This window comes from Marinomonas sp. TW1 (assembly GCF_001625355.1).
Classification (GTDB): domain Bacteria; phylum Pseudomonadota; class Gammaproteobacteria; order Pseudomonadales; family Marinomonadaceae; genus Marinomonas.
Genome location: NZ_JSEE01000010.1, coordinates 57,672 through 115,342, shown reverse-complemented (window position 1 = coordinate 115,342; position 57,671 = coordinate 57,672). Strand labels below are relative to the sequence as shown.

Genomic DNA, 57,671 nt, shown 5'->3' with positions numbered 1-57,671 from the left:
GTCAATCTTGTATTCACCTGCCGCAATGGCGTTTTTGATTTGCTCAACTTTGTCCATATCAACGTCTGGTAAGTTGTTTAATTTAGCTTGTTGATTCTGTAGTGTTTGAGCTGTACCGCTAAGTTTGACGGTATCTTCTGCCAGTGTACCGCCACTTTGCACACCGCCTTTTTGTTCAGACACACTGGCAGTCGCGTCGTCTTTTTGCGCGCGCTCGCTTTTATTTATAGTGCCCTGATTTGATAGACCTGTTAAATGAATTGCCATTGGGTTTTTCCGCCCTTAAATGATTTGCCTGTCTATGGTTTCGGCTGGGTCTACGAAAACTTTAATGAATTACCTTAGAAAAAGGAAATTTATATTCGCCGAGTTGTCTGTACTCAATAGTTTACAAGAACCTCACTGTCAGTTACAACTTTAGCGTATACAATTCGTCCAGAACTCGCGTTTTTAACTCGGATTTGTTGACCTTTAACGCCATTCTCTAGCGCGACACCATTCATACGAACGGTAATGGTGCCACTGCTGGCAGTAATCTGAATAGCGTCACCTTTTTTAATTAAGGTAGGTAAGCGAGTTAGATTGTCCGTGATGTAAGTGTTGATACGGATGTTACGAGAAGCGATTAGTCCATAAGGTGGTTTTTGTTGGGTATAAACCTGACCTCTTAAATCGGAGATATCCACTTCACCTAAGTCGGTATTGGATTGAGAAATAATCTGACCACGATTGATGGGGGTGATGGCACGAATGGCTGGGATGCTAATAGATTGGACAGCGGGCAGATAGGATTTCCAAATAGGGTCAGGGCAACTGATTTCGTAGTTGGTTCGTTTACGTGCTTCTGGTCGTTGATTTTGAATGCTAATTTGATTGTCTTTACAGTCTGGTAAGTATTTAAGAGAAGCAAGATTATTAAGTTTTATGGTAATAGTTGCGTGGGGATAAACTTCGGATAAACGAGGGATTTCCACTTGATTAATAAAGCGATTAACCATTTCTTCGAGCACTTGAGCGTAACTAAAGTGTGTTTGAAGACAAATAAAGGCTATTAAAAGCCTTGAGATTCGCATGATGAGCACTCTTTGTTTATGATTTCGTTATGAATAAGTTAGTAAATTGTTGATATTCACTCTATCATTGGTGAATGCAAAAAAACAATTTTGAGGGGTCACCTCATTATGCAGTTTATACATTTTGGAGGCGTATATGGCTGGGGTTCTAGATACTGTCAATCAACGTACACAGCTGGTCGGAGAAAATAGACTTGAGTTGTTGCTGTTTCGCTTGAATGGTAAGCAAATTTACGGCATCAATGTCTTTAAAGTAAAGGAAGTGCTTCAGTGTCCTAAACTTACCACTATGCCTCATAGTTCACCTGTGGTTCGTGGTGTTGCACACATTCGTGGTGGAACCATTCCAATATTGGATTTAGGTTTGGCAACGGGGGCAAGTCCCATTGAAAATATTAGCCAGTGTTTTGTCATCATTACCGAGTATAACCGTCGTATTCAGGGGTTCTTGGTGCGTGGTGTTGAGCGTATTGTGAATATGAACTGGAGTGATATTCAGCCGCCACCAAAAGGTCTATCAAATGACAACTATTTAACGGCTGTTTGTCAGGTCGATAAAGAAATGGTTGAGATCATTGATGTGGAGCAAATACTTTCAGAAGTGGCACCAATGCGACAGGATATTTCTGAAGGTATTGTTGATTCAGATACACAAGAGAATGCGAAAAAACATCATATTCTTATTGTGGATGATTCCTCAGTTGCTCGAAAACAAATCAAACGTTGTATGGAACAAGTAGGATTCGCGACCACCGTTTTGTGTGATGGTCGAGAAGCTTTTGAGTTTTTACAGAGTTTGGTTGCTGAAGGTAAGGATGTCACACAAGAGTTCTCTATGGTGATTTCAGATATTGAAATGCCGGAGATGGATGGTTACACCTTAACAACGGCGATTCGAAATGACAGTCGATTGCAGGATTTATTTATTCTTCTGCATACTTCTTTGAGTGGTGTCTTTAACGAGGCCATGGTGAAGAAAGTGGGAGCGGACGGTTTCTTGGCTAAGTTCCAGCCTGATGAGTTGGCGCGTTTAGCGATTGAAACAGTGCAAGTGCAATCTGAGTAAAGTGATGGATTTGGGCGAGCTGAGCTCGTCCTTTAGTCTGCTTATTATGGAGTTTTAATGCTCAGCAGTACAAACACAATCACCCCAGCTGGTTACATTCGCTTTAGGGAATATCTGCAGAAAGTATGTGGTATTTCTTTGAGTGATAATAAACAGTATTTGGTGGCAAGCCGATTAGGTAAGATTTTAGAAAGGGAAAACTTTTCTAAAATAGAGCAGTTAGTAGACGCGCTTGATAGGCCTATGAACGCTAAGTTAAAAGAAGAGGTTATCAATGCGATGACCACTAACGAAACTTTATGGTTTCGTGACACACACCCTTTTACTATTCTTCGTGAAAAAGTATTACCGGAAATGACCGCTGCGCCTTTGCGTATTTGGTCTGCTGCTTCCTCCACCGGTCAAGAGCCTTACTCCATTAGTATGGTGATTGAAGCGTTTAAGAGCGCTCGTCCAGGTGTACTGAAACCTGGTGAAAGAATTGTTGCCACCGACATTTGTACCAACATTTTGCAACACGCAAAACAGGGTGAGTACGACAGTTTGGCGATTGCTCGTGGTTTAGGGGCGGATTTACAAAGTCGTTATTTTGATAAATTGGATGATTCGACTTGGAAAATTAAATCCAATCTTAGCTCTCGAGTGGATTTTAAGTATTTGAATTTGATTGATTCGTTCGCAGGATTGGGAAAGTTTGATGTCATTTTCTGTCGTAATGTACTCATCTATTTTACGGTTGATTTGAAGCAAGATATTTTGCGAAGAATGCATGCTTCTTTAAAACCAGGTGGATACCTCTTTCTTGGTGGCTCAGAGGCTTTGAGTGGCTTATCAGATTATTTTGAAATCGTGCAATGTCATCCAGGCATTGTCTATAAAGCCAAACCACGTTAGACCCTTTGTACTGAATTTTGAAAAGCCCATCCTAGCTCTTAGGGTGGGCTTTTTTTGTTTTTATGGCCTATCTTTTTAATTGCCGCTTTTTGCCGTTTCAGGAAGTGGTAAATATAACCAATTGAAAAATAAGAATATTTTTTTTGGCATCATTATTGCTATATTAGATTATCTATCATTTTTGTTTGAGGGTTAAATGGCGATTTCCTTTGCAGGTGCCTTTGCTGGACACGATAAAGCCTTAGAGTTCCGTAGCGCTCGTGCGGCGATATTGGCAAATAATATCGCGAACGCTGACACACCAAATTATAAAGCACGAGACATTAGTTTTGATGCGGCTTTGGGTGAGGCAATGAAGCGTTTGCAATTGCAGGGAACAAATGGTCGACATTTTGCTCACGGAGCAGAAAGTGAAGCATCGGGTGATTTGCTTTATCGCAACCCTGAGCAGCCTTCATTGGATGGCAATACCGTAGACATGCAGAGAGAGCAGGCCGAATATGCGCAGAACTCAATGCAATTTGATACAAGCTTCATGTTTCTAGATCGTAAGATCAGTGGCATGAGAAAAGCGCTGACTGGGAATTAATAACGATGTCTTTGAGTAATATTTTTACTATTTCTGGCTCAGCAATGAGTGCTCAAACCGTCCGTTTGAATACCATTGCTAGTAATATGGCAAATGTTGACAGTGCGGCCAGTTCAGCGGATCAAACTTATCGTGCTCGCAAACCAGTGTTTTCTCAAATGATGAATGACAGTATGCGTGAGCGCGGTTGGCAAAATACTAAGTTAGATGAGACGGGAGCAGGGGTTGGCGTTCAAGTTGAGGCGATTGTTGAATCTGATGCACCTCTACAACCTCGTTATGAACCCGATCATCCGATGGCAAATGAAGAGGGTTACGTTTTTTATCCGAATGTGAACCCAATGGAAGAGATGGCGGATATGATGTCGGCGTCTAGATCATTCCAAACGAACGTAGAAATTATGAACTCGGCAAAAAGCATGATGCAAAAAATGCTAACGCTCGGGCAATCTTAGGAGCAGATAGATGGCAAATATATCTGATAAAAACGGCCTTGGTGGGCTGATCTCACAATACGGTACCGAAGCGGCAAAGTCGAAAGCAGGCATCGAAAAACCGGAAGTGAAGCCAGAAGAAGGGGCGTTAGCTGACCAAAATGTCTTTTTGAAGCTCTATATTGAGCAGTTGAAGGGGCAGGATCCAACGGCACCTCAAGATGCCAACGATATGGTGGCGCAAATGTCACAGTTTAGTTCATTGGAAAGATTGACCAGTATTTCAGATCAACTGGAAACCATGGCGTCATCATTAACATCAAATCAGGCGTTAAGTGCGTCGACCTTGGTTGGCAAATCGATTTTGATGGAGGGTGACAAGGCAAAAATGAGTGATGGCGTGGATCCTTTAGTGGTGAAAGCCGTTGTGCCTGAGTCGTCAAAGAGTGCCGTTTTGAAAATCTATGATTCAAGCAATAATTTGGTCAGAACAGCGCCATTGGATACGGGCGAGTTTAGCTGGGATAAGTTAGACAGTGACGGAAATTCTTTGCCGGCTGGTGAATATCGTTTTGCCGCTACTTCAACGAATGCACAGGGAGAGGCGTCATCGATGTCAACACGTGTACCGACCAGAATTCAGGGTGTCACCATTAATGGTGAAGAAGGCACCGTCTTGAACGTGGAAAATCACGGCAAGATCAAATTAACAAAAGAATTAGAAATCTTAGGGTAACTGGAGAGCGTTATGGGATTTAATACTGCACTGTCTGGCATTAAAGCCTCGGCTGATTATTTGGGTGTTACGGGTAATAATATTGCCAACGCTGATACCACAGGCTTTAAGAAATCACGCATTGAATTTGATGACTTATACAACACCAGTGTACTGGGCGCAGGCAGCGGCAACAGTATTGGTTCCGGTGTGAGTGTGAGTAAAGTGGCACAAGAATTTTCACCTGGTAACTTGTCTTACACCGATAACAACTTAGACCTAGCGATTGATGGCAGTGGTTTTTTTGTTTTGGATGCCGGGATTGCCCAATCCTATACCCGAGCAGGTAACTTTAAATTAGATGAAAATGGCTATTTAGTGACGAATACTGGCAGTCACGTACAGGGTTTTAATGCCGTCGAGGGCGTGGTCGGGGGTAACCTTGAAGACATGCGTATTCCAACTGACCGTATCGCCCCTGAACCGACTACGGAAATGGAGCTGCAAGTCAACTTGAACTCTAAAAGTGAAGACGTGCCGCCGTATATAAAAGAAGATTTCGATCCGCTTAATCCTGATACCTATAATTACACTCAAACTCAAGGTGTCGTAGACGGTGATGGCAACACGCACATTGTGACGTATTACTACGCGAAAAGTGAGCTACCAAATACCTATCGAGTGCACGCTACGGTAGACGGTAATATTACCGATGATACGGGTGCCGCCTTCCTTGGCGAAACCTATGCGACTTATAATTCCGCCGAAGCGGGCGAAGACTTTAATGGTGATGGCACTAACGAAGCACCATTTGAGCTTCTGTATTTGGGCGCGGCTAATCCAGGTGTTACTGACATTGAAGCTGGCACAAAAACGCCAATCACAGTGACCGGGACCTTGGGTGGCGTCGCACTAACCTCAACGCTTGAAGTCGATGGTGTTCGAGAGCCTATTTCGGTGGCTCGTGAAGCGTTTGATCCTCTTGAGCCTGAAACCTACACCTATGGTAATACACGTACAATTTATGACTCTCTAGGTGAGCCTCATACAGTGGGTTATTACTTCATTAAACAAGGTGAAAATAACACTTACGAGATGAGATTGACCGTTGATGGTGAAGAGACATTTGATGATCCTCTGACGGGTGAAGCTACTCGTTTCTTAGAAAAGAATACCTCGGTTAGTTTTGATGCAGCGGGTAATTTAATGGGGGCTTATCGTGGTTTGCCGCCGTTTGAAGTGGCCCAGCCGATCACCCTTGAAATTGTCGGTTTGGATCCGACCAACCGCGGTAAGATGGCACCGTTGGATTTGGCAGGGTCTACCCAATATGCGTTAGAAAATTCTGATACCTTTGAGCAAGACGGCTTCTCAGCCGGTGAGCTGCAAGGCGTATCGTTTGATAGTGATGGTTTCCTAGTTGCCAATTATACCAACCAACAAACGGCAACACTTGGCCAGATTGCCTTAGCCACCTTCGATAGTACGGACGGTTTGATGCCGACTGGACATACCGCATGGTTGGCGAGTAAAGGATCTGGTGCCGCTGATATTGGTCGTCCAAACAGCGGAACATTAGGGAAAATCCAAGGAGGAGCGTTAGAGGAATCTAACGTTGATCTGACGTCTGAGCTGGTCTCTTTGATTGAGGCACAGCGTAATTACCAAGCGAACAGTAAAACATTAGAAACAGAAAATACTGTCACGCAGACGATCATCAACCTTCGTTAATTTTCTGGAGAGAGAAGTTTTATGGCCGAAGCAGTTTATCTGCTTCGGCTTTTTTTTATGCTTTTTTTAAGTTGGTATGAATTTTGTAAGGGGTATAGGTAGATAACCTGATTTTTGTTTGGAGCGGGTAATGGATAAAGCATTATATTTAGCAATGAGTGGTGGTGTTCAGACCATGAATGCCCAAGCAATTCATGCGAATAATTTAGCCAATGTAAATACAACAGGCTTTCGTTCAGATTTTGAGCAAGCCCGTTCAATGCAGGTATATGGGGATTACTACCCTAGTCGTGTGTATGCCATGACAGAGAATCCAGCCACTCGATATACGCAAGGTGACATGATTCAAACTGACCGTAATTTAGACGTAGCCATTAGTGGCGATGGATTTATGACAGTCTATGATGAGACGGGACAAGAAGCCTATACCCGAGCTGGTGACTTGCAAATAAATGCCGCTGGGCAATTGGTAACAGGACGAGGTTTGCCTGTTGCGGGTGTTGGTGGGCCAATTTTTCTCCCCCCTGTTGATAGCATCAATATTATGGCGGATGGCTCTATTTCGATTATTCCTCAAGGCGGTGGTGCCAATGAAGTGGCGGTGATCAACCAGATTAAACTGGTTAACCCAGATCCTCAGAACCTTCGCAAGGGACAAGACGGCTTGATCCATACTCGAGATGGCCAGTTCTTAGAGGCCGATCTAAATGTGCAATTAGTCAGTGGTTTTATCGAAGGCAGTAATGTGAATGCCGTCGAGGAAATGACGCACATTATGAACCTAGCGCGACGTTTTGAAATGAACGTAAAAATGATGGATACGGTACGAGAAAATGCCAATTCATCGGCTCGAATATTACAACGTACCGCTTAACGATTATTTTTGTTAAGCGTGTAAACCAATAGTAAGAATAGATTGATAGAAAGAATGGGGCGGTTATGAATTCGGCATTATGGGTAAGTAAAACTGGCTTAAGCGCAATGGACAAGCAATTGAATACGGTTGCCAACAACTTGGCTAACGTGTCCACTACGGCGTTTAAAAAAGACCGAGCTGTCTTTGAAGACTTGATGTACAAAACCGTTCGAGCGCCAGGTGGATTAAGTGCTCAAAATGCTGAATTGCCATCTGGGTTGCAATTGGGTACAGGTGTGAAAGTTGGTGCGACGCAGAAAGACTTTTCTAATGGCGATTACAACATGACGGATAGACAATTAGACATTGCTATTCAAGGTAAAGGTTTTTTTCAGGTATTACAGCCAGATGGTACCGTTGCCTATACTCGTGATGGAAGCTTTCAGTTAAACAGCGAAGGTCAGATTGCCACCTCAGGTGGATTGGTGTTAGAGCCAGGTATACAGATTGATCCAACCGCAATAGAAATTTTGATTTCCGAAGACGGTATTGTGTCACAACGTATGAGTGGTGAGGCTGATCCACAAGAAGTGGGTGCGATCAATATTGCGGGCTTTATTAACCCAACAGGCTTGAATGCCGCTGGTCAGAATATTTTCACAGAAACCAATGCCAGTGGACCACCAATTGTTGGTGCGCCAGGAGCGGATTCTTTGGGCACGGTAGCTCAAGGTATGTTGGAAGCGTCTAACGTAAATTCGATTGAAGAGCTTGTGAACATGATCACGACACAACGTGCTTATGAGATGAATTCGAAAGTCATCGCCTCTGCGGACGGCATGATGAGCTTTGCTATTCAGCAGTTATAAAAAGAGTAATTAACAATGAAGATAAAACTTTTTCTGTTGGCCTTACTCAGTTCCTGCTTAACCGGTTGTTTAACCTGGGACATTGATCAGCAGGCCGTTGCCAATGCAGCTGCAGCCGGTGCGGCGGGAGCGGTAGCCGATGCGGTGGTGGATGCCATAAACGATGACGATGAAGCGTCTGAAGAGACGGCAGCAGAAGAAGAAGATCGCAAAGGATTTGTACCAGACCCTAATGATCCTATGAATGGGCCAGAGATTGCGGAGGCCATTCAGCAAGATGATCCGTACTATACCCCAATTTATGATAATGGTATGACGTCGGCTCAAGCGCCAACAGGTGGCATTTATCAAACGGGTATGGGGGATGTCTTTTTTGGCGATCAAAAAGCCAGTAAGGTGGGTGACATCTTGACGATCAATCTCAATGAAACGACGACATCCACCAAAGCCAATGCGGCGAGCGTGTCTAAATCATCGTCAGCCACCATTGAGAACCCAACGGTGTTAGGACAAGAGCTTAAAATGGACACCACCGTACCGCAGCAGGGAACCGATTTCTCAGGCAACGCCTCGGCTAACCAGAATAATAGTTTAAGTGGTACTATCACGGTAACTGTCTATAAAGCCTACTCTAATGGCCTGTTGGCGGTGAGAGGAGAAAAATGGTTGCGCTTAAATCAAGGCGATGAGTACATTCGTTTTTCTGGATTAGTGCGTAAACAAGATATATCTCCTGATAATACGGTTGAATCACAGCGAGTGGCGGATGCCAGAATTACCTACTCAGGCACGGGAGAAGTGGCCGCGGGCAGTGAGCAGGGTTGGGTAAGCCGTTTATTAAATACTCGAGACATGCCTTATTAATCTCGAAGGTTGATATTGAGAAACGATGGGTTTCTCACAATAGGTGATTAAATGAAGCGTTTTACATTAATGATCATTTGTTTCTTGTCAATATCGGCTCAGGCAGAGCGTCTGAAAGATATTACAAGTGTACAAGGTGTTCGAGATAACCAATTATTTGGTTATGGTTTGGTGATTGGTCTCAATGGTACAGGCGATAGTACGCCTTTCACCAATCAGAGTTTCGCCAGCATGTTGTCGCGTTTTGGCGTGACCTTGCCGGAAGGGGTGAGTGCAACCTCTAAAAATGTTGCCGCGGTTTCTTTAACGGCCACTTTACCTGCCTTTTCTAAACCAGGCCAAAAAATTGATGTGACGGCTTCGTCGATTGGTAATGCCAGCGCTTTAAGTGGCGGTACCTTGTTGTTGTCTACCTTAAAAGGGGCGGATGGTGCGGTTTATGCGATCGCGCAAGGTAACGTTGTTGTTGGCGGTTTAGGGGCCAATGGTGCAGATGGTTCTCGTATCTCTGGAAATGTTCCCACCGTTGGTCGAATTCCGAATGGTGCTAGTGTGGAACGCATTGTACCGAGTAGTTTTAACCGTGGTGACACCCTGACGTTTAATTTGAATCGCCCCGATTTCACGACGGCTAAACACGTTTCAGATAAGATCAATGACTTGCTTGGGCAAGGTGTTGCGACCACGTTAGATGCTACGTCCATTCGTGTGTCAGCGCCTCGTGACCCCAGTCAGCGTGTGACTTTTCTCTCTATCTTAGAAAACTTGGAAGTGGATGTGGCGGAAGAGCGTGCTCGCATCGTTGTTAATTCCAGAACGGGGACCATTATTATTGGTCAACATGTGAAAGTGTCTCCCGCCGCCATTACTCATGGTAGTTTGACGGTGACGATTCAAGAAGTGCCACCGCAAGTTGGTCAAGATGGAACGGTGACTGGTGGTGAAACCATTGTCTCGCCTAGAGAAGGTATCGAGATCAGTAATAACAGTGGACATATGTTTATGTTTGACCCTGGTGCTTCTTTGAATGACATAGTTCGCGCTGTCAATCAGGTGGGCGCAGCGCCTGGTGATGTCATGGCGATCCTTGAGGGACTAAAACAGGCTGGGGCAATCAATGCTGACCTTGTGGTGATTTAAACCATGATGAATTCCATTCCACCGAAACAAGACTTTTTTGCTGATTTTTCGTCCTTAACGGATTTGAAAACTAAGGCGAAAAAAGACCCTGATGCGGCATTAAAAGAAGTGGCTCAGCAGTTTGAATCGATCTTCATTAATATGCTGTTAAAGAATATGCGCAGTACGAATGAAGCGATTGGCGATGGCTTATTTTCTAGTACCCAAACCAAACAATATCAGGAAATGATGGACTCACAGATGGCGCAGAGTATGGCGAAATCTGGAGGGATTGGCTTGTCCGATGCCTTGATTCGTCAATACCAAACCCAACAACAAAATCGGGTGAGTCTGCCTTCCTCCTCTAATGGCACTGAAGATACGGATTTCCTAAATCAAGTGGCCAAACAAGATATGTTGCGCATCCAGGCATTGGCCCAACGCGCCTCATCCGATTTTATACAATCTATCCAAGAGCAAGGTGAAACGACTTCAGCCTCAGTAGCGAATGCGCCGTCGGCACTTTCTGTGGTGTTTGAGTCTCCGCAAGAGTTTGTTGAAGCTTTGTGGCCTCATGCGCAAAAAGCCGGTAACGCATTAGGGGTTAATCCGAAAGCCATCCTAGCACAAGCAGCGCTTGAAACTGGCTGGGGTAAGTACCCAATAGCAAAAGAAGATGGCACAGCCAGTTTTAACTTATTTGGTATCAAAGCGGACACTCGTTGGTCTGGTGATCGTGCAGTGGTCAATACCTTAGAGTTTCGAAATGGTGTCGCGCAACGAGAAAAAGCGGCATTTCGGGCTTATGATTCTTTTGCTCAAAGCTTTGATGACTATGCGGATTTTCTGAGTTCAAGCGAGCGGTATAAAGATGCCCTTGGCGCTGGAGAGGATACGTCAAAGTTTGCCGCATCTCTGCAAGCTGGTGGTTATGCTACTGATCCTAAGTACGCAGATAAGATAGATAACATATTGTCCAGCCAGTGGTTTGAGCGACTTTAGAAAATATTCTCTGTAAAAAATCAATATTGGTAAAGTTTTTGCATTCTCTAGTTATTAGAGGCGTTTTTCGCGTCTTTAAATGAATTTAAACTTAGGCTAGAGGTGTGAGCTATGAGCTCAAATTTATATTCAATTGGTTTGTCTGGACTCATGTCCAGTAATGCTCGTATTAATACGACAGGGCAAAACACGACCAATGTGGATACAGAAGGTTATAGCCGTCAAAGAACGGACACCGTCAGCTCCCCAGTCGGTGGTGTGGTGTTGCGTGATACCTCTCGCTTGGTTGATAACTTCGTTGGCGCTCAGATTCGTACCGATACATCTAATCATTCATATTACGATACCTATCATTCTTTCATGTCGGCGGCAGATAACTTGCTGGCAGATGAAAGTATTTCGTTAACGCGTTATTTAGATAAAGCTTTCAGCGCCCTACAAACCGCGAGTAATGACCCTACGTCTTCTTCTCTACGTGAATTGGCCCACGCCAGTTTAGAAACGCTTGTTCAGCAGTATAAAACCTTGTCTAACGTTGTGAATCGACAAGAAAACCTAGTGGATGATCATTTGTCTTCGTCGTTAACCGATGTGAATGCGATTACTGCAAAGATATCGGACTTAAATGGCAAGATTCTTCGTCAGGAAGGGCTATCTATTTCCCCTGCTAATGAATTACGAGATCAGCAAGAGTTATTAGCAAAGGATTTGTCCAAGTACATCGACATCAAAGCACAGTTTAATAATGACGGTTTGATGACCATCCAGTTGGCGAACGGACAGCCTTTGGTCATGGATCAAAACCCAACGGAATTGAAAGTGATTGCCGACCCTTTGAGCCCAAAAAGAATCAATCTGGTCGTAGATTTTGGTGATTACAATGTTGGCCTTAAAACCAAAGGCTTAGGTGGCAGTGTCGGTGGTTTGGTGGATTACCGTACTGAGTTCAGTGAATATGCCGATCGAACCTTAGGGCAACATGCTATTTCGATTGCCGATGCGATGAACGCACAGAATGCGAAAGGCTTAGACGGTAATGGCAATTTTGGTAAGGATCTATTCAGTTTAGGTAAGGTGAGTATTCATTCTACCCTGGACAATTTGCAGAAAATCTCTGACATCTCTGTGCGCATTACCACAGGGGAAGCGGAGAAAATTACCCGTAATACTTATGAGTTAACGCGTACGGATGATAACCGTTTTGCCATCACGCAATACGATCTTAAAGGCAATTCGACTGGTCCTTCGACTGTCATTGACTTGAATAATATGACGCCGGACTCTAATGGTTACTATCAAATAGATGAGCTGGGTCTTGATCTGAAGATACCTGATCTGGACATGATCGACGATGATGATGTATTCCGTTTTTCGCCGACGGCTGATGCGGCATCGAGCCTAACCTTACAAGCAAAGAATGGCGAAGCTTTGGCATTAAGTGCGCCGGTTGGGGTGAGTACTAACTCTGATAACTTATCTGATGCGCGTATATCTCTGACGTCGGTTGATAATACTGATCCGAATAACTCAGCGTTTGCGCGAGACGGTTCTTTATACCCAAGTGCTCCGCATCAAATCTATTTCACGTCACCGCATTCTTACGTCGTGCGAGATGCATCAGGTGTTGAGATAGCCTCTGTCAGTGATGTGACCAATTATGTGAATTTGCTAGCACAAGCTGGGTTAGCAGAAGAGGCTGGATTTGATGTTTCTGTTTCATCGATGCCTGAGCGCGGTGATGATTTTTCTATTGGTACTGGAGAGGAAATAGGTCCTGCCGATAACTTTAATGCGTTGGCATTAATCAATTTGCAAAATCAAGCTTTAGTGGCTGGCGACGAAAGCCTATCAAAAGCGTTTGCTGGTTTTATTTCTTATGTAGGTAGTAAAACCTCAGAAATCGAAGGTCACGCAGAATCAAGTGAAGTGATGTTGAACGATAGTATTGCTCGACGTGATAGACTGTCGGCCGTTAGTTTAGATGAAGAAGCGGTGAATTTGTTGAAGTATCAACAATCCTATTCTGCTTCCGCGCAAGTGGTGACGGCAGCCAGAACCACATTTGAAACCCTGCTTGGCATCATGAGGTAGGTTTATGCGAGTAACGAATAATTTAATTTATGATCAATCCAGTCGTGCGATTGGTCAATCGAATGAAAAAATATTAAAGACGCAGGAAAAAATTTCAGCGCAAACTGATATCGTCAAACCGAGTGATAACCCAGTCGGTGCAAGCCAGATTTTAATGTATGGCGACAGTACAGATCGTCTGAAGATGTTTGATGAATCGATCAAGATGGCCAAGAGCAACTTGGAATATCAAGAAGTGGCTCTAGAAAGTCTAAATGGTTTTATGGATCGTGTAAGAACCTTATTCATTCAGGCTCAGAACGATATTAATACCCAAGAAGACATTGATGCCATTGTGCAGGAAATCTCTTTGATCAATGAGTCCATGGCGGAGTTGATGAACTCTCGCAGTGCGGATGGAAGTTATATCTTTGCGGGTACGGATACGTTGTCGCCTGCGTTTATTCAAGATACAGAAGGACGTTATCTATGGAACGGAAATGAGGGCCAAAAATACGCCCAAATTTCTGAAGATATGCGCGTGCCAGTGACCGATTCGGGTAAAAAACTTTTTCAAGATATTTGGACCAACCGCACATTTAGAACCGAGCTACTGACTGGCGATGTTTCATTGACGGCCAAAGTTCAGAGTCAGGGTGATTTCCAAGAATATATGGATGAATACTACGACCCAGAAGTACCATCTGTGAACGAGTATCAGCTGGTGACGTCGCCATTAGTGGATGATGGTAGCGAACCTGATTCGACTTTGACTCAGTCTGATAGTAAAGAAGATAGAGATCGTCGTCGAAGTTTTTTTGGTGAACCGGGGAATTACAGTATTACGAATAGCCAAGGCGACGTTGTGGCGTCAGGTTCTTACCGTGCCGGTAAACCCATTAACTTTAATGGTATGTCTTTCTTATTGCAGGGTAAGCCAGGCGCTTCTGTTGACTTTGCTTTGGTGCCGCCAAGACGTGATAATGTGTTGAATGAGATCAATAGAACACTTGATACTTTGAGTAATGAAGACTCGACATACCAGCAAAGAGAAGAAGCCTTTCTTAATGCCACTGCCAGTCTTAACAATGCTCAGCAAAAAATCGGTGAAGCTCGTTCATCTGTAGGGGCTAGACTGAATACATTGCAAGTTAGAGAAGAATTTAGTTCGGCAAATCAGTTATCCAACGCGGTGGCGCAAGATCGCATCGGTGGTTTGGACATGGCGGAAGCTGCGACCAATTTATCGATGAAAGAAGCAGCGTTGGACGCCTCTCAAAAAGTATTTACTCGCATCAGTAATTTATCACTGTTTAATAAAATGTAATTGTTTGAGGTATGGGTTAGGGGATGTCAGCATTTAACATAGAGTCTTGTTTTGGGGCTGATATCAACGTCGGATACTTTAATGTTGGTGAAATACTCGACATTATGGGTATTAAATCTCAAGTCATTAGCAGTAAACGCATTAAAAGCTTAATCGGCATGCATGGTCGTAATGATCGAATTGTTGGTATTGCTATGCGTCAGATCGCGTTAGACGTATTGCGTATTCCGTTAGATGAGGCTTTCCTGCCTTATGATCCCTATTTTGACGATGGTAAGCTTTTAAACAGCCGTCGTGAGCGTTTATACGATGCGCAAGAACGCTTTCTTATTTTGTGTATGTCTTTGGTCGCAGGCCGTTCTGTTCGCAGTTTGAAAAAATTACACCCTGGGTTAAGTACCAAAGAATTAAGGTCTAAGCATCCGCGAGGACAAAGCTTATTTCGTTACTTTCGCCAAGAGCTGAATGAGCACACACGAGAACAAGTGCTCTCTTACAAAGCCCGTATGAATAACAATATGGAAGGTGCGGATGGTGAGGCAAAGCTGACAGAGGAAATGGCGACCGAGCAAAAAGCCCGTGCCGCATTGTTGAAGAAAACACCTAAAGAGACGCGTTTTATTCCGACCCATTTTGACGATGAAGTCGCAACTGGGCTAAAAATTTTCCAAGATGGTCATGCGTTATTGGTCGCTCAAGTAGAACGATTTAAGCATGGCAAACAGCTGGATGTTGTTGAGCTTAAAAAATTCTGTCGACGTTTAATTGACTCGCACACACGTAACAATTTTGCAGTGATGGCGCTACGCCACATTAAAGACGCTGACACCTATTTAGAGCAGCATGCAATTGGTATGGCGGTATTGGGTATTCATTTTGCTAAAGCAATGAAGCTAGATAACGCTTATGTCGAGGTTATTTCACTTGGTGCTTTGTTATTCGATTTAGGACGTTTCCGTTTGCCATCTGCGATGGTCTCGAAGACCACCAAAATGACTGACAGTGAATTCGATTTGTTCCGAAAACACATTCAATTTGGAGAGCAAATTCTTCATAAGTGTGACGGCGTACCGAAAGCGGTTTATCAGATGCTGCTTGATCATCATGAGAAGATAGACGGTTCTGGATACCCCGCAGGTAAACAAGACCAAGAAATTTCTGTCTATGGCAAGATGGCGGCAATCATTGATGCCTACGATGCAATTACATCAGAGCAACCACATAAACCTTCCATTGGTCCCATTAAGGCATGTCAAAAGCTTGAGAAAGAAGCCGGCCTAGCATTCGACAAAGAGTTATTGACGGTCTTTCTCAGATGCATAGGTAAAGTACCTGTTGGGTCGTGTGTTGCCTTATCAAATGGACGTGTTGGTTTCGTGTTAACGTTAAATAAAGCGTTTCAGCCAAACTTGGTACGACAAGTTTACAGCATGACCAATAAGTCTTTCATTGAGGTCGCTGATATTGAATTAAATAAGTCAGCTAACCTAAAGTCTGATGTCATCATTGAAGGTGAAGTAGACCCTCAAAAATTTGGTTTGCAGTTTATTAATCACATCTCATAAAGCCATCTTGGTTGTCGTTATCCTTTGTCAATCAAGAGGGCATCTACTCGCTCATTAGCAGCCGCAAAGTTAGAGTCGTTTCCTCGTCTCTTTACTCAACACAAATACCTTATGATCAGCGGTAAGATTAGAATACCCTTTCTTCGATCGTGTCCTTTCTTCGATCGTGTCGTTTCTTGTATTTGAAAATGCACCTAACCCGTTTCTGGTTGTTGAATATTTAACCAGACTTATCTTGGGAGCGGATATTTTCTTTATGATTAGATTTGTTTTCAGCATCCACTTACTTTTATTAATGCCATGTATTTTTCATTTTTATTTGAAATGTCTTCGTATTGATTTTAACAATATTTGAATAATCTCAGATGCTTTAATTGATATTTAATTTTATTTGAATCCTTTATTTACTCTGTTTTTCTGTCCCATTTCGTTTAAAAAATATCAATCTTTGTTGTGAGTGGTTATGTTCCACCTTTTTAGTGTTGAATTTTTGATCATTTTCTTTCGTCGGAAAACGGTTTAGAGGATGGTGATTTGGGAAAAATAATGAAATATAGTGTTTTTATATGTTATTGATTTAATTGAATTTTTTGTTGGTTTTGGTATTTTTTATAAAAAAAACGCTAAAATTTTTTAAAGTTCTTTTCTCCTAGTTCGATAACTCAAGTATCGCCAAATTTGAGCACAATAAAAAAATCAATAAGGCCAAATAAAAGCGAAAAAAAAATTAAAGATACACATCGAAATGTCGATAACTTTAATAAGAGACAAAAACCAAATAATCAATTAAATCAAAAGGTTGTCTCGTTAAAAATACATCTTAGGAGAGATTAAAATGGCTTTATACGTAAACACAAATGTGTCCTCGCTGAATGCTCAGCGATTACTAGCAAACTCAAGTCGTGACCTTGATACATCGTTCCAACGTTTGTCATCTGGTCGTCGAATCAACAGTGCAGCCGATGATGCGGCTGGTCTACAAATTTCGGATCGTTTGACTTCTCAGATTAATGGTTTGAACCAGTCTGTACGAAATGCAAACGATGGTATTTCTTTGGCTCAGACAGCCGAAGGGGCCTTGGACGAAACCACTAGTATGCTACAGCGTATGCGTACTTTGTCCATTCAGGCAGCAAACGGTTCTAACTCAGACCGAGATCGTGTGGCACTACAACAAGAAATGTCGCAGCTTTCGGAAGAGATTAACCGAATCGCAGCAACCACAACCTTTGGTGGTGCGAATTTATTAGATGGTACTTATCAGGGGATTTTCCAGGTCGGTGCCGATGCAAACCAAACAATCAGTTTTACTATGGAATTTGGTGGTGCGAATAACTCTATCGACTACCAAGCCAATAATGGTTTTACCATGTCAGGTCTATCCAATCAGGCATCTTCTCAGGTAGGTGTTACAACGGCATCTGTCTCTAGTATTGTCAACGCGCAAAGTATGATCGCGATTATTGACTCTATGATTTCGGCGGTAGACTTTAAGCGAGCTGAGCTGGGTGCGGTACAAAACCGATTTAGTTCAACCATTACAAACTTGAGTAACATTTCTGAGAACGTATCGGCTGCCCGTGCACGTGTTCGTGATGCCGACTTTGCTGAGGAGACAGCAAACTTGACCAGCACTCAGATTTTGCAGCAAGCAAGTAGTACGATTTTGGCTCAGGCAAATCAACGTCCTCAAACAGCATTGTCACTTTTAGGTAACTAAAAATAGCAATGACAATTTAAAGATATGAGTTAAGTAGCAGTAGATAGCTACGTTAACTAAAGGTTCGAGAACTGTCTCGGAATATAGGCTACTTCTCTCTCCTAGAGGTGCCTTTTATGCCGGGTGATTTTTCACCCGGCTTTTTTTTGCCCAAATTTTGGAGCAATTAGGAGATGCGATACCGCGAAATCAATTGCAAAGGAGGGGATATGGATCTATTAGGCTAATGCCATAGTTCGCTTGCTGACTGAGTTCAGGGATTTAGGTTCAGTGTCACTAGGAAAATTATGAGATTAGTTTAGAAAAGCAAAAGCAAAAGCACTAGAGCAAGTCTTCTTTAAAGACGTCGGCTACCAAGTAAGTGGTGACAAAGAGTCGAGTTCGATTTCAGTATTTTGAAACGCTTTCGCTCCTAAATAAAGGAGCAGTAATAAAAAATACTCACAGGGTAAATCGCTCTTCACGAAGTTGGTATTGAAAAAGAATGACGATAAGTGGTCGCACTGCACTTTATAGAAAGATCTGGCGTGTCCCTAAAACGATGATCAAGTTAGGTCATTAACGTGTTGTTAAGGGATCGATTGTGGAGTGGTTCGTTTTTAAGTGTGTTGAAATCTAGTACTTTTGCTTAAAGGAAAGAGTCAATTCAAAGGGGTTAATCTCTCTTTTGTGACCTTGGTGATTATTGATACCGTCAGGGCCTTTTTGTTAGAGCGATTACCAAGTTAATAAGGGTGAAAAATAAGATTTTAGAGCGTTTCTACTGAATTTTTTGGCTCTTGGTTTTATTTTACTAGGATGAAGCAGATGGAAAATTGGCTATGAAACTGATGATGTTTTGTGGTGATTTTGGTCTATGAATTCTGAGGTTTCAGTGCTGTGAGTTAAGACTAATGTTTGCTCTTCTTACACACAAAGATGTCATTGATGGGTTGGCTGTTTATCGGCCGAATCATCAGAACGAGAGCTAGTTTCGAGGGTTTGAAAATGAGTGTTTCAGGTTTAGTGACATGGTTTTAGAAGGAATGAATGAAGATCAGCACGGCCTGTATACCTGGTATTAGATTAAATCCTGTTGTTAGGGGTTATCGTCACGAGAACCGCTTGAGTTGCTGTTTTTTGAGCATCATACGTAACAAGTTGGCTTTGGCGAGAGAATAAATGGATACAGATTTACTGTTATAGGGCCTCTTTGAAGAGAGGCGATTTGAGATTCAATGGTATTTGACCCGTCTAAATAGTTGGTTTTTGCCTTGTTGGTTTAATGGATTCGAGAAGAACGAAGGTGAGTGTATAGAAAGGTTTTAACAGAATGCACGCTCGAAAAGAGTGAAAAATACTGATGTTGCAGTGCGCAAAAAGGCGGCCTTATTTGGCTTGGGCCTTATCAAGTGACAGGCGAGCTTTTGGAGACATACATAATTCGTCTCGATGGCCTTGATGTTTGTTACTGGTCGCTGCTCTGGGGAGACGATTATGGTGTATAGATACGCTAGGGAATTGTTTTATCTAGAGTTTTGTCTCTCATATAGCGCTTCGATGAACGTTGACTCTGCATTGGAGATAAGTGTTTAGACACTGTTTATGCAAGTGCTGAAATCATTCGGTAGGGTAGTTTTTTGCCCAAATGCTAGGCGCATTGTCGCTAGGATGATTGGTCCAATCAGCAGGCTCAGTATATCTGACTGCTTAGGACAAGGCGACCCTAAATACATGTCCTGAAAATCATGGTTTCAGTATCAAACTGACTTAGCTGACTTTTGATAAAGCATGGTTTCACGAAACAGGGTCTTGCGCGAAGGTGAAAGTTGATTGTGTGCATTTTTCATCTGCAAGAGCGTGCTGACGTACAGGATTTAGAGACTCGATACTGGGGCTTTGTCGTGATCATTGGCGTTCGTGATGTATTGGAGCCAACCGTTAGAGAGCTGATGTTACGAGGCTTTTTTGATTGGTTGCACCCAAATCAGCGGTCTTTTAGGTGTTGGTCTAATGCAATGTGAACGGTAAAAGAATGGTGCATAAGTGACATCGGCAATAGTGCGTTACATAGCACTGAGGTCTTGAGGGCATGATGTGTCCTCTGACATAGCCAAGGTTGCTACTCATTATGGTCATAGTGGTCTTGTGCCATTAAAAATTTTTGCCCATTTGCAAGGTGTTCGTCTAGTGATGATGGCAGAGCGTTTTTGGCTTCCATTTTCATAACGCTCTTTAAAAGCGCTCTTTAATAGCCGTGATGAGTAAATAATACGATTTGATAAATGGAAGTCGGGAAATGTCGTTTTTTCTTACTTTCTTAAATGGTTTTTTGTCTCTTTAAGTGTGGCGGAAGTGCGTCAGGATGAAGGCAGTCTGTTGCCGTTTTTAGTGGGTGATAAATTGCCATTAGGTGTGGCGTCTTTTTGCCTTGGATGGCGTTAATTTGTCAAAACAAAAGATCTGCTATGCGAGTGAAACGGAGTTTCTTTTCGTGAGGCGTTTTAAAGTGTGCACAGATGTGCATTTTTTAGGCTTTTATGCCCGCTAAATAGAGAAAAAAGGAAATTTCAGATAAAAAATTCAATTTTTTTGTTGTTTTATTAAATTTAATTAAAACAATTAGTTAGGCATATTTTTGCCGCTCTATAGGAGTTTTTTTTCCTTGTTGAGGAAAAAAAATTCCGAAATTGACTAAAGGTTTTCAAAACCTTGTCGAAAACCTTATACGATCTGCTTTTGGCAGGACTTAAAAACCTAGGAGGCTATGATGGCTCTTTACGTAAATACGAATACTTCATCTCTAAGCGCACAGCGTCAGTTGATGAGCTCTAGTAAATCTTTGGATACGTCTTTCCAGCGTTTGTCTTCTGGTTTACGTATCAACAGCGCAGCGGACGATGCGGCAGGTCTATTGGTTTCTAACCGTTTAACTTCTCAGGTTAATGGTCTAAACCAGTCTGTACGTAACGCAAACGACGGTATTTCGCTTTCACAAACGGCGGAAGGCGCATTGGACGAAACAACAAACATGTTGCAACGTATGCGTACTTTGTCTATCCAGGCAGCGAACGGCTCTAACTCTGACAAAGACCGTGCCGCGCTTCAGCAAGAAGTGACTCAGTTGTCTACAGAGATTAACCGTATTGCTTCTGACACCACTTTTGGTGGCGAGAACTTGCTAGACGGTTCTTACGAAGGTGTATTCCAAGTAGGTGCGGATTCTAATCAAACCATCAGTTTCACCCTTACTTCTGGTGGTATCACTAACTCGATTGATTTTGCTGGTAATGGTGGTTTCACTATGTCTGGTTTGTCGAGCAGTGCTGCAACAGCGCAGGTGAGCCAATCTACAGCGTCTGTTTCTTCTGTTGCGAATGCGCAGAGCATGATCGATGTTCTTGATACTATGATTGCGGCAGTTGACTCTAAGCGTGCTGACTTGGGTGCGATCCAAAACCGTTTTGGTTCTACCATCAGTAACTTGAGTAACATCTCCGAAAACGTTGCGGCTGCACGTTCACGTGTTCGTGATGCTGACTTCGCTGAAGAAACTGCGAAATTGACGAGTTCACAAATTTTGCAACAAGCGAGTTCTTCTATTCTTGCTCAAGCTAACCAACGTCCACAAACTGCATTGTCTCTATTGGGTTAATCAGCTTGTGATAGCGAAAAGCTGGGGCAATTACGCTCCGGCTTTTGTCTATTTGGAGGAATTCTGATATGTCCATCAATGCCAGTGATTTTTCTAAGCAGAGTGCTAGTTATTCTCTTCGTTCTGAACAGCGTGCGTCAGAGGATTTTGCGGCATTGCGTCAAGCCAATGCTAAAGTCGTTCAAAATACCGCCGATACCAGCAGAACGGGTCAGAATAATAATGGCTCTAATGTCTATTCTTCGCAACAGAGGGTAGAACCACCTGATATTGAAGTAATGAATAAAAAATTATCTCAATTGAATGTGCATTTGACCTTTGAAATGTCGGAAGATAGGGATCACAATATTGTAAAAGTACTTGATCAGGCAACAGGTGATGTTGTTCGCCAAATTCCCACCGAGGAGTTTCTCAAAATGTCTGATCGAATTGATGCTATTATGAGTCAACTCAGCGATATCAAGGGAACCTTGGTAAACAGTGAGGTTTGATAAATAACAGTCGATAAAGCGAAGCGTTGGGAGAAGAAGTTATGTCTGTAGGCTCATTAGGTGCCGGATCTGGTATGGATCTAGAGTCCCTTGTCAAAAAGATGGTGAGTGCTCAGCGAGACGCAAAGGTTAAGCTTTATCAGGACAAACTAAATGGATATGAAGCAGAGCTATCAGCATTAGGTAAGGTCGGATCCGCCATTGATAGCTTTAAGTCCTCTGTCGACACCTTAAATGATGAAACACTTTTTACTGGGCGAGATGCTAAAATCGCTCAAGCCGAAGGCGAAGAGGTCATGTCTATTTCCACAGACAATACCGCTTCGAATGGCTCTTATGCTATAGACATTAATCAACTGGCTAAAGGCAGCCGTGTGATGTCTGCACCAGGCCTGTTTTCTTCCGCAGATGATGTTATCACTCAAAAAGATGCTGATCTGACCTTTCAAGCCGGCGACAATGAATTTACTATCAATGTCAAAGCTGGAACCACTCTTTCCGAATTACGTAATCAAATTAATACCTCAGAAGATAATTTTGGTGTCTCAGCCAATTTGGTTGATGATGGCAATGGCAATCTTTTCTTTACCGCCACCTCAGCGATTGAAGGTTCAGGAAATTCATTAAAGATTATCAATTCCTCGCCGATAACCAATGAAGCAGAGACATTAAATGAAGATTCCTCAGAGGAAGTCGTTGCTGACGACATTGAAGAGCCTGAGGGAATTGCTGAAGCAGAAGTCGATGAACTTGATTTGCCAGGTGATGATGTTGACTTCGCAAATGATGGTCCAATACCAGAAGATGAGGTTGAAGAAGAATCCGTCGACACGTCCGCTGATGAAATAGCAGATCCTTCTGTTGATAGCGATCTTGGTCAAGACAGTGCTGATGGTGTTAATACAGGATTAACGTTAGATAGCATCTCAACCGAAGGTGTGTTTGCTGGACTGTATACGCCACTTGGAGATGAAGCGCGAGACGCTGTGATTACGGTTGATGGCATTCAGATTCGAAACAGTAGTAATACGTTTGATGAGGCGGTTGCTGGTCTATCAATTGAAGCACTGGATTTGACTGATAAAACCACACGAGTGGACATCAGTTACGATCAGAAAACAGTGAAAGAAGCGATTGATGAGTTTATTTCGTCCTATAATGAATTGTTAGATTTATTTCAGGCCAGCACGGACAAAGGTGCGGTTCTGAATGGCAACAGTATGATTCGTAATTTGCAATCATCTTTGTCGACACAGTTAATGAGCAGTCATGGTAAAACCACGGGGACTTTTACCTCTATTTTTGACCTTGGGGTTAAAATGGATAATAACGGTCGCTTAAGTTTGAACTCGACCAAGTTTAATAGTGCTATGGATCGAGGCTTTAGTGAAATTGCTCCCTTGATTGCTGGAGACGATGGGCTCGCGACATCCCTTGAAAATTTGTTAGATAATTACACCGGTTCTGGTGGAATGACAAATACCTTGAAGGATTCAGTACGTGATTCAATCGATAATACTGAAGAAACGTTAGAAGCCTACGAAGATCGTATGGCGCGTTACGAAGAATCACTTCGTGACAAGTTTACAGGGTTGGATTCTCGTCTTGCGAATATGAATGCGCAAGGTGGATATTTAAATTCTGTGTTAGCAAAAATGTAAAAACGTTTTAACTAGAATACTCAAATTAATGGGGTTGTGTATGTACAAGAGTAAAGGGATCCAAGCCTATAGAAAGGACTCTCTCAAGTCCGATTTGGCATCGGCTGACCCTCATCGCGTCATTCAGCTCTTAATGCAGGGTGCATTGGAAAAGCTGGCTCTAGGTAAGGGGTGTATCGAACGCTCGGACTTGGAAGGCAAAGCTGATGCGTTGACACGTGCCGTTGAGATCATTAACGCCTTGCGTGATGCGCTTGATCGAGAAGCGAATCCAGAACTAGTCGATAACTTAGAGTCTTTATACGAATACATGACCGTCCGTATTACGGAAGCCAGTGTCAGCAAAGACATTACTATCATTGATCAGGTAATGAATCTGCTGTTGCAAATTAAAGGGGCTTGGGATCAAATTACACCAGCCGACAAACAGGCCGCATACGAAGGGCAGTCTGAAGTACGCATGGGAGCAGTCTAAGTGCTAGACACCACTCGTCTGATAGAGCTGAGTGAAGCATTAGAGCGCAGCGTTCTTGAAAAAGACGTAGAGAACATACAGAGATTGTGTGACGAAAATGACGAGTTTATTCGGTCCATTCAGCCAGTCTCTGATGATCAACTAAAAGAGCAGATTAAAACATTTATTTTAATACACCGTTCAGCGATTCTGTTTATAAAAGACGTTCATGCTGAAATGCAGAAACAGCTCTATCAAACCAACAAAAGTCGCAAAGGTGTCAGTCAGTATAAAGGCGTAAAAAATGCAAAATGAGGATCAATTCACCTCTCTTGAACAAGCGGAAGCGTTCGCTAATATGTTTCAAAGAGGTGCTGAACGCCTCAGAGAAAATGACCAAGCGCTAACCGATCGATACCTTAAAAACATGACCCTCTTTGCAGAGGTTATGCCACATATCTTTGAATCCTTTCAACAGTATCAGCCAACAAAACGCCATATTTATATGGAAGAAAGCGGCGAATTAAACCTTTATCGTGATGATGTTGGTGTGCCTCTTTTTTCCACTACGCCTAGAGTTCAAGCAGAGCAAAAAGTCGCTCGTGAACTGAAGCGGCCAAACAAAACTTTGCTGAATTTAGAGCGTACGGAAAATCATCCGAGTCGACATGTGCACTACAGTAATAAAATGTTGGACCAAATAGCATTGCAGTCAGAGGGCTTAGAGTCACAAAGTGCTTGGCCTGAATTTGTTGGCTCAACGATTTTGTTTGGGGTGGAATTTGGTTATCAACTTGAATGTCTTCTTGCTCAAAGATCCATTAAACATTTGTATCTTTATGAAGAGGACTTGGATTTATTTTATTACTCTTTGTTCGCGATCGATTGGCATAATATTCTCGACACATACAACCGTGATGGTCGGACGATCCATTTCTTTTTAGGTGTGAGTCCTGAAGAGTTTACTGAAAAATACCTGCGTCAATTGGAAGAAAATGGCTACTTTATGGCCCCAGAGACCTATTTATATGTCTCTTATACCAGTCCAGAAAATGATCAGGCGATTACTTACTTCAAAAAGCAGTATGCTCGTCAGGTGATGGGGTGGGGATTCTTTGATGATGCTTTGATTGGCATTGCTCAGGGGCTTCGTTCTCTGCCAAAGACCAAGGTGGCGCATTTTCAAGGTCGAGAAAATTTGCCGAAATGGCTCATTAATACCCCTGTTTTTATCCTAGGTAACGGACCTTCGTTAGACCAAGGGATTGAATTGGTAAAAGACGTTCGGGATCAAGTGCTGGTTGTTTGTTGTGGGTCGACCATCAATACGCTTAAGAAATTAGGAGTAACGCCGGACATTCATGTGGACATTGAGCGGCTGAAGCAAACCGTTGATAAATTCCTGTTTTTAGATCAAGACTATTTGGACAAAATTTGGGGCTTATCCGTTGACGTCATGCACCCAGGATTATTTGATTGTTTCAAACGCTCAGGTATGGGGTTAAAACCCGGTGAGGCGATTACGTCATTGATACTGAATCAAGCTAGGACACATGGTGATGATAAAGAGTACGTGCAATTAAATTACTGTAACCCAGTGGTGGCCAATCTGGCCTTGTCCTACGTGCACTTGTTTGGTTTTAACAATGTTTATTTCCTTGGCGTAGATAACGGTTTTAAAGACAAAACCAGTCATCATTCTGTACACAGCGGTTATTATAAAGACGGTAAAGAATCGGGATTCCAAACCTTTGAAGAAGCGAAACTGGTCGAGCGCGAAGGAAACTTCGGTGGCACAATATACGCAACGGGTATGATGGATACGTCACGGGTTCAGCTGGAATCCTTAATACGTCAACTTAATCAACGACGTAATTTTGCCAGTTTTAATTTGTCCGATGGCGCTAAAATCGAAGGGGTAACCCCATTATCACTCGATGATCTGTTGATCATGGATCCGCAAGTGGACCATGCGAAAGCCATTGATATTTTGGAAGCCACTTTTTTCACTGAGCCTCCTGAATGCTTACTGAATCAATCTGCCGAAGCTTTAATATCGGTTGAAGACTTTTGTAAGGTGAGTCAACAATTGCAACAAGGTTGGGATGATACCATTACGACTCGTGAGCAAGTGTGTGATTTGTTGTGGTCGCATCATCGAAATATCTACTTTTTAAAAGGCAGTGTGCACCGCCATATTTATGATTTATTGATTGGTTCTTTTACTTACTCTGCGTTTTTAATCGTGCAATTTATCTTCAAGTATGAGGATGAAGAGGAAGCGGTGAAACGTGCTCGTCATCTGTTTGAGCCTTGGTGTGAATTTTTGCAAGAGATGCCAAGCATGCTGCAACAAGCATCCGAATACGTGGACCAGGGTAACGATCACCTTATTACTTATTACAATGGCTAATTATGTTTGAATCTTCTCCTTTTATTATTGCTGAATTGTCTGGCAACCATGACCAAGATTTTGAATTAGCAAAAGCCATGATTTACGCGGCGGCTGAGGCTGGTGTGGATGCTATTAAGTTGCAAACTTATACCGCTGATACCATGACGTTGGATGTACGTGAAGGTGAGTTTATGGTGTCAGAAAGCGACAGTCTTTGGAAAGGCAATAATTTGTACGATTTATATGCCAAAGCCTCGACGCCTTGGGAATGGCATCAGCCTTTGTTTGAGTTGGCAGAGTCATTGGGTTTGGTGGCATTCAGTTCACCATTCGATCTGACCGCAGTGGCGTTTTTAGAAACCCTCGACGTGCCTTTGTATAAGATTGCTTCCTTTGAAATGACAGACATTCCCTTGATTGAAGCGGTCGCAAAAACGGGCAAGCCTATCATTATGTCGACGGGAATGGCGACCAAAGAAGAAATTGATGAAGCGGTCGCGACCATTCGAGCCATTGGCGATAATCCACTAACCTTGCTTAAATGCACCAGTACTTATCCTGCTAAAATTGCGGACTCAAATTTGCTCACCATGGCGGATTTAGCGTCGCATACTGGCTGTTCTGTGGGTTTATCCGATCATACTAAAGGGCTTGGCGCCGCGGTTGCTGCCACAGCATTAGGAGCCACTGTGATTGAAAAACACTTTGTTCTTGATCGCAGTGCTGGTGGTGTCGATGCAGGATTTTCTATGGAACCAGTGGAAATGAAAGCCATGGTTGAGGCGTGTCGCGATGCTCATGCCTCATTGGGTAAAGTAACCTATGGTGGTTCTGAAGCAGAGCAGGCGGCGAAGAAATACCGCCGTTCCATTTACCTAACAAAAGATTTGCCCGCCGGTACTCAATTAACGGAAGAACACCTGAAAATCATCCGTCCAGCTTTCGGTTTGGCACCAAAACACTGGTCTGAAGTATTGGGTAAAACCTTGTCAGTTGATGTGCAAAAGGGCCAGCCATTGGCGTGGGATTTATTGGGATGAGGGTGTTGGTGCGTGCCGATGCTTCTGTGCAAATAGGCATGGGCCATAGAGTACGATGCCAGGCTTTGGTCTCGGCATTTGAAAAACAAGGTTGGCAATGTCAATTTGTGGTTCAACGGCAATGTGAAGCCTTTGCGAATGAAGCCGACCAGATCATTGATCATGAGTCGGTTTTTTTTACAATGGCAGAGCAAGCGGACTTGGTGATTCTTGATCACTATGCTTATCAAGCCCAAGACATTATCGAACTTTTTCAGCATCAACCTAATTTGTTGGTGTTAGACGATATGAATGACAGAGGTGCTTTCCCTGCTAAGTGGCTGTTGAATCCCCTGCAAGAAGACTATTCAACACAAATTCAATGGCCATTAATTGGCAGTCACTATGCTTTGTTACGAGATGAATTTCGTCATGCTGTAAAAAGCCCATTAGCTGACAAGTTGCTCATTACTATGGGGGGGACGGATCCATTAGGCTTGACCTTACCAATTTTGGCGCGTCTGATGGCGGCAGGCTTTGTATCAAAAAACCTTGTCGTGCTAATGGGCGAAAATGCCAAACAGGCTGAGCAAGTAGCGCAATTTTGTGCACATCATGAGATCGCGTTTCATCAAGGATTGAGGGAAGTCAGTGCAGTAATGAGGGAGGCTAAATTGGCTATCTCGGCGGCGGGCAGTACCTTATACGAATTAGCTTGTCTTGGCGTGCCGGCTATTTTTGCACAAATCGCGGACAATCAAACTCGCTCATTAGAGCAGCATTTGCCTTTAAATTGGTGTCGATCCATTCGATTTGATCATCTTTCTGAAGATCAGAGGAATACCAGGCTTAATCGACTCGTGGCGTTGTCCTTAGAGGCTTGGGATAACGTTGATTGGCTTGAACAGGCCAGTTTGACGGCTCAACACTTGGTTGATGGCCAAGGTGCTGAGCGTGTGGTAGCAGAAGTTATGCGTCACTACTGAGTTGAACGTTTTTGCAATGCCATCAACTGTGTGAGACGCAGCCAATCTTCTTCTGTGTCTAGATCCTGAATTCGATGTCTTGGTAATAACAAGGGTTTGGAACTGGGGCCAAAAATCTCACGATTAAACCAGTCATCTGGGCGAGCCCAATAAAACTGCCCCGCATCATGAATCGCTTCGACCAAATCTTGTGAGCGCTTACCAATGTGTTCTGGGAACATAGGCGCTAACTCACCATCTTCGGTAGTGTGCAATGCTCGTAGAATGGGGAAATCAAAGGTGGTAGCAGAGAAACTAAAACCTTCTTGGGGCAGTAACTCTAAGCCAGCTTGTAAATCTTCTTTGGTTAATAAAGGACAGGTTGCGTAAATTAGGCAGGCAACATCTGGTGTTTTTCCTTCCGTACTTAAAAAGCTTAGCGCGTGCTGCATCACTGGGGTGGTTCCCGTGGTGTGATCAGACAGTTCTACAGGGCGTTTAAATGGGGTTTCTGCGCCAAAATAACGAGCAATTTCTGCAATATCGTCGTCATCTGTTGACACAATAACGCGATCAAATAGAGTGGATTTGAGTGCCGCTTCGATGGAATAGGCAATCAAGGGCTTACCATTGAGTAAACGAATGTTTTTGCGGCTGATGCGTTGAGAGCCGCCGCGAGCAGGGATGACGGCGACACGATAAGATGTATTGTCCAACATTAGTTGATCACTCCATGGTCTTGTAATGCTTGTGTTAGGGTCCCAATTACCTTGTCTTGCTGTGCCTGAGTTAAATCATAATACAAGGGCAAACTTAAGGTCCGTTGATAGTAATCTTCCGCCTTAGGGAAATCGCCCCAGGTAAACCCGAGTGCTTGATAATAAGGTTGTGTGTGCACGGGAATGTAATGAACCTGAGTACCAATACCTGCGAGCCTTAAGGCATCAAAAATGGCTTTTCTTGAATGTTGATGCTCTTTAGGAAGCAGTATTGGGAATAGGTGCCGTGCTGAATGGGTGTCGATATGTTGTTGAGGCAGCGTAATAGGTAAGTGTTTTAACCTGTCTGAATAATATTCAGACTGAGCATGACGTTGTGCAATAAAGTCGTCTAACTTGGTTAACTGAGACAGGCCTAATGCGGCTTGTAACTCGGTCATACGATAGTTATAGCCCAAGCTGTGTTGTTCGTAATACCAATCGCCAGGAGACTGGCTTAATGCTTCAGGGTCTTTGGTTGTGCCTTGTTGTGCATGAGTTCGCATGTGATTGGCGTGTTCTGGAGAATTCGTCGTGGCCATGCCGCCTTCACCAGTGGTGATGATTTTGACCGGGTGGAAGCTGAACACACAAATATCACTGTAGCGACAGTCGCCGATCGGCTTGCCTTGATATTGTCCACCAATGGCATGAGACGCATCTTCAATAATCTGAAAACCATATTCTAAACTGAGTTGATGAATGGCCTTCATATCACAGGATTGACCAGCAAAATGCACAGGGATAACCACTTTAGGTAAACGATTATTAAGCTTAGCTTGTGCTAATTTCTGGGCTAATGCGTGAGAACAAAGGTTGTATGTCTTAGGATCTATATCGACAAAGTCTACCTTAGCAGAACAATAGCGAGCACAATTGGCGGAAGCAATAAAGGTATTGGGAGACGTCCATACCCAATCACCTTGCTGGACACCTAACGCAAGACAGGCCAAATGTAAGGCGGAAGTAGCACTGTTTGCCGCTACCGCATGTTGTGCATTGACTTGGGACGCTAGCGCTTTCTCGAATGCTGTCACCTTAGGACCTTGAGTAAGGTAAGACGATGTTAGTACTTCTGTCACAGCATCGATATCGGCTTGATCTATGGCCTGGCGACCATAAGGAATGAACTCAGTGGCCATCGTCAAACGCCAAAATCTCTTTCACACTTAAAAAGTGAGGATTACTACCAGATTGATACTCGTACCCAGCGGCGACTAAATGGCCATTTTCTCCCAATTTATTCAAACCGAAATTCATGTCCTCCTGATGAAACTTGATGTTTGGTGCAATGACGTAATGATCATCGAATTCGAATGTGTGGAAAGAGTCGTCAGCCGGGCACATCACTTCATGAAGTTTTTCACCCGGGCGAATGCCAATTTCTTTGGTTGGCAAATTAGGGGCATAGGCTGCCGCGAGATCCATGATTTGTACGGATGGAATTTTCGGAATGAAGATTTCACCACCTTGCATGCGCTGAAAGTTTTTTAGTACAAAATCGACGCCCATGGGCAAGGTGATCCAAAAACGTGTCATTTCTGGGTGAGTAATGGGAATCGCATCCGCTCCGTCGGCAACCAGCTTTTGGAAGAAAGGCACCACCGAACCGCGAGAACCAACGACATTGCCATAGCGAACGACGGAAAAGCGAGTTCGTCCTTGTCCCACCATGTTGTTAGCGGCAACAAAGAGTTTATCCGAAGCCAACTTGGTCGCACCGTACAGGTTAATCGGTGCGGCGGCTTTGTCTGTGGATAAGGCAATGACTTTCTCGACATCGTTGGCGATGGCCGCGGCGATGACATTTTCAGCACCATGGATATTGGTTTTAATGCATTCCATCGGGTTGTATTCGGCCGCGGGAACTTGTTTTAAGGCTGCTGCATGGATCACAAAATCGACATCGCGCATGGCTTGGGTCATACGGTCTTTATCACGTACATCGCCAATAAAATAACGCATACAAGGCGCATCAAAATCTTGTTGCATCTCATATTGCTTGAGCTCATCGCGAGAGTAAATAACCAGTCGCTTGGGTTGGTAATTGGCTAAAAGAGTTTTGACATACTGGCGGCCAAAAGAACCTGTGCCGCCAGTAATAAGAATACTTTTGTTATTAAACATGAATGAATACCAAGCCAATTGAATAAATGAATCGTTCACATAAACGCGCAGAGCACGATTATAAGGACGGTCTATTTGTATCGGCTAGTGTGATGGAAACATTAATTAAATCAAGCGTCTGTTGATGACTTATTTGCTTTAGGAAGGTGTGAACAAGCCCTCCTGTCTCAGCATGTGGATAAAAGGCTGTTATTCGCACCTTCCTTTACGTGCAGCGCAACTCATAACATGATCATTGACCATGCCTGTTGCCTGCATGAAGGCGTAACAGGTCGTTGCGCCTAAAAACTTGAACCCTCGCTTTTTTAAGTCTTTTGAAAAACGTGTGGAAAGTTCCGTTAAGGCTGGAACGTCTTGCAGTGTTTGGGGGTGGTTATCAATGACTTTATGATCAGAAAACGCCCAGAAATAGTCGCTAAAAGAACCGAATTCGTCGACTATTTTTAAAAAGGCTTGCGCATTGTTAATGGTCGCTTCGATCTTCGCTCGGTGACGGACAATGCTTTCATCTTGCAATAAGCGAGTGACGTCTTGTTCTGTCATTTTGGCCACTTCATGGGGGTTAAAATCATGAAAAGCGGCGCGATAACCTTCTCTTTTTCGCAAAATGGTAATCCAGCTTAGACCTGCTTGAGCGCTTTCGAGTACAATACATTCAAACAGGCTATGGTCATCGTAGATTGGAATTCCCCATTCAGTATCGTGATAATGAATGTACTCAGGAGATCCTAAACACCAGCTGCAGCGTAGGTTATCCATTGATGTGCTCCTTAAACAGGGATAATTGATCTGTCGTAAAACACCATAATACAAACAGCCAGCCATTAGTAGGATCGGATAGGACAATCGAGTATGAAGTTTACGCCAAGTTATCGTCGCGAAGATGTTGAAGTGTTAAAGGACGAATGCGTTTACAAAGGCTTCTTTGAAATGCGCAAACTCACGCTAAGACACAGGAAGTTTAATGGTGATTGGAGTCAACCAATGACCAGAGAAATGATGGTTCGAGACGATGCGGTATGTGTTTTGTTGTTTGATCCAAAAGCCGACAAAGTTTTATTAATAGAGCAGTTTCGTCCTGCGGTATTAAGAAATTCTTCTCCTTGGTTGTTGGAGTTGGTGGCTGGTATGGTGGAAGAAGGTGAGCAGGATGAAGACGTTGCGCGCCGTGAGGCGATGGAAGAAGCGGGAGTCGAAGTAAAGCGGCTTGAATATATGTTTAAGTTTGTGCCGTCACCAGGCGGGCTGGTGGAATATCTGCGGATGTATGCAGGGGAGTTTGATGCGAGTTTGGTGGATGTGACACGCACACACGGTTTAGATGATGAAAATGAAGACATTAAGTTGCATCTGATGACGTCACAGGAAGCCATTGATTTGTTACGTCAAGACATAGAAAACGCCAGTACCATCATGGGGTTGCAATGGTTTGCTTTGAATAAAACTGAGCTGGTTAAAAAGTGGCAAGCGGCATGAGCATGACGATGATAAAAGACAATTTAAAGGACTTAAGAAAGCAACCCATGCTTGAACCCGTGGTTGGCTTGACGTCATTTCTATTCATGTGTGTGAATGTGTGTTTTTGGTCTCTATTGGCTCACTTAGTCGCGCCCTTGTTGTTAGGGAAGGAAAAGCATAAAGCGTTAGCGGAAGATTGTTTTGATCGTTTGTTTAACGGTTGGGTGAGTGGTAATGAATGGTGGTTGAACAATGTTCTGGGTGTGCAATGGGACCTAGATGACAACATGGTCAGCGACTTTAACGGTTGGAGTTTAATGATTTCTAACCACAGATCTTGGGTGGATGTGTACATCATTCTGGCGCAAATCCAAGGCAAACGTCCGTTACCAAGGGTCTTTATGAAGCAAGCCTTGTTTTGGATGCCATTCGTTGGGACCGCCACTTATATAATGGGTTTTCCTTACATGAAACGTTACAGTAAGGAAACCTTAGCGAAAAAGCCGCATCTGATTGGAAAAGATTTGGAAACCACGCGACGCTCTTGTGAACGTCTGTTAAATCGCCCTAATTCGATTCTAACCTTTGTGGAAGGGACGCGTTTTACTCAACAAAAGCATCAAGCTCAAGGTTGTGAATATACCCATTTACTTAAGCCAAAAGCGGGTGGTGTGGGCTTTATTTTGCAAACCATGCCAAACAGAATTACCCGTATTACGGATATCAATGTCTTGTATGATCAGGCTAACATTTCCGGTTGGGATGTATTGTGTGGCCGCTTGAGTAAAGCGAAAGTAATGACCCGTGAAGTCGCTTTACCTGAACGCTTTTTAACGCCCGAGTTTCGCCCTGCCGACAAGGACCGAGAGGTGTTTTTTGAGTGGTTTAACCTATACTGGCACGATAAAGATGTCAGAATGGGCTATCAGCTAGAGGCATTAGTAACGAAAGACATGAATACGGATAAATCAATTTCTGAAGGAAATACTTAACTCGAATGACAGAAGTGATGAAAAAAGCAAACAAGCAATATGTCCCAGATTTGGTTAGCTTACAGCTGCTCGGCGAGTTGAATTATCGCCGTATTGGCCGGGTTATGCGTGGCCAAGAGGAGGCAGTGGAATGGCATTTTTCAATTCATTCGAACGGTGATCAAGAAAGTCGCTTGCGTCTTACTTTGGGACAGGAAAGTAAATTTACCTCAGAAATGGCGTTAGAGTTTGGTCCACAAACCCAAAATACGCTATTGTTTGAAACCTCATTATCTCTCACTATTCGTTTATATCATGATGTGGGCATAGCGGAAATTACTGACGGCCATCGACAGTACAGCGGGGTTTATCCTTATCCAAATGATGCTATGTTGCATCGAGATGAAAAATTTCGTCTGAATCAACAACTGGCGGATTTGTTAGAGCTTTGTTTGAAACATGGTCATAGGCTAAATAATCCTTTACCTTTCCAATTTGCCTAACCCTTATTTGTTTAGGAGAGCTAAGTGGCCGTTCTAATCTACATTCATGGTTTTAACAGCTCAGAGCATTCCCATAAAGCCAATGTCTTAAAGCAAGCCGCGCACGCCTTTCATATGGAGCAGGCTTTTATTTCCCCTCGCTTGTCCTGGCAACCTAAAGTGGCCATACAGCAACTTGAAGCATTGATCGAGGCTAATCTATCTCAAGGTGTCACCTTAATTGGCAGCTCTTTGGGCGGTTTTTATGCCACCTATTTGACGGAAAAGTATGGCATTAACAGCATTTTGGTGAATCCTGCCATGCAAGCGCCGGTTCTACTAAAAGACTATTTAGGTCCCCAACGAAACCCCTATACACATGATGAATATGAGTTGACCAATGAACACATGGGGGAATTAGAGGCGCTAGTGGTGACCGCACCAACATCGCACCATTATTGGTTAATGGTGCAAGAAGGTGATGAAGTATTGGACTACCGAGCGGCATTACACGCCTTTCCTAGTGTGGCGAAATTGACGCACGAAAAAGGTGGCGATCATAGCTTCACTGATTTTCAGCGTTTCAGCACTGAAATTTTTAGATTTGCTGAAATAATGACCAACTAAGATCATGCTTTTATTGGACTATTTTAAACTTTGTAGAAGCAATGATAGACTCACAGAAGATTGTTATTAAGTTTGAATGCCGATACAGATAACCTGTGTTTGGTATCGTTTGATTGGAAGAAAAAACTCGCATGTCAGCAAAAGAATATAACGCCGGATCGATCGAGGTTCTCAGCGGATTAGAACCAGTACAGAAACGTCCAGGAATGTACACGGACACGACTCGCCCAAACCACCTTGGGCAAGAAGTCATCGATAACTCAGTGGATGAAGCGTTAGCAAAGCATGCCGATCGAATTGAGGTCATCTTATATAAAGATGGCTCATTGAGTGTAGAAGACAATGGCCGTGGTATGCCTGTGGACATTCACCCAGAAGAAGGCGTCTCAGGGGTCGAGTTGATTCTGACCAAGCTGCATGCTGGTGGTAAATTCTCTGGTGACAATTACCAATTTTCAGGTGGTCTCCACGGTGTGGGGGTGTCTGTGGTGAATGCCTTGTCGACCTCATTAGAAGTGTGGGTCAAGCGTAATGGCATTCAATACCATATTGGCTTTGAGAATGGTTTTAAAACCTCTGAGTTAAAAGAAATCGGTACCGTTGGTAAGAAAAATACGGGGACTAAGGTCAAGTTCAGTGCCGATCCAAAGTACTTTGACAGTCCGAAATTCTCTCTATCTCGATTAAAACACTTGTTAAAAGCCAAAGCGGTTCTGTGTTCCGGGTTGCATGTGGTCTTTATTGATCAGAGTGGTAGCGAAGAAGAGCGAGAAGAGTGGTTCTTCCAAGAAGGCTTGAATGATTACCTGGCGTCTGCGAATGAAGGCTTTGTTTTATTGCCAGAGCGACCATTTGTCGGCGGTCTGACTGAGAAAACACAGGGCGTAGATTGGGCGGTACAGTGGCTGCCCGAAGGCGGCGAGTTGGTGACAGAGAGTTATGTTAACTTAATTCCAACGGCACAAGGTGGTACCCATGTGAATGGTTTACGTACCGGCTTATTGGATGCGATCCGTGAGTTTTGTGACTTTCATAGCTTGTTACCCCGCGGCATCAAATTAACGGCCGAAGATGTGTGGGATCGTTGTAGTTACGTTTTATCCGCCAAGCTACAAGAGCCGCAGTTTTCAGGTCAAACCAAAGAAAGGTTGTCGTCTCGTCAAATTGTGCCTTTCATTTCCGCGACGGTGAAAGACGCCTTTAGTTTATGGTTAAACAAGCACGTAGAAGACGGTAAAAAAATCGCTGAGTTAGTGATTAATAGTGCTCAAAAACGATTGAAAGCCAGTAAAAAAGTGGTTCGTAAAAAGGTCACTCAAGGCCCAGCCTTACCTGGCAAACTAGCGGACTGTGCGGGTCAAGACTCCACTCGAAGTGAACTCTTCTTAGTGGAAGGGGATTCGGCGGGTGGTTCCGCTAAGCAAGCCCGAGAAAAAGATTTTCAAGCCATTTTGCCGTTGCGTGGTAAGATCTTGAACTCTTGGGAAGTCGATTCTGGTCAAGTGTTGGCCTCACAAGAAATTCATGATATTTCTGTCGCATTAGGCGTGGATCCAAGTGATGATGATCTGAGTGGCTTGCGTTATGGCAAGGTCTGTATTCTGGCCGACGCGGACTCGGATGGTTTGCACATTGCCACTTTGATTTGCGCCTTGTTTGTTCGTCATTTCCCCGCTCTCGTAAATCATGGTCATGTGTTTGTGGCCATGCCGCCTTTGTACCGTATTGATGTTGGCAAAGAAGTTCACTATGCATTAGATGACGAAGAGAAAGACATCATCCTGCATAAGATTGCCGCAGAGAACAAACGCAGTACACCCAATGTACAGCGATTCAAAGGTTTGGGGGAGATGAATCCTTCGCAGTTACGTGAAACCACCATGGCGCCAGATACGCGTCGCTTAATCCAATTAACCATGGAAGATAAGTTGGATACTGACGAATTACTCGATAAGTTGTTATCTAAGAAGCGAGCAGGAGACCGTAAGAATTGGTTGGAAACTTACGGAAACTTAGCCATTGTCGATTAGTAAAAAACCTTTCGTCTTGAGTAAGGCGAGCTAAACTTAGAGTATCGTCCAATGAATTGGAATAAGTGAATGTCTGAAGAAATAGATGATGAAATTATCAGTGAAGAAGTGTTGTACGAAAGAATCGATCACTACTTACTGAAATTTGGCACAGACAGATCGCTGCTTTGTGTGTCAGAGCTGGATGGATTTCTCACGGCATTAGGTTGTTCAGCCAAAGAGCTAGAGCCCGATTTGTGGTTGAATGCCATTTGGGGGGCGGATGAAGATCAGCCTGTTTGGGAGTCTGCTGAGGAAGAAGATGAGTTCCTCAGTTTAGTGTTGATCATGTATATGGAAGCGATGAACAGTCTGCTGTTCGGTGAGTTCAGTCCAGTGTATCTGGAACAAGAATACGAAGGCGAATCTAAAATACTCGTGGAAGAATGGTGTGCTGGCTTTGTGCGCGGCGCAAAATTACTTGGCGTTGGTATCGGTGGTGATCGCGATTTCTTTGATGAGGCTCTCGCGCCAGTGAGATTGTTTGGCACGGATGCGGGCATCGCCAAACTGAATAAAATGATGGAACAAGAAGTGAGCTTCTGGCGAGAAATGATCGAGCCTTCCGTGCAGCGCTTGATTCAACATTATCACCCTGAAATGCAGGTGGGTGAAAATGCCTCGGACACCCGTATTTTGCATTGATGGTTACAGCTTAATGAATCAAAAAAAGCGGAGCAACTTACTATTGCTCCGCTTTTTTATGCTTTCTACCTAATCTTGATTGGCTTTAACCAACGACTTCGGCAATGCTTTCGCATAAGTAATCGATGTTGTCATCGCTAACGCCTGCTACGCTCATACGGCCTGTATCGGCAATGTAAATCGAAAACTCGCTGCGTAGGCGACGTACTTGCTCTAGGGTCAAACCGGAGTAAGAGAACATACCGCGCTGGTCTTTAATAAAACTAAAGTCTTTACTAACCCCTGATTTTGCCAGTTTGGTGACGAGCTTTTCGCGCAAGCCATTGATACGGTTTCGCATCTCTGTCACTTCTTGTTCCCATTCTGTTTTCAGTTCAGGGTGACTCATGATGGTGTAAACCACGGCCGCACCATGGGCTGGTGGCATAGAGTAGTTAGCTCGAATGGCTTGACCTACGATAGAGAACGCCGCATCGGCTTCTGAAGAAGTCGTGGCGATCACGCTTAGGCCGCCGCAACGCTCGCGATAAATGCCGAAGTTTTTCGAGAAAGAGTTCGCAATCAGCATGTTATCCACGTTGGCTGCCATATGGCGTAGGCCTGCTAAGTCTTCATCCAAACCGTCCCCGAAGCCTTGGTAAGCGGCATCGACCAATGGCAATAAACCACGACGCTTAACGAAATCGGTAATGACTTTCCATTGTTCTAATTGCAAATCAATCCCTGTTGGGTTGTGACAGCAAGCGTGTAATAACAACACGTCACCTGCTTTGGCTTCGGTTTCCAGCTTGGTCATCATATCGTCAAAGCGCAGACCATTTGTTGTTGGATCGTAATATGGGTATGGCGTCACTTCCACACCTGCCGAGTTAAAGATGGATTCGTGATTTCCCCAGGTAGGATCGCTTACCCAAAGGCGAGCGTCAGGCAGATTGGCGCTGATGAAATCCGCAGCCACTTTTAACGCGCCAGTGCCACCTGGTGTTTGGGTGGAACGAATACGGCCAGAGGTGATTAGAGGGTTGTTGTCGCCCAAGATAAGATTTTGAATAATGGCTTCAAATTCAGCCGCACCATAAATGCCTAAGTAACTTTTAGACTCTTCTTGCTCAAGCAAAATGGCTTCCGCTTTTTTCACACTATTTAAAATAGGTGTTTTACCGTTATCGTCTTTATAGACACCGACGCCAAGGTCTATTTTGTTTGGATTGGTGTCTTTTTGGTGGGCGATGATGAGGGCTAAAAGTGGATCGCCAGGTACGACTTGAAGATGCTTAAACATGATTTAATTGGAGTCCTTGTGTGTATTTTTCGTTGTAATAAACAATACGTCATTCTGCCGTATTTATGGCAAAATACAATGCAATCAAAAGGGAAATTCCACACTCACTGTCAAGAAATCAAGACACTTTAATCGGTCGCGTAAACACGTCAACATATGAGTCATCTTCAAACTCGTTTTAAAGCCATAGATCAGTGGTTGCATCAACATAAAGCGCTGTGGCAATTCGACAGTTTTGCCTGTCTAACCTTGCCTTGGCTTCAGGCTTACCCTGCTTTAGCCAGTTGGCTAAAGGCTCAACAAAAAGTGACACCGGATGATGCTAAGCAGCTTGCAGAGATGGTTGATTTACTGCCCAGTTTGGCGTCAGGATTGGCTTGGCAACAGCCTACCTTAGCGGTTGAAACGGTCAGACAAACTTTTGCTCAAGCCCCCGCTTATCTTTCAACAGGCATTAAAGGGCGTAAATGGTTGCAGATTGACGCCTTCGCGGCCCGCACACCACTAGTTGATCATTATACGGAGTGGTGCGCAGGCAAAGGCCATCTTGGTAAATATCTGGCGTATCAAGGGAATAAGCAGGTGATCAGTGTTGAGTGGCAACAGAGCTTATGTGACGCAGGCCAACAAAAAGCGCAGCAGCTTGCTCTTAAGCAAAGTTTTGACTGTGTGGACGTGCTGAAAAACACTTCTGTGGTGTCGTTAGAATCGACTCAAGCGGTAGTGGCATTGCATGCCTGTGGCGATTTGCACAGAGTATTGCTGGAGCAAGTTAGTCATCATAACATACCGCATGTCTGTATTGCCCCTTGTTGCTATCATCTTACCCAAGCGGACACCTACCACCCTTTATCCATGACTGCCGGTCAGTCCAGGCTGACTTTACGCAAAGCCGACCTGAAACTGGCGGTAAAACAGGTGGCGACGGCTGGTGCCAGAGAGCAGAGATTGCAAAGGCAAGAACTCACCTACCGTTTAGGGTTCGATCTTTGGCAGCGTCACGTGCGACAAACAGACCAATATCTTGCTGTACCTTCTATCCAAAAAGGCTTGTTAAGTCAGGGCTTTGTCGGATTTTGTCATTGGGCTGCTGAACAAAAGCAACTGACACATCTAATCTCTCAACATCCGTTTGAGGATTTTCAACACGCCGCACAATCGCGCTATCAAGAACTGCAAAAGCAACAAGCCATTAGCCAATTATTCCGTCCTGCCTTGGAATATTGGCTGATATTAGACCGTGCTATTTACTTACAAGAGCAGGGTTATCAAGTGGACATAGGCGCTTTCTGTGATGTGTCGTTAACGCCAAGAAACTGGATGATTCGGGCGGAGTTTAAGGCTGGCGTTTAGTGCTTATCGCTGCGGTCTGTTTTCCTCTCAATTGTTTCGCCTTATGGTTTTGCAGGCATGCTATGCTATTGAGATGATGGTAGGAAATTGGGGTTGTGGATGTCGCAAGTAAGTGCGAAGCAGGATAGTTTGTCTAAGTCGAAACAAAATGAGTCAGACAGTGTGAAAAAGCTGGTTTGGTCACAGTTATTGATCAATCTTGGTGATGCTTTAATCAATCCTAAGGTGACCTTGCCGTGGATTTTACAAGGTGTTGGCGTGCCAGTGTATTTGCTGGGCTGGCTGGTGCCGATTCGTGAATCCGGTTCTTTATTGCCGCAATTGCTGATGGCCAGTTACATTCGTCGAGTGGCATTACGAAAATGGCTTTGGGTGACGGGGAGTGTGTTACAAGCCTTGTGTGTGGTGTTGATTGGTGTGGTTGCTCTGTTGTTGGAAGGTGCCACCGCGGGGTGGTGTGTGATTGTGCTAATGGTGGTGTTCAGTTTAGCGCGCGGGTTGAATTCCATTACCTCTAAGGATGTCTTAGGTAAAACCATTTCTAAAGGTCGGCGTGGCCGAGTATCGGGTTGGGCTGCCAGTGCCGCTGGTCTGATCACATTGGGTGTGGCGTTAACAATGGTGTTCAGTGGTTATTTTGAACTGGAAGGTAATACGGTTTTTTACGCCACTAGTTTGATTATTGGTGCTTTAGTCTGGTGTTTTGCCGCCATGGTATATGCTCTGATTGATGAGCCTAGGAGTGACGTTGATCAAACTCCTGTGCGTTTTTGGCAATTGTTGGCCAGCCTTTCTCTACTGAAAACCAATGCGTCGTTTCGAACCTTTGTTATCGCTCGTTCGCTATTGCTGTGTACTGCTCTGAGTGCTCCCTATTATGTGTTGATTGCTCAGCAGCATTTGGGCAACGGCTTATGGGTATTAGGGGCGTTTATGGCGGCGAGCGGTTTAGCGTCTTTACTTTCTTCGCCCTTCTGGGGGCGTTTTTCAGACTATTCTAGCCGTCAGGTTATGATGTTTTCTACCTTGCTTGGTGTGTTAGCGGGTGTGATGTTATTCGTTGTCATGTGGTTGTTTCCTGATTTTTCGGGGATGGTTTGGTTTATGCCTACCTTGTACTTTATTTTGTGTGTGGCTCATCAGGGCGTGCGTATTGGACGTAAAACGTATCTAGTGGATTTGGCGGAAGGAAATGATAGAACGGAGTACGTGGCGGTTAGTAACACTGTGATCGGCATCATGTTATTGGTGATGAGTGTTTTTGGTCTTTTAACCAATTTAATTTCATTACCAGCTTTGGTGCTGGTGTTTTCTTTGTTGGCATTGATGGGGGTTTTGGTCGTGGTTCGTTTACCAGAGGCTTAGTGTAAGAGTGATGCGACTCTTACACATTGAACTTCTTTTATGGTGCAGCCACTAGTTCGGTAAGGGAATGGATGGGGCGTTTTTAATGCGGTTCAGTACCAGTGTGGACGTTAGGTTGCGTACGCTCGGTAAGGCTGAAATGGATTCATTAAGAAAATCGGAAAGCGAAGGTAAGTCCTCACTAATCACTCTGAGCCAATAGTCAGCATCGCCACTGACGGAATAGCATTCTAGTACTTTCGGCATGGCCGCAATGGCTTCTTTAAAATGATGGTCGGCTTCTTTATTGCCCTTGTCTAGGGTGATGTTCACAAAGGCCGTGACATGATAACCCAGTTCTGTGGCATTGAGTTGTGTAAAGTAAGCCTCGATTAAGTTGCTTTGTTCTAGCCTTTGTAGACGTCTTGAACATTGGGAAGGGGAAAGGTTGACCTGCTCAGACAGTGCCACATTGGTGAGTCGGGCATTTTCTTGTAAGGCACGCAATAGCCGCCAATCATAGCAATCAAGTTCAATATGGTTCATTCAAGGTTCCTTATCAGCATCGTAGCGTGCTGTTTTTTTATTAGTGCTGCCTTTTTTGTGCTGAATGAGCTTCAGTCGGAAGGCTTAATTCGTACTTTTAGAATAAGGAGTTTTGAAAACATAACAAGATATAATCTTCATTATTTGCAAATTTCTAGACATTTTTTTGCAAGATTGGACGGTTTGATAACGTGAAGAGTAAATAACATGCCACAGAGGGTGCAGCATGTTATGGAAGAGGGTTAGTCGGTGGGTAAATTTTTATTCAGCCAGTCTAGTGCCTCAGGGTAAGGGGCAGGTAATGATAAGCTTTGTAGAGCATTTTGAAGAACGCTAAGCTGGTTTGAGCAAAAGTTAAGATGGCCGACTTTGCGACCTGGACGTACTTCTTTTTGGTACCAGTACAGCTCAAGCCCTTGAATGTTTAGCCATTGGTAATCCACCGGCACGCCTATTAGGTTCACCATCATGCTTTGACCTTTGATTTCTGCCGGTGACAAAGGCAGTCCACTCACGGCGCGAACATGGTTTTCAAATTGACTGACACTGGCGCCTGCTTGTGTCCAGTGTCCACTGTTGTGAACACGTGGGGCCAATTCATTGATCAGCAACTCGTCACCAACGCGGAAGCATTCCATTGCCATTACACCTACGTAGTCTAGTGCGTCCATCAGTTTACCTAGCATTGCTTCGGCTTTACTTTGCAATGGTGCGAGACGTTCTAGGGGAGAAATGGACGCGTACAGAATGCCATTAATATGCAGGTTTAGGGTAAGTGGGTAAAAGTGTGTTTCACCATTGGCGCCACGTACACCGACGATTGACACTTCTTCGTCAAAGTTAATGGCTTGTTCGGCAATGGCTTGGCCTTTCCAATCGTCCGGGATTTCTGTCCCTTCTGCTTGCTTTAACCAGTACTGACCTTTGCCGTCATAGCCACCACGACGGCGTTTCATAAGAACACGTTCGCCAAGAGTTTGGTGGGCATAATCCGCATTGCTGTCGTCTTCTACCGGAAACCAAGGTGCCGTCGCCAGCTCGAGCTTATCAATCCATTGCTTTTGCGTTAGACGATCAGCCAACTGTGGAAAGGTCGACAGATTCACGAAATTAGCGTGAGAGGCAAGTTGCTTAGTCGCATCGGTTTGTGGCCAGTCTTCGCGCTCTGCCGTGACAATGTCGTCGGCTTGCAAAGGTAAGGTGTCATGGCTTTCAATATCCACTGGACGAATGTCTAAGCCTAATGGTGTGCCAGCGTGTTTTAGCATGGCGCCAAGTTGACCTGCGCCAAGTACCCACAATACAGACATGGCTTACACCTCTCTTGGATCAGGGTTCGCCAAAACCGTATTGGTTTGTTGTTGGCGGAACGTCTTAATGCGCTCAGCCAACTCAGGATTTGACGTGGCTAGAATCTGACATGCCAAGAGCCCTGCATTAAACGCCCCCGCGGTACCAATCGCTAAGGTACCGACCGCAACACCCTTAGGCATTTGGGCAATGGAAAGTAGACTGTCCATACCGTTTAACGCTTTACTTTGAACCGGTACACCTAAGACAGGTAAGTGTGTGTGTGCTGCGACCATACCAGGTAAATGTGCGGCACCACCAGCACCACCAATGATGACTTTAAAGCCTTTATCGGCGGCACTTTCAGAAAATTCTGCAAGCTTGACAGGGGTTCGGTGAGCGGAAACGACTTCGACATGATAAGACACGCCTAAAGCATCCATAATTTCAGTAGCGCCTTCCATTGTGGCCCAATCACTTTTCGATCCCATGATTAATGCGACTTCAGCTTGCAAAATATCTCTCCTGTTTTTGAACCAACGTGGTGTTGAGGGGTAACGGATGACGTCGGTAATGAGGTTTAACGCAGTTTTTTACGTTTTTTTGTAGCCTACACAGAAAAACGCTGCGAATTTAGGGCGCTAATATAGCTGATTTTGGGCAAAACAGCGAGTCTTCCCCGGCTTTTGTTGTGAAAGTGATGTGACATGATTAGAAATAAAAAGAGCGACTTAAAGTCGCTCTTTTAGGTATCGCTCATAATCTGGTATTTGTCGTTCAAATTCATTACTGAATAGGGGCGAAGACACCAAAAAGTTAGCCGATGATACACTACAGGCGATGGGAATATTCCATACCGCTGCAACACGTAATAAGGCTTTGATGTCTGGATCGTGAGGCATGGGCTCGAAAGGATCCCAGAAAAAAATTAATACATCAATTTTGCCTTCCGCGATCATACCACCCAGTTGTTGGTCACCGCCTAATGGGCCGCTAATTAAAGCCTCAATCTTAACGCCTAACTCTTTGTGCAATAGGTTGCCAGTGGTGCCTGTCGCATAGAGCTGGTGCCCGATTAGTTTATCTTTATGGGTGCGAGCCCATTTTATGAGCTCGCTTTTCATATTGTCATGGGCCACCAAAGCAATGCGCTTCTGAGCGGCCATTGTGACTATTTTTGTGTGCAATAGACAATCCTCAAATGGTTAGCGTTATACGATATCGCCCACTTTAACGATCTTCATTGCATTTGTCGTACCATAGCTAACCAAATGGTCGCCTTTGGTTACGATCACTAGGTCACCATCTTTGATGTAGCCTAAAGATTTAACATGATCGACTAGACCAGAAATAATGTTGTCTACATTGTATTCTTGTGATGAGAAAGCCACTGGCGTCACACCACGATAAAGAGCGGCTTTGTTTAATGTCGCCTGGTTAGGAGATAAGGCAAAAATGGGCAAGCCAGAACTAATGCGAGACATCAATAGTGGCGTAGTGCCAGATTCCGTTAAGCTGATGATGGCCTTCACACCTTCAAGGTGGTTTGCAGCATACATAGCGGATAAAGCAATGGTTTCATCAATGCTAGTGAAAGTGACATCAATACGGTGTTTAGAACGGTTAATCGCAGGCTGTTTTTCAGCGCCCAAGCACACACGATTCATTGTCTGAATAACTTCTTCAGGATAATCACCCGCCGCGGTTTCAGCAGACAACATGACCGCGTCGGTACCATCTAGTACGGCATTGGCCACATCGAAGACTTCAGCACGAGTTGGCATGGCACTGGTGATCATGGTTTCCATCATTTGTGTCGCTGTAATAACTGGGCGGTTCAGTTGGCGGCAGCGTTTGATCATGTGCTTTTGCACACCAATCAATTCCGCGTCACCAATTTCTACGCCTAGATCACCACGCGCGACCATGACGGCGTCAGAAGCGAGGATGATGCTGTCTAGGGTTTCGTTATCAGCAACGGCTTCGGCGCGTTCTACTTTTGATACGATACCTGCTTTTAATCCTGCCGCTAGAGCCAATTCACGTGCTTCGTGAAGGTCATCAGCACTGCGCGGGAAAGACACGGCTAGGTAGTCAGCTTTTAGCGCTGCGGCGGTTTTAATGTCTTCTTTATCTTTGACTGTTAAAGCTGCAGCGGACAAACCGCCGCCTTGGCGGTTAATGCCTTTGTTGTTAGACAGTGGACCGCCAACAATGACTTTGGTAATGACTTCTGTGCCTTTGACTTCAAGCACTTCTAAGACCACTCGGCCATCATCTAATAATAGGATGTTGCCTGGATTTGAATCTTCCGCTAGCTGAGGGTAGTCGATGCCAACGCGAGTTTCGTCGCCAGCATTTTTGTCAAAACCCACATCCAAAACAAACGTAGCGCCGTCTTTTAATTCTACTTTGGTATTTTTGAATCGTGCGATACGAATCTTAGGGCCTTGTAGGTCGCCCAAGATCGCCACATGGCGGTTGTTTTTCTTTGCCATGGCGCGAACCACGTCAGCGCGATTAATGTGATCTTCTGGTTGACCATGTGAGAAGTTTAAACGGAAGACATTTGCGCCTGCCAAAATTAACTTTTCGATCATTTCAGGAGAGCTTGAAGCAGGGCCTAAAGTGGCAACGATTTTAGTTCTACGAGTCATTTTATTTACCAAAGATTAGATAGCTAGAAGTGAAGTATAAGAGACGACGAAGGCTGCGTCAGCAGCCTTCGTGTATTTTGATTATTTTGCATTCATTAATGCAATGGTATTGTCGAGCATTCGGTTTGAGAAGCCCCACTCATTATCATACCAAGCCATGATTTTAACCAATTTACCCTGAACACGAGTTTGTGTCGCATCGAAGTTCGATGTGTAAGTGCTGTGGTTAAAGTCAGAAGAAACCAATGGATCATAATTTACATGCAGAACTTCTGCTAAAACAGGGTCCGCTTTGATCGCATCTTCAATAATTTGGTTTACTTCTTCTGTTGTCGTTTCGCGTGGTGCTAGGAACGTCAAATCAACCAAAGACACATTAATGGTTGGAACACGAACGGCCATACCATCAAATTTACCAACAAGCTCAGGTACGACTAGGCCAACGGCAGCGGCAGCACCTGTTTTACTTGGGATCATGTTCTGTGCTGCGGCACGTGCACGGTACAAGTCTTCGTGATACACATCAGACAGGCGTTGATCGTTAGTGTAAGCGTGGATGGTTGTCATCAAACCGCTTTCGATGCCCAACTTGTCGCTCAAAGGCTTAGCAACAGGGGCCAAACAGTTAGTGGTACAAGACGCGTTAGAGATCACCGTCATGTCGGATGTCAAAACGTCTTGGTTAACACCGTAAACGACTGTGGCGTCTACTTCTTTGCCTGGTGCTGAAATGATGACTTTTTTGGCACCAGCAGAAATGTGTGCGCTGGCTTTCTCTTTTGTCGTAAAGAACCCAGTACATTCATAAACCACGTCCACGCCCAATTCGGCCCATGGAAGGTCGGCAGGGTTGCGCTCAGAGAAAGTGCGGATTTTATCTTGATTGATGTACAGAGCTTCATTATCAAACGTTACTTCGCCAGCAAAACGACCGTGTACTGTGTCGTACTTTGTTAAATGGGCGTTGGTTTTCGAGTCACCAAGGTCGTTGATGGCTACAATTTGGATTTGGTCACGCTTGCCTGATTCATATAAAGCTCTTAGCGTGTTGCGTCCGATACGTCCATATCCGTTGATAGCTACCTTAATAGTCATACTCACCTCTAACTAGTGTGAAAAAAGCCAATGTTCGAATTCGAACATTCAGCATTCAATATTGTTCTTTGACGTAAAAATACTACATAAGTAATTTTTTAAGCAAGGATTTGTAACAAATTCTTATGTAAATGATCATCTTTTAATCAACTCTTGATTCAAATCAGAGTCTATACTGAAAGATGTTACAAACTGAAGTGGATTTTAGCGCATTTGGTGAGGATATCGAACTCTTTATGTAAATAAATTACATAAAAACAAAAAAATAATCCGATTTATTGGTGTTTTTGGGGTGAAATAAAATAAAAATGTAGTAATATTACATAAAATATCGATCGCATTGTGGGATGTGGTCAAACGGTTTAATAGGCGGAGAGAGTCATGAATTCGATTGTTGCTAAGGTAACGAACGACATTATTGCGCGAAGTAAGACGCTGCGAGATCAATACCTTAAAGATATGAAGCAGGCCGAAGAGCAAGGGCCACATCGTGGAACGTTATCCTGTGGTAACTTGGCACACGGCTTCGCCGCTTGTCAGCCACAGGAAAAACAAAAGCTGACCATGATGGAAGAGGCCAATGTCGGTATTATTTCTTCTTACAACGACATGTTGTCTGCACATCAGCCTTATGAAGTCTATCCTGATAAAATTCGTGCCGCTGTCACGGCAATGGGCTCAGTTGCTCAAGTTGCTGGTTGTGTTCCGGCCATGTGCGATGGCGTGACTCAGGGTCAAGATGGCATGGAGTTGAGTTTATTCAGCCGTGACAACATTGCTCAAGGCGCGGCCATTGGTCTGTCTCATAATATGTTTGATTCCGCTATCTTCTTAGGCATCTGTGACAAGATCGTTCCTGGGTTGTTGATTGCGGCATTGCGTTTTGGTCAATTGCCTTCTCTGTTTATCCCAGCTGGTCCAATGCAGTCTGGTATTACTAATGCGAAGAAGGCGGCGGTACGCCAACGTTATGCACAAGGTAATGCGACTCGCGATGAATTGTTAGAAGCTGAGTCTGCGTCGTATCACAGTGCCGGTACCTGTACTTTCTACGGTACTGCGAATTCCAACCAGCTATTAGTGGAAATGATGGGCTTGCAATTGCCAGGTTCGTCTTTTGTGAATCCTACCGACCCATTGCGTGATTCGTTAACAGAATATGCCGCGCAATTGTCGACTAAAATTACCGCGCTTGGTCGTGATTATCGTCCTTTGTACAAAGTCATTGATGAGCGCAGCATTGTGAATTCTATTGTTGGTCTGTTGGCAACGGGTGGTTCTACTAACCATACCATGCACATTGTGGCGTATGCCCGAGCGGCCGGCATTATTGTGACTTGGGATGATTTTGCTGAATTATCGAAAGTCGTGCCTCTATTGACGCGTATTTATCCCAATGGACAAGCGGACATTAACCATTTCCATGCCGCAGGTGGTATGGCTTTCTTGGTGAAGCAATTGCTTAAAGGCGGATTGTTACACGAAGATGTTCTGACGATTGTAGGTCAAGGCTTAGAGCATTACACCAAAGAACCTTTCTTAGAGAATGGTGAGTTGATTTGGCGTGATGGCCCTAGTGAAAGTCTAGATTTGGATGTGGTTCGTCCTATTGAGAATCCATTCAGCAAAGAGGGTGGTTTGTCTTTGTTGAAAGGTAATTTAGGACGTTCTGTGATCAAAGTCTCTGCTGTCAAAGAAGAGAGTCGAGTGATTGAAGCACCTGCGGCTGTTTTTCATAGTCAACATGAGTTGGCGGATGCCATCGGCAGCGGTGAGCTTAAGCGCGATTGTATTGCCGTCATTCGCTTTCAAGGTCCAAAAGCCTTGGGCATGCCAGAGCTTCATAAGCTCACTCCCTTCCTAGGGAACTTGCAAGACCAAGGCTACAAAGTGGCCTTAGTGACAGACGGTCGTATGTCTGGTGCGTCAGGTAAAGTCCCTGCAGCCATTCATTTGACGCCAGAAGCCCTTGCCGGTGGCTTGATTGCGAAAATTCAAGATGGCGACATGGTGCGTTTAGACGCCAATGAAGGCACTTTGTCATTGTTGGTGTCTGACGAAGAGCTGCAAAATCGCGAACCAGCAACACAAGATTTAACCGCCTCACATCAAGGTATGGGACGAGAATTATTCAGCGGGCAGCGCATTTTGGTGAGCGGTGCTGAGCAAGGCGCTTGTAGCTTATTTAACGATTAAACCTTTCCTCTGGCTACTAACATTTCGTTAGTAAATGGTGTTTTGGGGCTTTTAAAAGCCCCTTTTTTTTGCTTTTTTTAACTTGTTTCTTAATCGAACTCACATAAGATCATTCGTGCTCATAATGATGAGAAATTTGACGTCTTTATTTTATGAGAGCGTTTGAGGCGGTTATCCGTCAAAGAGCGGCTGATTCTCTGGTGAGCATCGAGCAAGGTGATGGATCTCCTATTTCATGACTATACCGGATTCCTTAGTATGACCGTTGGAGTTCATTAAGGTGTGACGTACTTGGGTCATACGATATTTCTTTAACCTGCCTAATGAACAGTCATCAACATGTTTTTGAGCTCAGAGAATAGGGTGAATTGACAGACGCCAGCATGATCGCCACTGCCGTCCATTCTAATCTTGTCACGAGTTTGACTTTTTACTCACCGAGCACAAATCAAATAGGCTGGTATCGCCGATCTACTGCGTTCTGGAGTGGATTCTTGTCGTTGACTACGACTGTGTGGTTGGTTTTGTAGAAGAGCCTCAGCAGGCGGTAGGTAGGATCGCTGAACAAACGGCGAAGCGGATTGTGTTTCCTGTTATCTAATTCATTGCAGCCATTAAAAAAGCCTCTTTTTACCAAGGTAAAAAGAGGCTTTTAAATGAAATACATGTCATTGAGCAGGGATGCTCCCCGTCACTGATTTATTCCATTGTGTCCAATGCTTTTTCGTACTCGTCGAAAGACTGAGTCACTGCTTCCTCTGGTTCACCGCTCGCTAAGCTCACAATGAAGATTGCCAAAGTGGCTAGAATGAAACCAGGAACAATCTCATAAACATCAAAGATACCGCCTGATAGTTGTTTCCAAACAACCACGGTCACACCACCGATTACGATACCAGCAAGTGCACCGTTACGGTTCATCTTACGCCAGAACAAGCTTAGGATGATGGCAGGACCAAATGCAGCACCAAAACCAGCCCATGCGTAGGATACTAGACCCAGTACGGAGCTTTCAGGGTTTAATGCTAAGATCAAAGCAACGATTGAGATAGCGATTACCGCAAAACGACCAACCATAACGATTTGTTGTTGAGTGGCTTCTTTGTTGAACAATTGCTTGTAGAAATCTTCAGCCAGAGCAGAAGAAGAGACAAGCAATTGTGAGTCAGCTGTACTCATGATCGCAGCAAGAATTGCCGCTAACAGAATGCCGGCCACAACAGGGTGGAAGATCGCATTTACCAATACCATGAAGATTTTTTCAGGATCGTCTAACTGGCCTGCTAGGTTAGCATCGACGTAAGTCAAGCCGACTAGACCGATCAACAAAGCGCCTGCCATAGAAATAAAGGTCCAAATGACCGCAATGCGGCGAGCAACCTTGATGTCTTTATTAGAACGAGACGCTTTGAAACGCGCTAGGATGTGAGGCTGACCGAAGTAACCTAATCCCCATGCTACCAATGAAATAATACCAATGGCACTTAATGCTTCGCCTTTGCTGTTAGTCCAAATGTCTAGCAACTCAGGGTTCTTTTCCATCAAAGTGCTGCTCAATTGTGAGAAACCACCATCAAGCGCAATAACAGGCACGATAACCAATGCCGCACTCATCATTAGGCCTTGCACAAGGTCAGTCCAAGCAACGGCTAAGAAACCACCGAATAGCGTGTATGACACAACACACACTGTACCAATGATCACGGCGTAAGTGTAATCAAGACCAAATACGGTTTCGAATAACTTACCGCCAGCCACTAGGCCAGAGCTTGTGTAGAAAAGGAAAAACAACAGGATGAATAGGGCTGAAATCGTTTGGATAAGTTTTGACTTATCATTGAAACGCTTCGATAGAAAGTCAGGTAGAGTCAGAGAGTTATCGGCTTGGATACTGTAAGTACGCAAACGTTTTGCGCAGATTAGCCAGTTTAACCAAGTACCTACTAATAGGCCGCCAGCAATCCAAATGGATTCCATACCAGCTGCATAGGCATAACCAGGAAGACCCAGTAGCAACCAGCCACTCATGTCAGAGGCGCCTGCAGACAAGGCTGTTGGCCAAGGGCCTAATGAGCGACCACCCAAGAAATAGTCTTCTGAACTGGATGTACGTTTGTATGCGTATAAACCGATTCCTAGCATTACCACAAGGTAGGCTAGAAAGGTAAAACTGATAGCAATATTGTTTTCTATCATTATTGTCCCCTCGTTGAGATGCTGCGGATGGAATAATGTGCCTTGATGCGACATTATTTTACAAGTCTCAGAATGCGTTTAAATTAAACAAACAAACTGAAAAGCTGGGGTATAAAAACGAATTTCTAGACCACATCCGAAGCGTTAAGTTGCGATTTTTATTGTGATAGTCTTTGAGCATAGATGTAAAAAAGATCATCATTTGCGTAAAGATAATGAATTTCATTTTAACACATTCAAGACATATTGCGATTCTATGGGGCTGAAGCGGGATTATCTTTCAGAATTCTCTGACAAATTTACAAAAAACTCTGAAACAGTGGTTTTGTTGCAATTGCTCTGTTTGGATTTTGATCAAAAGAAGAATGAAGGCGATTTGCCTTCATTCTTTTATCGATTACGCGTGACTATTTTTCGATTTTGGGTAAACGAGTATCTTGGACGCTTTGTTTCAGCTTTTTGAGGTGCGCATTGAACTCTGGGCCACGTTTCAGCAATACACCGGTTGCCAGTGCATCGATCAGTGTTAAATAGACAATTCGAGAGCTCATAGGCGTATAAATATCGGTATCTTCTGTCTCTTCAATCGGCAACACGATGGAGCAATGTTCGGTGAGAGGTGAACCAGGATTGGTTATCCCAATAACCGATGCACCAGCTTCACGTGCTACGCGAGCCGTTTCTATAAGGGGCAGGGTTCGGCCTGTATAAGAGATTAATACCACCGCATCACCAGGATGAGTACCTGCCGCCGCCATACGCTGTACCAATATATCGGTATACGCAACAACCGGCATGTTTAAACGGAAGAACTTATGATGAGCGTCTTTGGCGACAGGGCCAGAAGCGCCCAATCCGTAAAACTCAATTCGGCGAGCTTGCGCTAACACGTCGACGGCTCGGCTAATTAAGGATTCAGGAAGAAGTTCCTGTGCACGGGTTAGGTTGCTTTTTGCCGCTTCAAAAATTTTCGCTGTGACGGCACCTGGGGCATCGTCAGGTTCAACGTTTAAATTAACATATGGCGTTCCCGTCGCTAAGCTTTGCGCTAGCGATACTTTAAAGTCAGGGAAGCCACTGCCAATTAGGCTACGGCAAAAACGGTTAACGGTTGGTTCACTAACCTCGGCTCTGGCAGCAAGTTTGGCAATGCTAGAGTGAATGGTGGTTTTGGGGTCCGCCAAAATGGCTTCCGCCACCTTTCGCTCAGATTTGCTTAGTGTGCTCAGGCGTTCTTGTATTTTACGAATAATGTCTTCGTGTTTATTCATTGATCTGCTTCAGGTTGTCTATTGACTCGGATGATTCAGTTAGTCATTCTGACAGCCACTTACAATTCTGGCAATAAAATGATGAAAAATGAGCAAACTATCTGATTCTCTAATGGAAATTTCAGTCCATTTTCCTGAAATCGATGCTTATCAGCTGAGTGCATTAGAGGAAGGTTTTACCAATCAAGTTTTTTTGCTGTCTCAGAATGGACTACCGACATTGATTTTGCGCTTGGCTGACATTGATGAAGAGGCGTTTTATATCAATCGTCAAGCTGAATTAAAGGTGATGAGCGAAGCCGCGTCATTCGGTTTGTCTCCTGAGCTAATTTGGCAGAGTGGTCCAGTGGTGGTGACTCGCTTTGTCCCTCAAGCGTCTTTAGATTGGCAGGTCAATCATCGGCACCAAGACATTGTACGACTTGCTAGGCGATTAAAGCAGGCGCATCAGCTCGCTTTGATTCAGCACGAATATCGGGTTGAGCAAGTAATTGCTTTGTATGTCACGAGAATCAAGGCGTTGACGCAAGATCCGGCGTTACAAGCGGAATCTGTGTATCTGCAAATGCTGTTGAATCAACTAGACATTCAGCCCAGTGGTTTGCCTAATGTACTTTGCCATAATGATCTCAACCCTAAAAATGTCTTAATGGATGAACAACGAATTTGGCTAATTGATTGGGAATACACAGGCGTTGGCGACCCTTTTTTTGATCTGGCGGTAGTGGTGAAGTCGCATAATTTAACACATCGACAAACCGTGGTTCTATTGGATGCTTATCAATCGACCTTACCGCGACAACGCGCGCTGGATTGTATAGAGGGCTATTGTCGTGCTTATGCCTTAAGAGAAATGGCTTGGCTTCTGTTAAAATACTTACTGAATCCAACCGATACGTTATCGTTAGACTATTATTTTGAATTTAAAGGAACCCCCAGTTTGAACCCTTTTATGACTCAACCGAGTGGCGCACAAAAATGACGGCATGGATGACGTTAGAGAATGATTGGCAGGCCAAGTTGGCAGATGAATTCAATCAAGATTATATGCAGTCACTGCAAGCATTTTTGGCTGCTCAGTCTGGTGTTTCTGTGTACCCAGAAGCGTCTCTTTATTTGGCCGCGTTAAACCAGACAAGCTTTGGGAAAGTGAAGGTGGTGATACTAGGGCAAGACCCTTATCACGGTGAAGGGCAGGCGCACGGTTTATCATTTTCAGTAAAACCGGGCACGAAAGTTCCCCCTTCTTTGGTGAATATGTATAAAGAACTGCAGCAAAATTTGGGCATTAACCCCGCTAATCATGGCTATTTAAAAGCTTGGGCTGAACAGGGCGTGTTGTTATTAAACAGCGTACTGACAGTAGAGGCAGGGAAAGCGGGATCTCATCAGAATAAAGGTTGGGAGACGTTTACAGATAGAATCATTGCCTTACTTAACCAACAAAAGCAGGGGGTGGTGTTTTTATTGTGGGGAAGTTATGCCCAGCAAAAAGGTCGTTTTATTGATCGGCAGAAACATTGTGTATTGGAAGCTGTGCATCCCTCTCCTTTATCTGCCTATCGTGGATTCTTTGGTTGTGGGCACTTTTCTAAGGCTAACGAGTATTTGCGTCAACAAGGAAAACAGCCTATTGAATGGGCCTTAGACGATATTCAACAAGATGAGAAAAAAGAAGGGCAAATTCATTTGCCCTTCTGATGTGTTTTGATGGGACGGATTGACAGTAAAACTCAGTCTGCAAAGGGTCGTTGATAGGGCAGCTCAATTAACTGAATGTTTTTCCCGTCCAGAAACAGCTCAGAACATTCGGTGATGTCTTGGTTAAGGATGATTTGCGCAATATGATCCTCGCCTATCTGCTTCACTGACAAAATTTGTCCAAGGTTTTTACCTTCACCATCAAGCAACGCTTGTTGAGTATCTATGTCACCTTGCCAAGTTGCCAGCGCCAATTGTTTTTTAGACTTGCCACGATACTGCATACGAGCCACGATTTCTTGTCCCGTATAACAGCCTTTCGTGAAGCTAATACCGCCGGTTGTTTGCATGTTTATCCATTGGGGTAACAGGGCTTCACTCTGTTCAAGCTGGATCAAAGGGCGAGCGGCTAAGAGAGCTAACCCAGAAATCATAGTGTTACTTACGTTGTCATCAGCTTGTTTCGCTTCAGTGACTTGCCAATGAATGCTGAAAGGGTAACTCAGCAATTGCATCTGCATGCTGTCTATGTCGGTTGCTATGGGGAGTTGTTCGGCTAACTGTTCTGGCTTGGTCGACTGAGAACTGACCGATAAAGTTTCGGTTATTTGAAACGTATCAGTCGCGTCCGTTAAGTCTGTTTTGAAGAAAACCGCGTATTTTTTAAGGTGCGCCAAACTGCTGGCGATTAAGTCCTGACTCATTAACATCAGTATCGCATCGTCTTTTTGCAGCATGAAGAAATTGCAGATGATACGACCTTTATTACTGCAAATAGCACCGTATAAACCCGCTTCTACGGAGAGCTTATTCATGTCACAAGTGGTTTGTCCTTGCAGGAATTTTTTTGCATCGGCTCCTGTAATGGAGATCACACCAATGTCATGTTTAGGGTAGGTCGCTGGGGCAGATAGGTGTTTACTGACAAATTCGGATAACGCTAACATAAGAGATTCCATCGGCGGTTGAGCCTAGTCGGGTCTAAAGTCTTATTTATGGTGTCGAAAAGACACTTTTTCAATGAGCTGTACTAGCTATCAATGTCCATGTACTTATCTTTGATGGTCAGAATGCTAGGTAACTCTTGCTCTAACAAAGGCGGCAGTGCCGGATCAAAGTGTTTACCGCTTTGTTGATGAATGAAGTCCATTGCTTCTTCTATAGACCAGGCTTTTTTGTACGGCCTTTCACTGGTTAATGCATCAAAAACATCCGCAATGGCGACAATGCGGCCTTCGATTGGAATATCATCGCCTTTCAGTTGGTTTGGGTAACCGGATCCATCCCATTTTTCATGGTGTGTCATGGCAACTTTTTGCGCTAACTCAATCAGGTAGGAGTTAGGGTTAGAGAGGATTTCACCACCAATTAGAGCATGGGTTTTCATGATTTCGTATTCATCTTCCGTTAGCTTCCCAGGCTTGAGAAGAATGCTGTCGGCAATGCCAATTTTACCAATATCGTGCATCGGTGCAGCACGTTTTAAATCTTCTGCGGCTTCTTCGCAAAAGCCATAAGCTAAGGCAATAATTTTGGCGTAATGACTCATGCGCTGTACGTGCATGCCGGTTTCGTTATCTTTGTATTCGGCGGCTCGTCCAAGACGTTGGATTAGGTCAATGTGAGTGGCCAGCAGTTCATCTGCTTTGATTAGAGATAAGTGCGTTTTGACCCGAGCGAGCACCACTGCAGGAATAATCGGTTTAGAGATGTAATCCACTGCGCCGACCTCGAAGCCTTTTGTTTCATCTATGCTGTCCTTTAATGCAGTGACAAAGATGACAGGAATATTTTGAGTGTCGACATGACTTTTTAATTTGACACACACTTCTAGTCCCGTCATTTCAGGCATCATGATATCGAGCAAGATAAGGTCGATGTTTTCTTTGTCAATCAGCTTGAGAGCATCGGCTCCAGATGTGGCAAAAGATAAGCGATAGTGATCTTGTAGTACTTGTTTTAAAACACGTAAGTTTGTTGGTTCATCATCAACCAGTAAAATTCTAGGCTGTCTATGTTTTTGATTTGGCATTAAGTCTCCAACTCACTCATCATTTTTTTAATGGCGGTTAGACTTTCCATTGCCGTATGAAAGTCAAAGTTCGCCACCGCTTTGTTGGCTTCTAAAGCATGGTTCTTCATGGATTTTGGCACTTGATGGAGCAGTTTTTCTAGACCGTCGTCATCAATTTCTCCAAGGTTAACGCCTTTTATCAAGTTTTCAACCAAAGGAAGTAATGGCTCATTAGCAGCATCACTATCCTGTGGATTAGTTTGCTCTTCCAGTTTACCTTGCTGTTCATCCTGTAAGCTTTGCAATTCCTGATTAAATTCAAAAAAATGGTTAATCAGTTTATCAATTTGTTGTTGAATAGCGGAATGATTTTGTTGCTTGGCTTCCTGTTCAAGTGCTGCCATCGTATTGGAGAGGCAGAGTAACGCTAAATTACCAGACGTGCCCTTTATGCTGTGAGCCAACGCCATAATGTCCTGATATTGTTTTTGCTCTTGTAGCGTATTAAGTTGCTCAATTAACTGTTTGTGTTGTTCAGAGAACGTATTCAATTCGGATAAATACAAAGGCAACTCCATCCAAAGAGATAAGCCTTTGTTAATGTTAATCTGTTTTGCTTTTGGTTCAACAATGACGGCGTCTGTCGCTTCTAGCTCAGAAGTATCTAGGCTTAACACCCTTGCCATTTCCATGGTTAAGGCATGTACGTCAATTGGTTTGTTTGCAAAACCGTCCATACCAGCCTGTTGAGCTTCTACTTTATCTTCCATAAGCACGTTTGCCGTTAGAGCAATGATTGGCGTCCTTGGACGTTGGTTTTGTTGCTCAAATTGACGGATGGCTTGTGTGGCAGATAGACCGTCCATGTTTGGCATTTGAATGTCCATTAGTACTAAATCTGGCGCAACACTCTGATATTTAGCAAAGGCTTCGTGTCCATCTTGTGCGACTTCAATGACGTGCCCTTGACGTTGTAGAATCAATGTCAGCAAGGTTAGGTTTTGTTCTATGTCATCAGCTAATAGAATGGTTTTAGGCGCGATGTGAGGCAAATGAGCGGCTTTGGACTCAGGCAG

54 protein-coding genes (2 of these 54 cut by a window edge) are annotated in these 57,671 nt (G+C 44.0%); 36 read left to right on the top strand and 18 right to left on the bottom strand.

Features of this window, described 5'->3' with window-relative positions:
• A protein-coding gene (gene flgM, locus OA79_RS10760; RefSeq protein ID WP_063333245.1) for a flagellar biosynthesis anti-sigma factor FlgM crosses the window boundary here: on the bottom strand, window positions 1–267 show its 5' portion. It extends 48 nt beyond the left edge of the window; 267 of the gene's 315 nt are visible here — the first part of the coding sequence; the start codon lies at window positions 265–267; its stop codon lies beyond the left edge, outside the window.
• 113 nt (window positions 268–380) lie between these two features.
• Window positions 381–1,073 (bottom strand): flagellar basal body P-ring formation chaperone FlgA, encoded by a 693-nt coding sequence (gene flgA / locus OA79_RS10755; RefSeq protein ID WP_063333244.1) that lies wholly within the window; start codon window positions 1,071–1,073, stop codon window positions 381–383.
• Between the two features lie 136 nt (window positions 1,074–1,209).
• Between flgA and OA79_RS10750 the strand changes: the two genes are divergently transcribed.
• The 25 genes from OA79_RS10750 (at window position 1,210) to pseG (ending at window position 28,534) form a co-directional block, all read left to right on the top strand.
• Window positions 1,210–2,139 (top strand): chemotaxis protein CheV, encoded by a 930-nt coding sequence (locus OA79_RS10750; RefSeq protein WP_063333243.1) that lies wholly within the window; start codon window positions 1,210–1,212, stop codon window positions 2,137–2,139.
• A 57-nt stretch (window positions 2,140–2,196) separates the two neighbouring features.
• A complete protein-coding gene (locus OA79_RS10745; protein ID WP_063333242.1) occupies window positions 2,197–3,033 on the top strand; it encodes a CheR family methyltransferase in 837 nt (278 codons plus the stop codon).
• 196 nt (window positions 3,034–3,229) lie between these two features.
• Window positions 3,230–3,622 (top strand): flagellar basal body rod protein FlgB, encoded by a 393-nt coding sequence (flgB, locus tag OA79_RS10740; RefSeq protein WP_063333241.1) that lies wholly within the window; start codon window positions 3,230–3,232, stop codon window positions 3,620–3,622.
• 5 nt (window positions 3,623–3,627) lie between these two features.
• The gene (flgC, locus tag OA79_RS10735) at window positions 3,628–4,077 is read left to right on the top strand and encodes a flagellar basal body rod protein FlgC (protein ID WP_063333240.1); all 450 of its coding nucleotides are present in this window, start codon (window positions 3,628–3,630) and stop codon (window positions 4,075–4,077) included.
• Window positions 4,078–4,087: 10 nt separating this feature from the next.
• Window positions 4,088–4,792 (top strand): flagellar hook assembly protein FlgD, encoded by a 705-nt coding sequence (locus tag OA79_RS10730; RefSeq protein ID WP_063333239.1) that lies wholly within the window; start codon window positions 4,088–4,090, stop codon window positions 4,790–4,792.
• A gap of 12 nt (window positions 4,793–4,804) precedes the next feature.
• Entirely contained in the window at window positions 4,805–6,502 is a 1,698-nt protein-coding gene (locus OA79_RS10725) for a flagellar hook-basal body complex protein (RefSeq protein ID WP_063333238.1), read from the top strand.
• Window positions 6,503–6,632: 130 nt separating this feature from the next.
• Complete coding sequence (gene flgF / locus OA79_RS10720; RefSeq protein WP_063333237.1) at window positions 6,633–7,376, top strand: flagellar basal-body rod protein FlgF; 744 nt, start codon at window positions 6,633–6,635, stop codon at window positions 7,374–7,376.
• 65 nt (window positions 7,377–7,441) lie between these two features.
• Window positions 7,442–8,227, top strand: coding sequence for a flagellar basal-body rod protein FlgG (flgG, locus tag OA79_RS10715; protein ID WP_063333236.1), 786 nt, complete (start codon window positions 7,442–7,444; stop codon window positions 8,225–8,227).
• A gap of 15 nt (window positions 8,228–8,242) precedes the next feature.
• The gene (locus OA79_RS10710) at window positions 8,243–9,091 is read left to right on the top strand and encodes a flagellar basal body L-ring protein FlgH (protein WP_063333235.1); all 849 of its coding nucleotides are present in this window, start codon (window positions 8,243–8,245) and stop codon (window positions 9,089–9,091) included.
• Window positions 9,092–9,142: 51 nt separating this feature from the next.
• Complete coding sequence (locus OA79_RS10705; protein WP_063333234.1) at window positions 9,143–10,231, top strand: flagellar basal body P-ring protein FlgI; 1,089 nt, start codon at window positions 9,143–9,145, stop codon at window positions 10,229–10,231.
• A 3-nt stretch (window positions 10,232–10,234) separates the two neighbouring features.
• On the top strand, window positions 10,235–11,212 hold the full coding sequence (flgJ, locus tag OA79_RS10700; RefSeq protein ID WP_082825452.1) for a flagellar assembly peptidoglycan hydrolase FlgJ: 978 nt from the start codon (window positions 10,235–10,237) through the stop codon (window positions 11,210–11,212).
• A 111-nt stretch (window positions 11,213–11,323) separates the two neighbouring features.
• Entirely contained in the window at window positions 11,324–13,303 is a 1,980-nt protein-coding gene (gene flgK / locus OA79_RS10695; protein WP_063333233.1) for a flagellar hook-associated protein FlgK, read from the top strand.
• A 4-nt stretch (window positions 13,304–13,307) separates the two neighbouring features.
• Window positions 13,308–14,609: a flagellar hook-associated protein FlgL gene (gene flgL / locus OA79_RS10690; RefSeq protein WP_063333232.1), complete on the top strand. Its 1,302-nt coding sequence runs from the start codon at window positions 13,308–13,310 to the stop codon at window positions 14,607–14,609.
• Between the two features lie 23 nt (window positions 14,610–14,632).
• The gene (locus tag OA79_RS10685; protein WP_063333231.1) at window positions 14,633–16,174 is read left to right on the top strand and encodes an HD-GYP domain-containing protein; all 1,542 of its coding nucleotides are present in this window, start codon (window positions 14,633–14,635) and stop codon (window positions 16,172–16,174) included.
• An 835-nt stretch (window positions 16,175–17,009) separates the two neighbouring features.
• Window positions 17,010–17,894: a flagellin N-terminal helical domain-containing protein gene (locus OA79_RS10675; protein WP_063333229.1), complete on the top strand. Its 885-nt coding sequence runs from the start codon at window positions 17,010–17,012 to the stop codon at window positions 17,892–17,894.
• Window positions 17,895–19,708: 1,814 nt separating this feature from the next.
• Window positions 19,709–19,897: a hypothetical protein gene (locus OA79_RS10670; RefSeq protein WP_156486254.1), complete on the top strand. Its 189-nt coding sequence runs from the start codon at window positions 19,709–19,711 to the stop codon at window positions 19,895–19,897.
• Window positions 19,898–19,970: 73 nt separating this feature from the next.
• On the top strand, window positions 19,971–20,102 hold the full coding sequence (locus tag OA79_RS18550; protein ID WP_269447832.1) for a hypothetical protein: 132 nt from the start codon (window positions 19,971–19,973) through the stop codon (window positions 20,100–20,102).
• 541 nt (window positions 20,103–20,643) lie between these two features.
• Window positions 20,644–21,528 carry a flagellin N-terminal helical domain-containing protein gene (locus OA79_RS10665; RefSeq protein WP_063333227.1) on the top strand — a complete coding sequence of 295 codons (885 nt, stop codon included), beginning with the start codon at window positions 20,644–20,646 and terminating at the stop codon, window positions 21,526–21,528.
• Window positions 21,529–21,596: 68 nt separating this feature from the next.
• Window positions 21,597–22,019 (top strand): flagellar protein FlaG, encoded by a 423-nt coding sequence (locus OA79_RS10660; protein ID WP_063333226.1) that lies wholly within the window; start codon window positions 21,597–21,599, stop codon window positions 22,017–22,019.
• Between the two features lie 41 nt (window positions 22,020–22,060).
• Window positions 22,061–23,680 (top strand): flagellar filament capping protein FliD, encoded by a 1,620-nt coding sequence (fliD, locus tag OA79_RS10655; RefSeq protein WP_063333225.1) that lies wholly within the window; start codon window positions 22,061–22,063, stop codon window positions 23,678–23,680.
• A gap of 40 nt (window positions 23,681–23,720) precedes the next feature.
• Window positions 23,721–24,155, top strand: a complete 435-nt coding sequence (fliS, locus tag OA79_RS10650; RefSeq protein WP_063333224.1) for a flagellar export chaperone FliS — start codon at window positions 23,721–23,723, stop codon at window positions 24,153–24,155.
• A complete protein-coding gene (locus tag OA79_RS10645) occupies window positions 24,156–24,449 on the top strand; it encodes a hypothetical protein (protein WP_063333223.1) in 294 nt (97 codons plus the stop codon).
• Window positions 24,439–26,547, top strand: coding sequence for a motility associated factor glycosyltransferase family protein (locus OA79_RS10640; RefSeq protein WP_063333222.1), 2,109 nt, complete (start codon window positions 24,439–24,441; stop codon window positions 26,545–26,547). Before OA79_RS10645 ends, OA79_RS10640 begins: the two co-directional genes overlap by 11 nt.
• Window positions 26,548–26,549: 2 nt before the next feature.
• Entirely contained in the window at window positions 26,550–27,569 is a 1,020-nt protein-coding gene (pseI, locus tag OA79_RS10635) for a pseudaminic acid synthase (protein WP_063333221.1), read from the top strand.
• The gene (gene pseG / locus OA79_RS10630; protein ID WP_063333220.1) at window positions 27,566–28,534 is read left to right on the top strand and encodes a UDP-2,4-diacetamido-2,4,6-trideoxy-beta-L-altropyranose hydrolase; all 969 of its coding nucleotides are present in this window, start codon (window positions 27,566–27,568) and stop codon (window positions 28,532–28,534) included. The genes pseI and pseG overlap by 4 nt, the downstream gene beginning before the upstream one ends.
• On the opposite strand, the gene pseF is transcribed toward pseG, so the two are convergent.
• The 4 genes from pseF to OA79_RS10610 all read right to left on the bottom strand — a co-directional run bounded on the left by pseF (window position 28,528) and on the right by OA79_RS10610 (window position 32,157).
• Window positions 28,528–29,232: a pseudaminic acid cytidylyltransferase gene (gene pseF, locus OA79_RS10625; RefSeq protein WP_063333219.1), complete on the bottom strand. Its 705-nt coding sequence runs from the start codon at window positions 29,230–29,232 to the stop codon at window positions 28,528–28,530. The genes pseG and pseF overlap by 7 nt on opposite strands.
• Complete coding sequence (pseC, locus tag OA79_RS10620; RefSeq protein ID WP_063333218.1) at window positions 29,232–30,413, bottom strand: UDP-4-amino-4,6-dideoxy-N-acetyl-beta-L-altrosamine transaminase; 1,182 nt, start codon at window positions 30,411–30,413, stop codon at window positions 29,232–29,234. Before pseC ends, pseF begins: the two co-directional genes overlap by 1 nt.
• Window positions 30,403–31,398 carry a UDP-N-acetylglucosamine 4,6-dehydratase (inverting) gene (gene pseB, locus OA79_RS10615; protein WP_063333217.1) on the bottom strand — a complete coding sequence of 332 codons (996 nt, stop codon included), beginning with the start codon at window positions 31,396–31,398 and terminating at the stop codon, window positions 30,403–30,405. Before pseB ends, pseC begins: the two co-directional genes overlap by 11 nt.
• Window positions 31,399–31,587: 189 nt before the next feature.
• Window positions 31,588–32,157, bottom strand: a complete 570-nt coding sequence (locus OA79_RS10610; RefSeq protein WP_063333216.1) for a DNA-3-methyladenine glycosylase I — start codon at window positions 32,155–32,157, stop codon at window positions 31,588–31,590.
• A gap of 93 nt (window positions 32,158–32,250) precedes the next feature.
• Between OA79_RS10610 and OA79_RS10605 the strand changes: the two genes are divergently transcribed.
• From OA79_RS10605 to OA79_RS10580, 6 genes are all read left to right on the top strand, one after another.
• Window positions 32,251–32,874, top strand: a complete 624-nt coding sequence (locus OA79_RS10605) for an NUDIX domain-containing protein (protein WP_063333215.1) — start codon at window positions 32,251–32,253, stop codon at window positions 32,872–32,874.
• Window positions 32,871–33,848, top strand: a complete 978-nt coding sequence (locus OA79_RS10600) for an acetyltransferase (RefSeq protein WP_231908855.1) — start codon at window positions 32,871–32,873, stop codon at window positions 33,846–33,848. The genes OA79_RS10605 and OA79_RS10600 overlap by 4 nt, the downstream gene beginning before the upstream one ends.
• Window positions 33,849–33,853: 5 nt before the next feature.
• Window positions 33,854–34,330, top strand: a complete 477-nt coding sequence (locus OA79_RS10595) for a DUF1249 domain-containing protein (protein WP_063333214.1) — start codon at window positions 33,854–33,856, stop codon at window positions 34,328–34,330.
• Window positions 34,331–34,354: 24 nt separating this feature from the next.
• Entirely contained in the window at window positions 34,355–34,936 is a 582-nt protein-coding gene (locus OA79_RS10590) for a YqiA/YcfP family alpha/beta fold hydrolase (RefSeq protein WP_063333213.1), read from the top strand.
• A 131-nt stretch (window positions 34,937–35,067) separates the two neighbouring features.
• Complete coding sequence (parE, locus tag OA79_RS10585) at window positions 35,068–36,966, top strand: DNA topoisomerase IV subunit B (protein ID WP_063333309.1); 1,899 nt, start codon at window positions 35,068–35,070, stop codon at window positions 36,964–36,966.
• A gap of 69 nt (window positions 36,967–37,035) precedes the next feature.
• The gene (locus tag OA79_RS10580) at window positions 37,036–37,650 is read left to right on the top strand and encodes a UPF0149 family protein (RefSeq protein WP_063333212.1); all 615 of its coding nucleotides are present in this window, start codon (window positions 37,036–37,038) and stop codon (window positions 37,648–37,650) included.
• 85 nt (window positions 37,651–37,735) lie between these two features.
• Here OA79_RS10580 and OA79_RS10575 read toward each other — a convergent pair whose 3' ends face one another.
• On the bottom strand, window positions 37,736–38,932 hold the full coding sequence (locus tag OA79_RS10575) for an amino acid aminotransferase (RefSeq protein ID WP_063333211.1): 1,197 nt from the start codon (window positions 38,930–38,932) through the stop codon (window positions 37,736–37,738).
• A 156-nt stretch (window positions 38,933–39,088) separates the two neighbouring features.
• On the opposite strand from OA79_RS10575, the gene OA79_RS10570 reads away from it, so the two are divergent.
• The gene (locus tag OA79_RS10570; protein WP_063333210.1) at window positions 39,089–40,285 is read left to right on the top strand and encodes a methyltransferase; all 1,197 of its coding nucleotides are present in this window, start codon (window positions 39,089–39,091) and stop codon (window positions 40,283–40,285) included.
• A 99-nt stretch (window positions 40,286–40,384) separates the two neighbouring features.
• Complete coding sequence (locus tag OA79_RS10565; RefSeq protein WP_063333209.1) at window positions 40,385–41,650, top strand: MFS transporter; 1,266 nt, start codon at window positions 40,385–40,387, stop codon at window positions 41,648–41,650.
• Window positions 41,651–41,701: 51 nt separating this feature from the next.
• On the opposite strand, the gene OA79_RS10560 is transcribed toward OA79_RS10565, so the two are convergent.
• The 6 genes from OA79_RS10560 to gap all read right to left on the bottom strand — a co-directional run bounded on the left by OA79_RS10560 (window position 41,702) and on the right by gap (window position 47,217).
• The gene (locus OA79_RS10560) at window positions 41,702–42,175 is read right to left on the bottom strand and encodes an Lrp/AsnC family transcriptional regulator (RefSeq protein WP_063333208.1); all 474 of its coding nucleotides are present in this window, start codon (window positions 42,173–42,175) and stop codon (window positions 41,702–41,704) included.
• Between the two features lie 242 nt (window positions 42,176–42,417).
• Window positions 42,418–43,485: a 5-(carboxyamino)imidazole ribonucleotide synthase gene (purK, locus tag OA79_RS10555; RefSeq protein WP_063333207.1), complete on the bottom strand. Its 1,068-nt coding sequence runs from the start codon at window positions 43,483–43,485 to the stop codon at window positions 42,418–42,420.
• A gap of 3 nt (window positions 43,486–43,488) precedes the next feature.
• Window positions 43,489–43,980, bottom strand: coding sequence for a 5-(carboxyamino)imidazole ribonucleotide mutase (purE, locus tag OA79_RS10550; protein ID WP_063333206.1), 492 nt, complete (start codon window positions 43,978–43,980; stop codon window positions 43,489–43,491).
• Window positions 43,981–44,196: 216 nt separating this feature from the next.
• Window positions 44,197–44,631, bottom strand: coding sequence for a methylglyoxal synthase (locus OA79_RS10545; RefSeq protein ID WP_063333205.1), 435 nt, complete (start codon window positions 44,629–44,631; stop codon window positions 44,197–44,199).
• A gap of 45 nt (window positions 44,632–44,676) precedes the next feature.
• Complete coding sequence (pyk, locus tag OA79_RS10540) at window positions 44,677–46,122, bottom strand: pyruvate kinase (RefSeq protein ID WP_063333204.1); 1,446 nt, start codon at window positions 46,120–46,122, stop codon at window positions 44,677–44,679.
• An 81-nt stretch (window positions 46,123–46,203) separates the two neighbouring features.
• The gene (gene gap, locus OA79_RS10535) at window positions 46,204–47,217 is read right to left on the bottom strand and encodes a type I glyceraldehyde-3-phosphate dehydrogenase (protein WP_063333203.1); all 1,014 of its coding nucleotides are present in this window, start codon (window positions 47,215–47,217) and stop codon (window positions 46,204–46,206) included.
• 381 nt (window positions 47,218–47,598) lie between these two features.
• On the opposite strand from gap, the gene edd reads away from it, so the two are divergent.
• Window positions 47,599–49,413 (top strand): phosphogluconate dehydratase, encoded by a 1,815-nt coding sequence (gene edd / locus OA79_RS10530; RefSeq protein WP_063333202.1) that lies wholly within the window; start codon window positions 47,599–47,601, stop codon window positions 49,411–49,413.
• 699 nt (window positions 49,414–50,112) lie between these two features.
• On the opposite strand, the gene putP is transcribed toward edd, so the two are convergent.
• Both putP and hexR read right to left on the bottom strand, forming a co-directional pair.
• The gene (putP, locus tag OA79_RS10525; protein WP_063333201.1) at window positions 50,113–51,609 is read right to left on the bottom strand and encodes a sodium/proline symporter PutP; all 1,497 of its coding nucleotides are present in this window, start codon (window positions 51,607–51,609) and stop codon (window positions 50,113–50,115) included.
• 407 nt (window positions 51,610–52,016) lie between these two features.
• Window positions 52,017–52,880 carry a transcriptional regulator HexR gene (hexR, locus tag OA79_RS10520; RefSeq protein ID WP_063333200.1) on the bottom strand — a complete coding sequence of 288 codons (864 nt, stop codon included), beginning with the start codon at window positions 52,878–52,880 and terminating at the stop codon, window positions 52,017–52,019.
• An 88-nt stretch (window positions 52,881–52,968) separates the two neighbouring features.
• On the opposite strand from hexR, the gene OA79_RS10515 reads away from it, so the two are divergent.
• Together OA79_RS10515 and ung are read left to right on the top strand one after the other, a co-directional pair.
• Window positions 52,969–53,862, top strand: coding sequence for a phosphotransferase (locus tag OA79_RS10515; RefSeq protein ID WP_063333199.1), 894 nt, complete (start codon window positions 52,969–52,971; stop codon window positions 53,860–53,862).
• Window positions 53,859–54,581 (top strand): uracil-DNA glycosylase, encoded by a 723-nt coding sequence (ung, locus tag OA79_RS10510; RefSeq protein WP_063333198.1) that lies wholly within the window; start codon window positions 53,859–53,861, stop codon window positions 54,579–54,581. Before OA79_RS10515 ends, ung begins: the two co-directional genes overlap by 4 nt.
• Before the next feature lie 32 nt (window positions 54,582–54,613).
• Here ung and ygfZ read toward each other — a convergent pair whose 3' ends face one another.
• From ygfZ to OA79_RS10495, 3 genes are all read right to left on the bottom strand, one after another.
• Window positions 54,614–55,528: a CAF17-like 4Fe-4S cluster assembly/insertion protein YgfZ gene (gene ygfZ / locus OA79_RS10505; protein ID WP_063333197.1), complete on the bottom strand. Its 915-nt coding sequence runs from the start codon at window positions 55,526–55,528 to the stop codon at window positions 54,614–54,616.
• 83 nt (window positions 55,529–55,611) lie between these two features.
• A complete protein-coding gene (locus OA79_RS10500) occupies window positions 55,612–56,613 on the bottom strand; it encodes an HD-GYP domain-containing protein (protein ID WP_063333196.1) in 1,002 nt (333 codons plus the stop codon).
• Window positions 56,613–57,671 carry the 3' portion of an MHYT domain-containing protein gene (locus OA79_RS10495; RefSeq protein ID WP_231908853.1) on the bottom strand. It continues 2,397 nt past the right edge of the window, so the window shows 1,059 of its 3,456 coding nt (coding positions 2,398–3,456); the start codon falls outside the window, past its right edge — the gene reads right to left on this strand; its stop codon occupies window positions 56,613–56,615. Before OA79_RS10495 ends, OA79_RS10500 begins: the two co-directional genes overlap by 1 nt.

What these genes read in the sequence shown, in the direction of transcription:
- OA79_RS10660 (WP_063333226.1), top strand. Translation starts at nt 21,597, where the DNA reads ATGTCCATCAATGCCAGTGATTTTTCTAAGCAGAGTGCTAGTTATTCT.
- OA79_RS10580 (WP_063333212.1), top strand. Translation starts at nt 37,036, where the DNA reads ATGTCTGAAGAAATAGATGATGAAATTATCAGTGAAGAAGTGTTGTAC.
- OA79_RS10710 (WP_063333235.1), top strand. Translation starts at nt 8,243, where the DNA reads ATGAAGATAAAACTTTTTCTGTTGGCCTTACTCAGTTCCTGCTTAACC.
- OA79_RS10750 (WP_063333243.1), top strand. Translation starts at nt 1,210, where the DNA reads ATGGCTGGGGTTCTAGATACTGTCAATCAACGTACACAGCTGGTCGGA.
- hexR (WP_063333200.1), bottom strand. Translation starts at nt 52,880, where the DNA reads ATGAATAAACACGAAGACATTATTCGTAAAATACAAGAACGCCTGAGC.
- gap (WP_063333203.1), bottom strand. Translation starts at nt 47,217, where the DNA reads ATGACTATTAAGGTAGCTATCAACGGATATGGACGTATCGGACGCAAC.
- fliD (WP_063333225.1), top strand. Translation starts at nt 22,061, where the DNA reads ATGTCTGTAGGCTCATTAGGTGCCGGATCTGGTATGGATCTAGAGTCC.
- OA79_RS10600 (WP_231908855.1), top strand. Translation starts at nt 32,871, where the DNA reads ATGAGCATGACGATGATAAAAGACAATTTAAAGGACTTAAGAAAGCAA.
- flgB (WP_063333241.1), top strand. Translation starts at nt 3,230, where the DNA reads ATGGCGATTTCCTTTGCAGGTGCCTTTGCTGGACACGATAAAGCCTTA.
- OA79_RS10725 (WP_063333238.1), top strand. Translation starts at nt 4,805, where the DNA reads ATGGGATTTAATACTGCACTGTCTGGCATTAAAGCCTCGGCTGATTAT.
- OA79_RS10500 (WP_063333196.1), bottom strand. Translation starts at nt 56,613, where the DNA reads ATGCCAAATCAAAAACATAGACAGCCTAGAATTTTACTGGTTGATGAT.
- flgA (WP_063333244.1), bottom strand. Translation starts at nt 1,073, where the DNA reads ATGCGAATCTCAAGGCTTTTAATAGCCTTTATTTGTCTTCAAACACAC.
- flgL (WP_063333232.1), top strand. Translation starts at nt 13,308, where the DNA reads ATGCGAGTAACGAATAATTTAATTTATGATCAATCCAGTCGTGCGATT.
- pseF (WP_063333219.1), bottom strand. Translation starts at nt 29,232, where the DNA reads ATGTTGGACAATACATCTTATCGTGTCGCCGTCATCCCTGCTCGCGGC.
- OA79_RS10640 (WP_063333222.1), top strand. Translation starts at nt 24,439, where the DNA reads ATGCAAAATGAGGATCAATTCACCTCTCTTGAACAAGCGGAAGCGTTC.
- OA79_RS10675 (WP_063333229.1), top strand. Translation starts at nt 17,010, where the DNA reads ATGGCTTTATACGTAAACACAAATGTGTCCTCGCTGAATGCTCAGCGA.
- OA79_RS10545 (WP_063333205.1), bottom strand. Translation starts at nt 44,631, where the DNA reads ATGGCCGCTCAGAAGCGCATTGCTTTGGTGGCCCATGACAATATGAAA.
- pseB (WP_063333217.1), bottom strand. Translation starts at nt 31,398, where the DNA reads ATGTTTAATAACAAAAGTATTCTTATTACTGGCGGCACAGGTTCTTTT.
- fliS (WP_063333224.1), top strand. Translation starts at nt 23,721, where the DNA reads ATGTACAAGAGTAAAGGGATCCAAGCCTATAGAAAGGACTCTCTCAAG.
- OA79_RS10605 (WP_063333215.1), top strand. Translation starts at nt 32,251, where the DNA reads ATGAAGTTTACGCCAAGTTATCGTCGCGAAGATGTTGAAGTGTTAAAG.
- OA79_RS10595 (WP_063333214.1), top strand. Translation starts at nt 33,854, where the DNA reads ATGACAGAAGTGATGAAAAAAGCAAACAAGCAATATGTCCCAGATTTG.
- OA79_RS10685 (WP_063333231.1), top strand. Translation starts at nt 14,633, where the DNA reads ATGTCAGCATTTAACATAGAGTCTTGTTTTGGGGCTGATATCAACGTC.
- pseI (WP_063333221.1), top strand. Translation starts at nt 26,550, where the DNA reads ATGTTTGAATCTTCTCCTTTTATTATTGCTGAATTGTCTGGCAACCAT.
- flgC (WP_063333240.1), top strand. Translation starts at nt 3,628, where the DNA reads ATGTCTTTGAGTAATATTTTTACTATTTCTGGCTCAGCAATGAGTGCT.
- OA79_RS10570 (WP_063333210.1), top strand. Translation starts at nt 39,089, where the DNA reads ATGAGTCATCTTCAAACTCGTTTTAAAGCCATAGATCAGTGGTTGCAT.
- OA79_RS10565 (WP_063333209.1), top strand. Translation starts at nt 40,385, where the DNA reads ATGTCGCAAGTAAGTGCGAAGCAGGATAGTTTGTCTAAGTCGAAACAA.
- OA79_RS10560 (WP_063333208.1), bottom strand. Translation starts at nt 42,175, where the DNA reads ATGAACCATATTGAACTTGATTGCTATGATTGGCGGCTATTGCGTGCC.
- OA79_RS10610 (WP_063333216.1), bottom strand. Translation starts at nt 32,157, where the DNA reads ATGGATAACCTACGCTGCAGCTGGTGTTTAGGATCTCCTGAGTACATT.
- flgJ (WP_082825452.1), top strand. Translation starts at nt 10,235, where the DNA reads ATGATGAATTCCATTCCACCGAAACAAGACTTTTTTGCTGATTTTTCG.
- ygfZ (WP_063333197.1), bottom strand. Translation starts at nt 55,528, where the DNA reads ATGTTAGCGTTATCCGAATTTGTCAGTAAACACCTATCTGCCCCAGCG.
- ung (WP_063333198.1), top strand. Translation starts at nt 53,859, where the DNA reads ATGACGGCATGGATGACGTTAGAGAATGATTGGCAGGCCAAGTTGGCA.
- OA79_RS10575 (WP_063333211.1), bottom strand. Translation starts at nt 38,932, where the DNA reads ATGTTTAAGCATCTTCAAGTCGTACCTGGCGATCCACTTTTAGCCCTC.
- pseG (WP_063333220.1), top strand. Translation starts at nt 27,566, where the DNA reads ATGAGGGTGTTGGTGCGTGCCGATGCTTCTGTGCAAATAGGCATGGGC.
- flgF (WP_063333237.1), top strand. Translation starts at nt 6,633, where the DNA reads ATGGATAAAGCATTATATTTAGCAATGAGTGGTGGTGTTCAGACCATG.
- flgK (WP_063333233.1), top strand. Translation starts at nt 11,324, where the DNA reads ATGAGCTCAAATTTATATTCAATTGGTTTGTCTGGACTCATGTCCAGT.
- OA79_RS10515 (WP_063333199.1), top strand. Translation starts at nt 52,969, where the DNA reads ATGAGCAAACTATCTGATTCTCTAATGGAAATTTCAGTCCATTTTCCT.
- parE (WP_063333309.1), top strand. Translation starts at nt 35,068, where the DNA reads ATGTCAGCAAAAGAATATAACGCCGGATCGATCGAGGTTCTCAGCGGA.
- OA79_RS10665 (WP_063333227.1), top strand. Translation starts at nt 20,644, where the DNA reads ATGGCTCTTTACGTAAATACGAATACTTCATCTCTAAGCGCACAGCGT.
- OA79_RS10730 (WP_063333239.1), top strand. Translation starts at nt 4,088, where the DNA reads ATGGCAAATATATCTGATAAAAACGGCCTTGGTGGGCTGATCTCACAA.
- edd (WP_063333202.1), top strand. Translation starts at nt 47,599, where the DNA reads ATGAATTCGATTGTTGCTAAGGTAACGAACGACATTATTGCGCGAAGT.
- putP (WP_063333201.1), bottom strand. Translation starts at nt 51,609, where the DNA reads ATGATAGAAAACAATATTGCTATCAGTTTTACCTTTCTAGCCTACCTT.
- OA79_RS10705 (WP_063333234.1), top strand. Translation starts at nt 9,143, where the DNA reads ATGAAGCGTTTTACATTAATGATCATTTGTTTCTTGTCAATATCGGCT.
- pyk (WP_063333204.1), bottom strand. Translation starts at nt 46,122, where the DNA reads ATGACTCGTAGAACTAAAATCGTTGCCACTTTAGGCCCTGCTTCAAGC.
- OA79_RS10745 (WP_063333242.1), top strand. Translation starts at nt 2,197, where the DNA reads ATGCTCAGCAGTACAAACACAATCACCCCAGCTGGTTACATTCGCTTT.
- flgG (WP_063333236.1), top strand. Translation starts at nt 7,442, where the DNA reads ATGAATTCGGCATTATGGGTAAGTAAAACTGGCTTAAGCGCAATGGAC.
- pseC (WP_063333218.1), bottom strand. Translation starts at nt 30,413, where the DNA reads ATGGCCACTGAGTTCATTCCTTATGGTCGCCAGGCCATAGATCAAGCC.
- purK (WP_063333207.1), bottom strand. Translation starts at nt 43,485, where the DNA reads ATGTCTGTATTGTGGGTACTTGGCGCAGGTCAACTTGGCGCCATGCTA.